This is a genomic window from Halorarum sp. SLYT50 (assembly GCF_059821265.1).
The window spans coordinates 57,672-113,653 of the sequence record NZ_JCAMRW010000006.1; the positions used below are offsets into that span (position 1 = coordinate 57,672).

The window sequence follows — 55,982 nt, forward strand, 5'->3', positions numbered from 1 at the left end:
CTATAGACGAACGCGACCGAGATGGCCATCGAGATCAGCGTCATCATCCCCGGCGACCGGTCTTTCAGCTCCGGCACCGCCATCTGGAGGAATGGAATCCCACCGTAGGCGAAGACGATGAACGCGAATACGGGGTTGACCCATTCGCTGCCTGGGAACGCTGGGACGGAGAAACCGAGCCACTCCTGCAACATTTCGCTGTACAGGAGGACGGGAATCGACAGGAGTGTCGAGACGAAAAAGCGCCGGCGGAACATCTGCTCGTGGCCCTCGTGCATCCCGCCGTGGCCGTCGTGATCGCCGTGTTCCTCCTCTTCGTGGAGGTGCTGCGGACCTGCCTCGTCTTCGAGTAGCGCTTGTTCCGATCCTGACCCGCTGTGAGAGCTATCGTGCTTGCTTTGGCTCTCTCTATGACGATGATGGCCCGAGTCAGTGCCCGGATTGTTTGGCTGATCGTCCATTATCGATCGTTTTTGGTCTGTATATGCTTCAACAGGAGGGTCGATCAGTCTCTCATTCCGTATCAATTCGCGTTTCGGGATGTTCCCAATCTACAGGCGAGCAAGTCAAGCTTACAAACTATTGAATTGCCTCTAGAGGGCGGACACCTACTTGACAACATTGTGGTCGGTGGATAGGTTTAACAGAACCCGGCAATGAAGTACGTGTGCTCCGTTGGTGTAGCTCGGCCAATCATCTCGGCATCTCACGTCGAGGACCGAGGTTCAAATCCTCGACGGAGCATCGATTTCCGAGCCAATGGAGGTTGGAGAAACTAATTTCTGGGGGATTAGACCGTCTCGTTTGAAGTACCAGAGACCACCTGTAGACTTCATCATGCGACTGAACAGAGTAATGTGCCTATAGCCAGAAACCTGTTTCAGAGAATCTGTTGTTATGAGATGGCAAATCAAAGAAATCGAATGGGAAGCTGTTGCGGGCATCTTAGCGGCGGTTCTCGCACTCGTACTACATTTCTTGCACATCGTGGACGAAGCCGTGCTTCTTCAGATCACGCTCGTTCTCATGGCGTTTTTGTTCATCAGCCATCTTAGACGCGAATCAGAGACGGAAAACCTCTCTGAGTCCGTCACTCACACCGAACGCACTGTCGAAGAAATTCGAGCCAGTATGAATACTCCCGACCTTGAACTGATTGGTCCGGGAGAACTCAGATCCCGGAGTACGCAGTTCGGTCAAGGTGCTCATGGGGATATGATCTGGTTCAACGTCTGCCTGCTCATGTTCGTCCCCCAAGATTTGTTCGACGCGTTGCTTCGTCCACCAATCGAGAATCCAAATGTTTCCTCGATACAATTCGTCCTCGACGAGAGTGAACGAGAGCGCTGGAATACCCAGGTCAAACCGAAAGTAGAGGAGTGTAGGGGTGCAGAAACGGTACAAGAACCCGTTTGGCGCGACCTCGATGATAACGTCTCGTTTATTCTTCGTGGGACGGAAAACGAACAGACGGACGCGCTCTTGAGTTTCTGGGGTGAACCGTTTATGGCCCGGACGACACGGGACGTCCCTCGCTACATCATCCACGTTGCAAGGGAATCAGAGCTCATCCCACAGTTGCAGGATATCGAGCGCGAACACCGGTTGGGAACGAATTGAGAAGCACTCTTTTCCCGTAAGCGCCCGAAACACTTCTTGAAGTAGTTCTGACCGCACCCATTCACCACCCGATGGGTGGACACCCCCGGCAACACTTCAACTACAATGAGGCCACCACGCTTACGCAGCTATCTGAACGAGGAATTCGAGTTCCCTGTTGACCGAGCGAGAGTCGTCGAACGTGCTGGGGACGTAACGATCGATGCTCCTGACGACGATGACTCGGAGTCTATTCGCGCGATGCTGGAACGAGACAACGACAATCCGTACGAAACTCTTGAAGACCTCTTCGCGTCGATCTATGGTAGTCTCGACGATAGTTACATCGGGCGAAAGTACTACGACGATCGTGGCAGCACCGTCGAAGAGGTAACTGGGGACTACCCGCGCGACGAACGGAACGTCTCCTTCTGACGGCTACCAGAATTTCAGGTTCTGTTTAACGGACTCACGCTTCATCTCCTGGATCTCCTCAGTGATTGGGATATCCTTCGGACAGACCGTGGTACACGAGAACTGCGTATGACACTGCCAGACCCCGTGTTCCTTATCGAGGAGTTCCAGCCGGCGTTCTTGAGCATTAGGCCCTTCGCGTTCGTCCATGTAGAACCGATATCCCTTGACGATGGCTGCAGGACCGATGTACTCGTCGTCGAACTGTGAGGGATTACAAGACGACGTACAGCAGCCACACTGGATGCACCGGGAGGCCATCTTGATCTTTTCATGGTTCTCGGGCGACTGCCGCTGTTCTTCGAGTTCCCCATCAGGAAGCTCGTCGGGCTGGAAATATGGTTCGACGGCTTCCATCCGTTCGAAGAAGTGATCCATATCCACCACCAGGTCCTTTATCACTGGTTCGTGAGGGAGCGGCTCGACACGGACCGGTTCGTTGAGGTCGGAAATTTGCGTTTGGCAGCCGAGTTGCTGGCTTCCGTTGATGAATAGGCCGTCACTTCCACACACGGCCATTTGGCACGAGTGACGGAATGTGAGACTAGAGTCGAAGTGGTCACGAGCGTAGATGAGTGCGTCCAAGACTGTCATCCCCTTTTCGTAGGGAACATGGAAATCATCGAATCGGGGTTCTTGCTTGGCTTCGACTTCAGGATCGTACCGGAATACCTTCAGGAGAGTTGTCTCCTCATCGGCGGAAGACTGTGCTTCAGCGGCCGCTTGTGCCTCCCGCTCTTTTGCTCGTTCATGTTTCTTATCGAGACGCTGCTGCTGTGGTGAAGAGCCAGTGTTGGATTCCTCTTCTGTCTCTGAGGGTGTTTGTTGAGAACTCATATTCGTGGGTAAAGTACTGAAATTCGCTCAGAAGGGTAGCGGAGTTCCATGTGAAAAGGTAACGGGGAGTCATCCAAATAGTTGTCCCTGAGGACGCATACGAAACTATTTCATTGACCAAACATATGCTTTGAAAACCGGAACGTCGAATTTCTGCTGCGTCGTCGGGTTAATCAGAATTCGAAGGAACAGCACGCCGGTACTTCGTATTCAACGGATTGGAGAGAGCAGCAACATATACTCGCTCCATACCTATCATTAAGCGTAGTGTCCACTTCCTGCGAAACCGACGAACGGCGCTGGCGGTAGTTAGGGTCCGGAAGTGGACAGTATCGCGGAGTACGGCCAGCCGGTCTCCCCCGACTGCCCAACCCCGATGCTCACTCGCTTTCTCGATTGTATCGCCCTCATCATGACCTCCAAATGCACACCCACAAATGACAGTAGAAAGCGAATTCACCGTCACGCCCTACAGCGTTGACGGGGAAATCGACTACGAGAAACTCCTCGAACGGTTCGGGGCTGACCAGCTCTCAGACGACCAGATCACAGCCTTCCCCGACCCAGTTCATCCCCTAGTTCATCGAAACGTATTCTACGCAGAACGCGACATAGACAGGTTCCTCTCCGCTGTCAACGCAGGGAAACCACACTCTATTGTTACGGGCCGTGGCCCATCAGGGCCGATGCATATCGGTCACGTCTTCCCGTTCTACTTCGCCAAGTACCTACAAGAGCAGACAGACGCTCTCGTCTACATTCCAGTGTCCGATGACGAAAAATACTTCCTCAAAGAGATGTCTCTTGAGGCAATCGGCAATCACACTCGTGAGAACTTACTCGATCTGCTCGCAATAGGATTCGATCCAGTTCGGACGCGCATCATCGTGGATACAGCGGATGGAGATGTGGTGTATCCCCTCGCAACCGCATTCGCAAAGGCGGTGACCCAATCGACTATCGAGGCAACGTACGGAGAACCCGCGAACATCGGTCTGTCGTTCTATCCTGCTGTTCAAGCGACACACCTACTCCTCCCGCAGCTCGTCGAGAACCGTCACCCGACGCTCGTTCCGATCGCAGTCGATCAAGACCCCCATATCCGAATCTGTCGGGACATTGCGGATAAACAGCGATACGACGTCGACAAACCGAGCGCATTACTCTCGAAATTCCTCCCGAGCCTCGCAGGGCCAGGCAAGATGAGCTCTTCAGACGACGCTCCCAGTATTCTCCTCGCCGATGACAGAGAAACCGTGTTCGAGAAGATCCGGGCCCACGCGTATTCCGGTGGTCAGTCCACTATCGACGAACATCGAGATCAGGGTGGAGATCCCGAGAGAGACACGTCGTTCCAGTTTCTCTCGTATTTCTTCGAAGCGGATGACGAGCGGCTGGAACGACTCGCCCGGGAATATCGTGATGGATCGTTGTTGAGCGGTGAACTCAAGGAAATCGCGGCAGAGAACATAGCTGATTTCCTCGAACGTCACCAGGAACGACGAAGACAGTTGGGGTCACTCGCGGATGAGTTACCAGCGTACCGATTGACCGATGCTGAGCGGAAACGGGCTCGCCATCGAGTCGGATTTCTAGATGATGGGCTGTTTTAGAAATGGCTTATCCGTCAATACGGAGCGAATTGCGGGGGTTGCTTGGGATTGAACTCCCACCAACCTAGTCGCAGAATCACTCTTACAGTGCACTAACCAGGTTTTGGATATGGGTTCGGTTTGTGTTCTTGAAACCGTTCGGCCAAGGGTTTAGGGCGCTTCCGAATTTAAATACATACGCTATGGTTTCAACAGGAGATACTGCGCCAAGCTTTACAGCGACGTACCGAGGAAGCGAACACAAGACGTTCGAACTTGTCGAGCATCTCGGCGAGGGACCCACCGTATTAGCGTACTTTCCCGGGGCGTTTACACCGCCGTGTTCGAACGAGATGGTAGCCCTCCAAGAGCGTCTTGATGAATTTCGAGATGCGGGAGCGACACTCTTCGGAATCAGCGCCGATTCACCCTTCTCCTTGGGTGCGTTCGCAGACGAGTACGATCTCGAGTTCGACCTCGTCAGTGATATGGGCGGTGAAGCGATTCCGGAATACGACCTCTCAATTGACATCCCAGACCTAGGCCTGTACGATGTCGCCAACCGGGCTGTGATCGTCCTTGACGAAGACCGGACTGTGACCTACAGGTGGGTAGCTGAAGATCCGACGAACGAACCAGACTACGATGAACTCATCAAGGCCGTCAAGGAAGTCTGACAAACAGCGGCCCCTCCAGTTTGAACGACATGCTTTGAGTTGAGTAATCCCTAGAAGTAGAATGTCTCTATAATATCCTCCCAAGACTCAGAAATTGTGATTCTATCAAAGTATTCACAGTAATTCGTTTTATTCGTCGACTTCCGTTTTTACGACGACTGTCGGTCGGGTGGTTAGCCGAAGCACGCGCTCTGTTACACTCCCGAGTAGCGCGCGGTATTCAGCTGGCCGGTGTTTCGTGCCGAGGACGACCATATCGATATCTTGCTGATCTCCGTACTCGAGTATCGTATCGACAGGATGTCCGTGTTTTATCGCCTCTGTCATCTCGATTCCACTATCTTCCGCACTACGCCGAACCGCCTCGATGGCCTCCTGGCCGAGTTCTTCGAGTCCGTGCTCGGGTCCTTCTGCCTCGTCGACATACTCGTCCCCACTGTACGCCGTATAGATGCTCTCATCGACGACGAAGAGCGTATGAAGGGTAGCATCGTGTGTCTCGGCGAGTTCGATTGCATGGGATTCCGCATTCTTCGATGCAATCGTGCCATCCGTGGCGAGTAGAATCTGGTCGTACATAGAGCAAAGTTCGTTCAGCTAGCCGATAAGGGTGGTCATCACAACGAATCGACGAATTGGAGCGAAACGCTGTTAGTCGTTCTTTTTGGCGAGAGCGATCAGTGCAGTACTGTCGGTTTTTGCTGCTGGCGCTACTTCACGCGTCCCGTCGAATTGGACGACATCTCCCGACTGTACAATATGAGACTCCCCATCGAGTTGCAGATCGATCTCGCCCGAGATCAAATAGAGAATGACCTGCCTTTCAGGATGGCTGTGTGCGCCGACGCTTTCGCCTTCGCCCAGGGATAATCGGATTGTTTTCGGTTCTTCGGTTGGGAACACGTTAGCGTGCGGTACACCTTCACAGTCCTCGATTGATTTCACTGGTGCCATGAACCCATTATGGGACTGAATAGTCCTATGTCCATCGAATCATGACTCTATTTCTTGCTGTGACAGCCACCATCCAGCAGAAATATTGGCGCTTCTTCGAGCTTAAAAGGGGGATTCACCCCTATGCTTTTTCGGCCTTCCACGAGTAATTTCGAATACGAACTGGATAGCAATACCATGACAAACAATAAACCTAACATAGAAGTTACATTTAATCCACAAAAATGGGTCGACGGACCGTACCATTTAGACGATGGGGCAGACAAACAACTGAATCCCGCCGAAAACCGGGACTCAGTGACGTTCGTCGTGCCTTGGGAAGACGGGACTGACGAAGAGGGAACAGTTTTCCCGGACGAGTCGTACGAAGCAAATCAGCTGCAATCTCACCCTGCGGCTCCAGAGTGGGTCCAAAACTGGGAGGGGCCATACTACGTCCGGACAAAATTGGTTGACGACGAGTAATAGCTGACTGGCAGCCCAGTCCACGTGATGTGGGTGCAATAGGTCGAGAGGAACGTTTTCCCAGTACCGAGAATGCTTGATTCTCGAGTGACGAGCTTTAGTGAGTGACTGTGGCCGATACGAACGCGCTCCTCCCCTCCCTACTTGCTCGCTACACTCGTTCCTTGAGGAAGGGGACTCCGCGCTACTGGTTCAGTTGAAGCCAGTAGAAGATGACGGGTAGAGGCCCCCATTCAGTAATCACACATCCGATACTTGTCCGCGGAATTTGGGACTGCTAACTGCTAAGGGTCAATAGAGAAGAGAGACGGCGGTCTCTGAGTCCCGCCGATCAGTTAACGTGGACGCGGACGACATGACCACCACAGCCGCACTGCTCGATATATTCCCACTGGACGTCCTCATCTCCAAACCGCTCATCAAGCGCATCGTAGAGGAAGCCCTCGGGATGGCCGTGTGCTTTGTGAGTGACGAGATTCACGTGGTGGCCGCTAGTCGTGTGCTCGACTGCCTCGACCCCGTGCCGCTTGAGTAGCGAGAGGTTATCTTCGTACTGTGGCTTCTCGAGGTTGGCGGACCAAGAGTTGTCGTGGCTTCGGTCGGTGACAGGTTCAGTCTCACCGTGTGCGTGGTCGTCGCCGTGATCGTGGGAGTGACTTGCCATCCTCTAGTGTTGGACTACTATTCGTATAAGGGGTTTGGTGGTGTCTCCTCTCTTTAGGGTGGAAAGTCGTCTGGGGTATTTCAGCACAGAGCACACACTGAACGTATGGACGACCACAACCCCGAAGCGGGACGGGGGAACGCAATGAACAGTGAATTCCCCGAGCTCTATCAAGAGCTCAAATCATTACCGGTCACCGTCGAAGCGGCCTCGTTCGACGGAAAGCGTATCGAGACGGAACACCAGACGTTCGAGCGAACCATCATTCGTGTTCGTGGCGAAGGTGTAACTGGATTCGGAGAAGATGTCACGCGTTCCAGAGAGGCTCATGAGCGACTTCGCGAGGACGGACTACCGCTTCCGACCGGTGACTGGACGATCGGAACATTCTTGGGCGCTCTCGATTCCGATTCGAATCTCTCGACACAGACTGCGTCCAGGGACGCTCCCGAGTATTTGCGCTGGGCGATCGAGAGTGCAGTTCTTGATCTGGCGCTCAAACAGTCGGGGAGAACGCTGGCATCGGTACTTGACCGTACGTACGAGCCGATGGCATTCGTAGTCAGTCTGCATCTCGGGGATCCACCACACATTCGTCCCGTGAACCGGTTCCTCGACGCGGATTCGGATATCGAGTTCAAGATCGATGTCCCCGACACACCGAGCGACGAGTTACTCTCGGCACTATCGGATACCGGTGCAGTTCGAATTCTGGACCTGAAAGCACAGTACGGTTCGGACGTCGGGGTTCCCGCCGATCCGGACCTCTACCGGCGGTTGTTCGAGAGCTTCCCGAATGCACTCATCGAAGACCCGGCCGTCACAGATACGACACGACCTGTGCTCGACGAATATGCTGACCGAGTCTCTTGGGACGCCCCGATAACGGGTGTCGAAAGCATCCGGAACCTCCCGTGGGAACCAGCTGCGCTCAACATCAAGCCGTGTCGGTCTGAGACGCTCGAATCACTCTGTCGTATTCTCGAATATGGCTTGCAACACGAGGTCGAACTCTATGGAGGCGGAATGTTCGAACTCGATGCCGGCCGAGCGCACTCACAGGCAATCGCCTCGCTGTTTTCCAAACAGTCCAAGCGACCTCGCACCACCGGCGTATCACACGTACCGAGCCGACAAATCCTATCCTTCAAGTCCGCTGGAGCCACCAGCCAAACCGACCGGAATCGGGTGGTATTCTAGGTGACTCTGATTACGCTATCCCACGAGAGATACGGTGCCAGAGATGGTTTTCAGACGCAAGTAATCTCAAAGACGACGCACCATGACTAACTCTACGAATTTGGGAGACCAGAAATACATCGCGATTATTGACCAGGACAAGGTCACCGACGAAGTGCGGAACATCGCCGTCAAATACGATCCGCTGAATCGATCTGGTCACGAGGGGTTCCACGTCACCGAAAACGGAGAACTTCACATCGACGACGTGAACGTGATGCGCGAGCACAAACTCATTGAGAAGAAAATTCCAAACGACGCGATCCAGATCGTCCCGCTTCCATCCGAAACCGGCCAGCTTGTTCACCAGTATGGCGACAACGGATTCCGGATGTACGACCTCCCTATCCCGGAAGATGGGAGAATCGTCGGCCTTCTCGGTCGCAACGGGATCGGGAAAAGTACTGCCCTCCGTATTCTGGCCGGTGAGCTGGTACCGAATTTCGGCACCACAAATGGGGAGGCCAGTTGGAATCAGGCGGTCGAATCCTTCCGTGGGACAACCCTGCAGACGCATCTCAAGCGACTTCGAGACGACAATGTTACGACCAGCTACAAGAATCAACGTGTCGATACACTTCACAAGGCTACTGCCGAGACGGTGAGTGGCCTGCTTGTTACGCGTTCGGACGACTCAGACCGGTTCGTTGACGACCTTGATCTTCGATCGATCTGGGACCGTTCGCTAGCTGATCTCTCCGGTGGCGAACGTCAGCGGGTTGCGATCGGTGCCACCTTGTCGACTGATGCGGATCTCTACCTGTTCGACGAACCGTCGTCGTTTTTAGATATCGAACAGCGGTTGTCAGTCGCGCAGACGATCCGCAGCCACGTCCAGGAAACGGATGCAGCGGCCCTTGTCGTCGAACACGACCTAGCGACACTCGACCTCCTCTCGGACGCAATCCACGTACTGTACGGTGAACCAGGTGGGTTCGGTGTCGTCGCCCAACAACTAGCAGTTCGAACAGGCATCAACCAATTCCTAGATGGCCGACTGAAAGAGGAAAATGTCCAGATTCGCCGCAACTCGATCGACTTTCCCACGGCCGGCGAACGTGGCGGCCAGTATGGTGAACCGGTCCTTGACTATCCACGGTTGGAAAAATCGTTCGGGGAGTTTTCGCTGACAGTCGATCCCGGACAGATACATGCCAGTGAGTCGATCGGGATTGTTGGGGAAAACGCGCTCGGGAAAACGACGTTCGTGAAACTACTTGCTGGGAGTATTGAAGCCGACGACAGAACCGTTCTGGATGAGGTACCGGTGTCGTACAAGCCACAGTACATCACGCCGGATAGCGACGAAACGGTTCGTGAGCGGTTTACAACGGTCGCCGATATTCACTCACAGTCATTCACGAGGCAGATTCAGGATCCGTTCGAACTCGAGCCGTTGTACGATCGTTCGTTGGGTTCGCTCTCGGGAGGAGAGTTACAGCGTACCGGAATCGCACTCTGTCTCGCACGCGACGCGGAACTCTATCTCCTGGACGAGCCCTCGGCCTTCCTGGACGTCGGTCGCCGGGTGTCTCTCGCCAATAAGATCCATCAGTTCAGCAAGCAAACAGACCACCCAGTACTGGTCGTTGATCACGACCTCTTCGTCATCGACCGGGTCGCAGACCGACTGATCGTGTTCGACGGAAACCCTAGTCGCCACGGGCGGGCAAGTGCCCCACAAGTAATGCGGTCGGGAATGAATGCGTTCCTCGCTTCGCTCGGAATCACGTTCAGGCGAGACGAGCGAACCGGTAGACCACGGGTAAACAAGCCGGGGAGTCAACTTGACCGGAAACAGAAATCGAGCGGAGAATACTACTACAGTGGCTAACTGCTCATTCTGTTGATCGTATCGCCTGCTGTCACTCAATCATAAGTAGCAACACCGGCTGTTTGATCGCCATCGATTCAACTCCTTCAAATCTGGTCGGTTTGGCAAGATCCTATACTTGAAAGAGAGGAGTCTCCTCGTAGCGGAAGCGAGTCAGGCACCCCAGGAACTCGAACGAAAGCACAGTTCTTCGATGGAACATCCGTGCCCAATGACGTGCAGGTCACTTTTCTCTCCAAATCACGAAACGAGTTCACAGACGAATGGCACCGATAACAGCCGCCGCAGTCATCGATTTCGTCACCGTCGTCTTCGTGCTCGCGACGATGCTCTCGATGGGGTTGGCGTTGACCACCGACGAGATTCTCATAGCACTCGGACACCGGCGGCTGATGGCGAAATCACTGCTGGTAAATCTGGTACTTGTCCCGCTGCTGGCGTTCGCGTTCGTCCTCGCTGTTCCGATGGAGACCGGTCACGTCGTCGGGCTCCTGTTGATCGCCATGGCGCCGGGAGCGCCCTTTGGTCCGAAACTGGCCGAGATTTCGAACAGCGACGTCGCGTTCGCAAGTGGTCTGATGGCCGTGCTGGGTGTCGTCTCCGTCGCGACGATCCCGATTACGGTGGCACTCCTCATGCCCGGCGACATCGCTGCTGACCCACTCGGCATCGCCCGGATCGTCGTCGTTACGCAACTGATCCCCCTGATCGGTGGGCTCGGCGTCAAGGCACGCTATCAACCGGTTGCAACTCGCTTACATCCGCCCATCCAGCGACTCTCAACCATCTTGCTCGTCCTCCTTATTATTCTCTTGACGATCGTCTATGCCGGTGAAATGCGCCAGCTCGTCGGTACGGGGACGCTGTTTATCTCGGCCCTTGTCGTCGGCGGCGCGTTACTACTGGGGTACACCCTCGGCGGCCCAGCAAAAAGCACGCGAGAGGTTCTCGCGACGACGACTGCTGCGCGAAACGTGGCCATCGCGTTGCTCATCGCTACGGCGAGTTTCCGCGACCCAAGCGTTCTCACGATCGTCGTCGCGTTCGGGCTCATCAGTCTCGTCATTTCGGGCCCGGTTGCGAGTTTCTGGGGCCAGCCCAGTGAAGCATGACTCACTACAGCAGCGGTACCTATCTATCGACCGGATCTGCCGTCGTATGTACCGAACGAACCCTGTGATCCGAGCACCGGTGCGAACGTACAAACGGGGTTGTCCCGTAGCACGACCATGGAGATCACACTCGTCGGTACTGGAAGCCCCGTCCCAATTCCCGAGCGTGGTGGTACGAGTATCGTCGTCGATATCGCTGATGAACGCGTGTTGATCGACTGCGGGCCCAAGACCGTCTATGGCCTCATGGATGCAAGGATCCCGTTCGGGGATATCGAGACGATATTCTTCACCCACCACCATCTGGACCACAACGCGTCGTTCTTCCACTTCGCGTTCACGAGCTGGACCGAGGGCGGCCGAGAATCGCTGACCGTCTACGGACCCGACGGCACCGACCGCCTCGTCGACGCGCTGTACGACGTATACGCGGAAGACATCGAGTACCGCAAAGACATCTATCCGACCGATGGCATCTCGAACATCGAAACCGAACTCGTGACAGAGGGCTTCAGTCGCCAGATGGATGGCTGGGACATCGACGCACTCCCGGTCGAACACTCCATTGAGACGTACGCGTACCGATTCACCGAACACGAAACCGGTTCGTCGTTCGTCTTCTCTGGCGACACACGAAAGATCCCGTCGCTCGCCGAGTTCGCCGCCGATGCAGACGTTCTCGTTCAGGAATGTAACACCGCCCCGGTCGACGAGGACCGCGTGCCGGACAAGGACGAGCAGTTCGTCTGGCAACAACACGCGGAGGGAGAACGGGACTTGAACAAGTCCACGTTGACGGCCAATCACTGTGACGCCACAGACGCGGGTGAGATCGCCCAGGATGCTGGCGTCCAGACACTTGTTCTCACACATATCATGCCGTACCGCAATCTCGAATCGATGCGGCGAGATGCCGAGTCAGTATTCAATGGAGACGTGGTCGTGGCTAAGGATGGGCTTACCCTCTCTCCATAGAGAGTCAAAATTTTGGGATTTAACAGTGTCGTACGGACCGTGAGTCTAGTCGGAACCCCGTTCAGTCCTGTTTGTATTCGCGTCTGAAGCCGCGGAACTCCGTGCGGTGGGCTTCTTCGTCACTTAGAATTGTGACGGCGAGATCTTCGGTGACTGGGTCATCGGCATCAGTCGCGGCTGTAATGAGGTCACGATACATCTGGATGGCGTCCTCTTCGGCATCCAAGACGCCGTCAATGACCGACACGACGTCAGTACTGTCCTCCGGCGGCTGAAGACTCTCCTGACGAGCTTCGAAATCGGCTGAGGCAGGCGGACGCTCGTCTAACTGCTTGAGTCGGTTGCCTAACAATTGGGCGTGATTTAGTTCCTCCTGAACGTCTGCCTCGAGGCTCTGTTTTACCTCCTCAGCACTGACTCCGTCGAGGACGATGGAGTTCGTCAGGTAGTTCATCACGGTCTCGATCTCGTCACTATACGCCCGCTGGAGGAGCTCGGTTACTCGTTCACTTGCCATACAACGAAAATACGATCCTGATCCGTTTATGGCTGTGGGTGGTCAAATCCAACAGGAGAGTTGAAGACTTGCTTTACCGGCGAGCAAGCAGGTAACCGGTGGTAGCTCCGACGAAGCCGCGAGTAACGATGATTCCTACTGCCCCGAGAGCCAGTGGAGTGACGAGGAGGAAAAAACCCGTAACTGAGCGCTTGCATCCAGGTGACCGAACAGAGTTACTGCTCAAAGAGATTCCTCGCAAATAGGATGAACGCGAATTCGGTGAGATAAAAGGGAACCGGGAGTGCAAGTAGTCCGACCAACACACCAACAAAAGCACCTCTAAGTGGTGATCTCGTCGCGTCAAGTCGTGATTAGAGTAACCGGCAGAGGATGGCCCGCCACAGAATCCGCCGAGAACGAGAAGCACTCCTGTGTTATTAGGTGCGTAGTTTACGATGCTATCACCAAATGAAATACGGCAAGGAGACGAACAAAAGTGCAATCAGGCCCCCGACGAAACCGGATGTCAACGACGGGTGCTTCCGAGCAGCCGCCGCCGGTGACCAATGAGCTATATTATGGCATGGTATCCGCTCTAAGTGAGTATATCGCTTTGACCGAGTGACGGACGATCAAATCAATCTCTAGTAAGAAAATCGATTTCCATCGTGCGTGGTTTGCGGAGTAGGGTGTCAGCTTCCTTCCCGACCTCAAGGGTCGGAGTATCCGCTTTGACCGCCGATGAAATCGTAGTAGGAGAATGGTGATAGAATTCTATCGCGGTAAAATAAGCGACGCGCGGCGCTCGCAGTCTTCCTTTTTCAGCACCACGATTATGTAGCGGGAGTGTGGGGTTGTGACACATGGAAGTCCGCAGGAAGACCCTCGCAAAGTTGCTCCTCCTAGCGTTCGTCTTCAATTTAATCGTGATGGGGACGGGGGCGTACTTCGCGTATCAGCAGTCACCCGACCGTCCGGAGCGCATCGTCGGCCCCGAGGGTGAGGTGATCACGACGAACGAACAGATCGTCGAAGGGAAGGCCGTATTCCAGCAGAACGGCCTGATGAACCACGGGTCGATTCTCGGGAACGGCGCGTACTTCGGCCCCGATTATACGGCCGACGCACAGGAACGGTTGGTGTCGAACATGCGCGTGTACGTCGCCCAGGAACGCTACGGCACGCCGTACGCGGAACTTCCCGAACCGGAGCAAGCGGCCGTGAACTCTGTCGTCTCACGCCAGCTCCAGGAGGGTGAGTTAGGGACCACTATCGAGCTCACCGCCGCAGAGGCATACGCCTACGAACGGGTTCAGCAAGCGTACGTTGAGCGGTACTACGGTGGCGCCGCCGAACACGGCGTCCCACAACAGTTCGTCGAAACACGCTCGGACGCCCGTCGGTTCGCGGACTTCGCGCTCTGGACGGCGCTGTTCTCGTCGATCGACCGCCCGAACAGCGATGTCTCGTGGACGAACGAGTGGCCGTACAACCCCGGCGCCGGGAATACGCCCACGACGTCCTCGCTGACGTGGAGCGTCATCGCGATGGTGCTCCTCGTCGGCGGGGGTGGCGCCGGCATCTGGCTGTACAACTCTGCCGAACTCCCGGAACCGGACACGGCGGGCGTTGACGTCCCCCATCCTAGCGAGATCGACCTCTTCCCGAGCCAGTTCGCTGCGATTCGCTTCGTCCCGGTGGCGGCGGCGCTCTTCGTCGTCCAGACGCTTCTCGGGGGGTTGATGGCGCACTACTACATCGAACGCGAGGGGTTCTACGGCATCGCGGAGGCCCTCGGTATCGACGCGATGGCGACCCTGCCCTTCGCTATCACGAAAGCCTGGCATATCGACCTCGCAATCCTCTGGATCGCGACGCTCTGGCTCGGCATTGGCCTCTTCCTCCCGCCGCTGCTCACCGGGCACGAGCCGAAGAATCAGAAACGGTACATCCACGTCTTGCTGGGGGCACTGGTCGTCGTCGTCGGCGGCGGATTAGTAGGTATCTGGCTTGGTGCCCAAGGCTACATCGACGGCGCGCTCTGGTGGATTCTCGGCAACGAGGGCCTCGAGTACCTCGAGGTCGGTCGGCTCTGGCAGGCCGGCCTGCTCGCCGGGTTCATCTTCTGGGCGGCCCTCGTCGCCCGCGGCTTCAAACCCCTGCTCGACCGGGAGGAGCGATACGGACTCGCTCACATGATCCTCTACGCGGGCGGGTCCATCGCGCTCCTCTTCTCCGCGAGCATGCTGTACACGCCCCAGACGACGATGCCCGTCACGGAGTTCTGGCGCTGGTGGGTCGTCCACATGTGGGTCGAGGGCGCCTTCGAGTTCTTCGTCGTCGCAATCATCGGGATCTCCCTCGTCTCGATGAACCTCCTCACACGTCGCAGCGCGGAGAAAGCCGTCATGTTCACGGCGCTATTCGTGATGGGAGCAGGCGTCATCGGCGTCTCCCACCATTACTGGTGGGTCGGTATGGCGGATTATTGGATCCCCATCGGGAGCGTCTTCTCCACGCTGGAGTTCATCCCGCTGATCTTCATCCTCTACGAAGCCCTTCACGAGTACCGGGCGATGATGGGGGCGGGCAAGGACTTCCCGTATCGGCTGGCGTTCATGTTCATCATCGCCAGTGGGTTCTGGAACTTCGTCGGCGGTGGCGTCCTCGGGTTCTTCATCAACCTCCCGCTGGTGAACTACTACGAGCACGGCACGTTCCTCACGGTCGGTCACGCCCACGGCGCGATGTTCGGTGCATTCGGCTTCCTCGCGCTCGGGATGGCCGTATACGCCCTCCAGTTCACTACCAAAGCCGGGAAGTGGGATCCGACGAACCTCAAGCGCGCGTTTTGGATATTGAACGCCGGGCTCGCGTGGATGGTCTTCATCGGCGACATCCCCGTCGGCTTCCTCCAGCTAGAGACCGTCTTCACGGAGAACTACGACGCCGCCCGCTCACTTGCGTTCTACAACCGCGACATCGTTCAGTGGCTCTTCTGGGCACGCCTGCCGGGCGACATCCTCATCATCGCTGGGGCGAGCCTGTTCGGCTACGACGTCCTGAAAAAGCGGTTCGTCCGCCGCGAGGAGCCCGACACTGTCTCCGACGGGACGATCATCTCTCGGCGTATCTTCGCCGAAGACGACGATTAACGCCCACAGCTACCTCAGATTCCTACAATACTTGAACTTTGTAACTTAGAAGATTTGTATGCGAAAGGCCGGTCGGTAACGTCAGTCGACGTAGAGCGAGTAAAGGATAATCGCGAACCCAATAGTGGTGAATAGACTTTCGACGACTAGAGCGAGATTTGGGTCGAGAGGCAGCAGCTGATCAACGATACCAGCGAGGATGGCTCCGAGAGTAACTGCACCGAAACCAAAGGTGAGGGCCCGAAGTGCGGTCGATTTAGTGCGTCGGTAGGCTCGAAAGGCGTAGAAGGTGATCGATCCGCCAAGCACGAGTGTGAGCGTTTTGAGGATGACGACGGCGGTGGTGATACTGAGGTTCATGTTTCTTTCCGTACTTCCGACCACAGTTCGGAAAGCCTCTCTTCTGGTGTCTGTGAACGGCGTTTGATTGCAACATTAAGGGAGCGGTCGTCGTTGAGGGAGATTCGGACTTCGTCGAAGTTGAGAACATATCGCGTCGTGTGCCGGCCATCTGATCTGATTTCGATCTGTTCCTCGACTAGCGAGGCGTCACTTAGGAGTTCGAGTTTGCGATACATCGTTGACTCAGGGATGTCACATGTCTCCGAAAGTTCACTCGCCGTCATGGGGTGTTCCAGTTGCTCAAGGATCGCGTGGCAAGTTGGATCATCCAGCGCGTCCAGAACATCTTGGAGCTCGGGAGCATCTGGAGCGAACGGATCACGTCCCATGGTTGTTGTGTAGGAATGATGGGAACTGTGTGTTGTAAATTGGCTAATCATGATTCAGGATAGTAGGGGTGTACTTCTGACGAGAGAGTTCCGACATTGTCTGTTGGGTGTCCCTGATTGAGGGAGCTTGCGCGCGGGGGATGTGTCGAGCCATGTCATTGGTGTAGCGATTCGATAGTAGTATCGTCGAGGTTTTCGAGGAACTGTTTGATGATTTTCTCCTCTGCGCGATGAAGCGTTTCGCTGCACGTCGATTTGGCGAGATCGATTTCCTCAGCGAGTTCGGTGAGAGAACACTGTCGAGGCGTATCATAGTACCCATGTTCGGCAGCGGCGTTTACGAGCCGTAATTGCCGATCAGTCAGCAGCTGCTCGGGTTCTATATGCTGGTGAATCTCGTTCACTGTGAAGGGGATACCGAACTCACTAAGTTGCTCACCGAGTTCTGAGAGCCGGTGTTGTGGGGCAGTGATCTCCCACTCGGCGTTCCCGTCTTCGATCGTGAACGGCATCTCGAGGGGGACGCCGGAGTCCTGGACTGGCAGGAGGAGCAGAGGCATCGTAGTCTCGAACTGAATCAAGACCGTGTTCTCGTATTGTTGTAAGATCTCGAGTTCAGTCACTGATTCACTGGCCTGGATGTCGGCGATGATGTCCTGTAAGTCGGTAGCTATTATTTCGGTGAGTCCCACCCCCGAGCCATCGTCCGTGAGGGCGGCTAGGATGCGGATACTTGCGTTTGAATACTCACGCGAGATGTCGCCGATCCAGATACCCTCTGGAATCGTAATGGTGATATTGGCCTGTGGCATCAGTGTTCGTTCGAATATATTCGCCTGCCGCACCAATTAGTAGTGCCGAACATGTTCGTCCACGATGGGAGTGGTCGAGAGGGCATGTGTCCGAACATCATCGGGTGAACGCGTTTATCTACCCAGTCTAAGTGGTGATGTATGAGTACGGATACTGCTGATGACGAGATACGGGAAATGGATGCCCGGGAGATCGACGGTGAGCCCTTCAGCGAGATCATGGCCGAACTGGAGGCACTCCCAAAGGGTAAGACGCTCGTGCTCGTCAACAGCTTCGAACCTGAACCACTGTACAACGTACTCGAACAGCGGGGCTTCACCTACGAAACGTCCTGTGTCGGAGATGACGAGTGGCGTGTGTCGATTACCCACGCCTGAACATGTTCGGAACAATAACCTCATCGGAGCGCCCACAACCCGAATGTGCATGACAGAGAAAACCCTTGACGTCCGTGAGATACCTCCGGCCGAGCGTCACCCGAAAATCCACGACGCGTTCGCCGATCTCGAGAGTGGGGACGCACTGACGCTGATCAACGATCACGAACCGAAGCCGCTCTTCTACGAGATGCAGGCCGAAGTCGAAGACTTCGACGCAGACGGGTACGATGTCGAACGCCGGAGTGACGACGAGTTCGTCGCCACCTTCCCGAAGAAGTAGTCGCCCAGCGCTACTACTCCCGCCAAATTACTGTCACGACCACCTCGTCCCCGTTGTTCGTTTCGTATGTGTACCCCCGATCCTCGAGTTTCGGATACAGGTGCTGGGGTGCCCGGTCATTCAACTGGACGAGAATAGTATCGGTATCGAGCTCAGTAAGTCGCTCGAGCGTGTTCTGCAGCGGTTGCGGTGGGGGGAGATCTCGTGCATCCAACGTCTCCCGAGAGCGGTCTGCAGGTGCGGCGGTTGTCGCAACAATCTCGGACACGTCAACCATACAGCTGTATTCGAGCCACTCAAGCCAGACGATTATCCCGAATATGTTCTGTTTTCGTGCGTACCAATTCTTCTATCAGAGTTTCCTACAAGCCCCAGGAACACGAGTACGAATACGTTCGGCAGTCGATTTTCCCGTACTGCAATCAAATCCGGGCGAAGTAAGCACCATGTCTCATGGCGAGCGAGGCTGGGAAGACGACGGACAATGGGTGAACACATCACGGAGAGAAATACGGACGTGACCTTTCCCGAGGGAGCTATGAGAAGGGATACCACCGAAGAACCGTCTACGACAGATTCCGAGCTGGAAAAGAACGAGATAGAAAGAGTCCAAAGAGCGATCCAAGTTGGCGCAGACGACATCAGAAAACGAGAGCTTCAGACGGCTTTCGACAGACTTGAAGCATGTGGCACTGTCACGCCGAAGTAGCATCGGATAATTTCACAGATGGCAACGGCGATCGTCGATGAGATTCTCGCAGCTCCACACTCTGCGTTGGACCACGCCTCGGACGAGGATGATACCGTCCAGACAGCTATCAAACTGTTTGATCAAGACGGATAACTCTCGCTGTTCGGCGGAGATTTTCGAGGGGGATACCCTAATAGTCCTCCTTGAGCGGAGACTGTCGAACATATTCGGGGGAATATCCGAGGTATAGGGATTGCTACGTCCAGCTATAATGACAACGGACGATCCGTCGATGAATCGACGAACCGTTATCCAAGCTACCGGCGTGACGTTGACCGGGACATTATTGGCTGGCTGTAGTAGCAGGGGGCAAAATCAGGATGAAAATGACAACAGTAATGCAGAGAATACTCCGACCGAGGGGGGCGGTGGTAGCTCGGAGGCGAAGAATTTTGATGGATGGATGGAAGACGTCGGCAACTACAACGGTATCGTTGATAAGACCGGGAACGACGACGTCGTTGTGAAGGTCGGTGCTGAGGGGAACGGTGGTGCATATGCGTTCGCTCCAGCGGCGATCAAAATCGCTTCGGGAACGAACATCGTCTGGAAGTGGACCGGACAAGGCAGCTCGCACAACGTCGTCGATGACGCCGGGAATTTCGAGAGCGAGATGCAAAGCGAGCAGGGCGCGACGTTCGAACACTCCTTCCAGAGTAGCGGTACCTACAAGTACTACTGTACACCCCACAAGGCAATGGGAATGAAGGGCGTCGTCGTCGTTGATTGACATCCTTTGCCGCCTTCATTCATGGAAATCCGAACGGTGGCATCACATCGTTTGCGGCCTGCCTGGCCACTCGGTGTGAACTCACCGCGAAGACCGACACGAACCCGTTCGGGAGTAGTCAGAGGAACCCAGATAACGGGATCTAACATATGAGCACCGTTCCGGGAAATCTCGAAACTACGCAACAGCCTCCGATGACGGTCCCTCTCCGGCACTTCGTTGTTGGACTCGGATTTTTACTCTTGGGGACGCTCATCGGTATCGGCGATGCATTTGACGTGACGGCCGGCTTGATAACCCTCGCCCACGTCCATCTCCTCCTCGCCGGCTGGGTCTGTATCACGATCATGGGTGCGATGACGCAGTTCGTGCCGGTCTGGTCGGGCACGCAGCTCCATTCTCAACGCCTCTCGGCCCTGCAGCTGTGGTTGGTCACGTTCGGCCTGCTCGGATTTGCTGCGAGCCTGCTCAGCGGCAGCCTGACGTGGCTACCGATATTTGGAGGTACGATGCTACTCGGATTTTGGACGTTCGTCTATAATATCGGTCGGACCCTCTGGTCGCTCTCGTCGTACGACGTGACCGAGCGGCACTTCACACTCGCACTCGGATTCTTCCTCTTCCTGACCACGCTCGGCTTTCTCCTCGCTCTCGATCTCGTCCATCCTGTGTTCTCCTCGCTCTCGATGTCGCGTGAAGAGGTGATACAGAGCCATGCGACACTCGCCGTTTTCGGGGCGGTATTGACGACCATCCTAGGAGCCCTGTACCAGCTCGCGACGATGTTCACGCAAACCAAGCTCCACGGGATCGATCTCCAGTTGCGGAAAATCGAGGAGGTGGGCTACCCCATCGGTGTCGTACTCCTAGCGACGGGTCGACTGATTGGCGCGGGGACACTCGCGCGTATCGGTGGAGTGCTGATCATTATATCGCTCCTCGGATTCAGCGTAATACTCGGGAGACGACTCTACGAAACACAGGTCCACTGGACACCGATGCTCTCCCGGTACGCTATCGTGGCCCCCGCGATGGCGCTCTGGGCAGTGCTCACAGCGCCGTCCTGGATTACAGACCCACTGGCTCGAAACACACTGTTCGGCGCACCAGGGACGGTCCACCTGCTCGTCTTGGGCATCATCGGCTTCGTCATCTTCGGAACTCTCTACCACATCATTCCGTTCATCATCTGGGTTCACCGCTACAGCGATTTGTTAGGATACGAGGCGGTTCCGATGATTGATGATCTCTACAGTGACTGGATTGCAGCCGTCGATTTCGTTCTACTTGGGGGCGGGACAGGAATACTCATCGCGTCCGATCTGTTTCCGCTGCCGTCGATGAGCGCTGCAATCGGTGGACTGCTGGTGTTGGTCGGTGCGCTTCTCTTCCTCACCAATATCGTGAGGGTCATCCGAGAACATAGTCCACATTCCCTCCCCGAAATCCTCTTCAGTACGTGCCAGACGGATCGGGGAGCCGCATCGGAAGACTCGATTGAATCTGCCGATGGTCGGTAGCCCTGAAGCAGTGGGTGGGGCGGATACTGATAGCGAACACGTTCGGGTGAATACTAACCCTGTGGACGGCGAAAATGTAGAATAGCGATAGCCCTTCCAGCATTCACAACTCAGACCATTCTGATGGGCAGTGTGATCCAAACACCGAACCCGTACCCAGGTATCCCAGATCATCGTACTCATGCCAGAAATTACGACCCTCGATGACCTCACGAAGGCACCACACGCGGAAATATTCGAAGAACGACACCCTCGGGCTGTTCGCCTCCAGTTGGACACGGGTGATCGTGTTCCCCCGCACACCCATCCTGGAACGAACATCGTGCTTCACCTGGTGTCTGGATATCTAGATCTGTCTTTGGACGACGAGACCTACGAAGTGAAACCAGGACAGCTCGTTCGATGCGGTGGCGAGTGCGAAATTTCACCCTATGCATTTGAACCAAGCACGGCCGTCGTCGTGTTCGCCCCGAAAGCGGGCGGATCCGAGTAATCGCGTCCATAGGGAAGAAGCAGCCTCGGTCTGGACCGTTTGCGAGTGATAGACCACATTTGGAAGACGATCTCTCAGAAAGGAGCGTCTGGGCCACCACGGCTCGGCCGCTCGTTCTGCCTGGTGCGTTCCATGGGAGTCGACTCAACGTCACCGTCGGGGACATGCGTGACGGACCCGGTCGAGAGAAAGTCGTTTTCTATGTCTTCGAGCTGATCGTTAATCGCATCGCTCTGGTGATGCATCCGAGCTGCTCGAACACGGACGAGATCGTAGTCGTGGCGGTCCGACAGGCCATTCCACGCGCGGAAGGAACCAATCGTGAGCGTATGCGTCTGGGGACAGAATGGGGTCGTCGGCGTGAATTCAGCCCGGAGGACGGATACGTCGTTACGCTCCTCTGCATACCGATAGCCGGCGTTCGCGTGTCGCGTATCGAGGTTTAATCGCGCCAGATTATAGTTGAACGTCATATCGTAGACTTTCCGCTCTTCGAACAGCTCACGGGTTATCTCGTGGAAGTTCACGTGGTTCTCACCCGTAAGGATGGCGTGGCCTTCGAGGAATTCTCCGGCGGCTGGAATATGTTCCGGGACGAATTCGTCGTACTCGTCGAAGAGCCCGCCGTCATCACTGGTACCACCAAAGGGGGAGGGGAAGCCGGCCATGTACGACCCTACGTATGTGCCCGTCCTATCGTTGGTCCCGGACATGTTCACAGGTCAGGTCGAAAACGAGGCCACTGAAAGCGGGATCAAGACTGCACCAGTGAACAAGGAGCGGCAATCACACCGTGGCGATATGAACTTCGGTAATCCCGGCGATGTCCATTGGAAGCCGACTTTGAATCGCCTGCGTGGTCATCGGCGAGATGCCGCATCCGCCACAGGCACCCGACAGCTGTATCCACACTTCACCCGATTCGGGATCGAGATCTTGTATGGCTGCGTTCCCACCGTGCATCGCGATCTGAGGGAAGTTCCGTCGCAAGAACGACGCCACTTCCTCTACTAATGGTTCCGCCTCTTCTGTGACCTCATTCGAGGTAGTCGAAGTATCAGCCTCCATAGCTACAACCTGAACGACAGAGGGGGAATCAGTTCGCCCGAACATCTTCACTCTGTTTCCCATTCAACACAATCGAGAACCAGCATCCGACTCCAATCTACGGAGTAGTGCGGAGTCTCTCCTCTAAGTGCAACGGAGAGGGATGAGTAGGGAGAAGTGGTTTACTTGACGTGGACACGAGTGACGTGGCCCCCGCAACCGCATTGCTGGATGTATTCCCATTCCACACCGTTGGCATCGGTCCTCTCATCGAGGGCGCTAAAGAGGTACTCGGAGGGATGGCCATGGTCACCATGCGTGACGAGATTGACGTGGTGTCCCGATTCAGTGTATTCGATCGCGTCGATGGCCTGTGAAATGACGAGATCAATATCGGCAGCGTGCTGCGGTTTTTCGAGATTTGCCGACCACGAGTTATCGTGCATGCGGTCGGTGACAGGTTCAGCTTTACTGTGTCCGTGATCGTGGTCGTGAGAGGTACTCATCTTCGTCTAGAGGAAGGGTACGAGTAGTGAAAGTAACGAGCCCGAACATCTTCGGCTAGAAGATGTACGGTGGGTACATCGAAAGCCAACCGGAGGAATCCATGTCCTGCAGTTTCTTCGACATTGTGAATCTGCGCTTCTAGTTCGTTCTTCCGTTGGCGTGGTGCCCATCGGAAGCTTTCTCCGAGACGATTATACATCCAGTGTCTCTGCTAGAAGACGTGATACGACGAATAGCTCGCAGCGCAATCCCGATAGGAGCGGCAACGATATTCCTGAGCGGGATTGCCACCGCCCACGTCGATTACGTGGTCGACGCAAACCCAGAGACGATCGGCGAGGCGATCCAGTTCGTCATTGCGACGGTTTCGGACCCGCTGAATGCTGTCCTCTTAGCCGCAGGTGCGGTGGGACTCGTGGGACTGCTTGCCGGTTGGATCCTCGTCAGGCCGTTCCCCCGTGACATCGCGGAGTTTCGGGCAACGATGAAAGAGTACACTGACCTCGTTCCATGGCTCTTGCGCATCAGTATTGGCTTCCCGCTGGTCGGTGCAGGCTTTGCAGGCTACTATTTCAGCCCAGCCGTACCCATCGAGGCACGGTTGCTCCAGATCGGTATCGGCTTCCTGTTGCTGTTTGGCCTTGCAACGCGTGCAGTCGCCGCGATCGGGTTGGTTGCCTACGTCGTCGGCCTCGCGGTTGATCCGCGCATCCTGCTTGCCAACGAGTTTGTGGGCGGATTCTTGGCCATTATCCTGCTCGGCGCCGGACGGCCGTCAGCTGATGACGTTCTCCAGCGCGTCGCTGCAGCCGACAGTACAGTGTACGGACGGATCGACCCTATCCATCGGATCGCCGTCTGGTTCCAACACCTTGTCGTCGATTATAAGGTGTACCTGCCAACGCTGCTCCGTGTGAGTCTCGGGTTGAATTTCGTCTATCTCGGATTTGTCCAGAAACTCATGTCCCCGCAGTCAGCCCTCGCGGTTGTCGACAAATATGACCTGACGGCGGTGGTACCTGCCCCACCGGAGCTGTGGGTAGTTGGCGCGGGAGTAACTGAAATCGCGGTCGGCATCGTCTTGCTGCTCGGACTGTTCACTCGCGGGTTTTCACTGGTTGCGTTCCTGCTGTTTACGACGACGCTGTTCGGCCTGCCGGACGACCCCGTCCTGGCGCATCTTTCACTGTACGGGCTGGTGTCTGTCCTGCTCATCACGGGGAGTGGACCACTGGCACTCGATAACCGACTTCAACCGACGGAGGCGGACTCGCGGCGCCCCAGCATGGCCGACTAGCGCCTGTCACACTCCATTGGCCGTACGAGCGTTCACGTCACACGACTCGGGACCACCAAACAAGAGGGCCTGGTCATCATCGAGGTTTGCACGGCGCGCAGTTTCGTCATTCGATCGGATCGAACACCTCTGGATTCTCCGGTCCTTCGGCAGTGACGACTGCGAGCGCGCCCTTGCGTGCGACTCGCGAAAGTGCGTGGTCGACCAGTTTGAAGTCTCCTGGCACAGGGAACGACATCGTCGCGACGCAGGCGCTCCCGGGGAGGACCGGCGTCGTCTGGACGTAGCGCATCGGTTCGCTGGCGAGCGCGCCCTGTTCCCAGACCTCGTCCCAGACGCTGCCGATGGCGTGGAAACTGCTGAACAAGTTTGGCCCACCCACTCCGTAGAAGATACGGGCGGTTTCGCCCGTCTTCACGTTCATCTCGGCGTAGTTGTCCGGTGTAATGGCGTACTTCTCGCCGTTCATCAGGACGTACGTCGGATCTTCCATCGCCATTCGCGCGAAATCGAACTCGTGGTGGCCCTTCTGTCCCGTGTTTCCATTCGTGTAGAGTTCGTGCTGACCGAGGTAGAACTCGTGGTCCACCTCGGGGAGCCCCGCCTCCGGTTCGACGAGGATGATGCCGAACATCCCGCTTGAGATGTGGTAGTCGACGTTCGCTACCGCACAGTGGTAGATGAACGCGCCCGGATAGGTGACCTTGAAGCTGAGTCGTTTCGTCTCGCCTGGGTTGACCAGCGTCGCCTCGGCTCCCCCGCCGGGACCACGGCAAGCGTGGAAGTCGACGTTGTGTGGCATCGAGTTGTTCTCGTTATTGTGGATGGTGACGTCCACTGTGTCACCCACGCGAGTACGGATGAGCGGGCCTGGAATCTGCCCATTGAACGTCATGTAGCTGAACGTCACACCCGGTTCGACCTCGGCGACCAGTTCCAGCGTCTCGAGTTCGACTTCGACCGTGGCAGGCTCTGAGCGCTCGATTGGAGCGGGAATATCACGTGGATCGGCAGCGATCCGTTCGACGTCAACCGGTTTCGCGGCACCGAGGGATGCGGGCTGGTCAGCGTCCAGGGACATCGGCCGAGTCTGGACATTGTTCATGGGACTGCCGACGACGCAACCTGCAAGCGCCATCGTCCCACCGAGACCGACTCCCTGCAGGACGCGACGACGAGTAGTGGTGTAGGACATGCGTGGTTGACCTCTGAATAGATATAACTCAGAAAACAGTATATAACTGATATATGGCTCTCAAACCCTGGGAATTGGCGTTCTGACCTATGTACGTCGCACTTGTACAATAAGTATGAACAGTACCTGTTCCACTCCCGAGACAGTACCGGCGACGGGCCACTCGCTGCCTCGCCGACGCTTTCTGCAGTCAGCGACCCTGCTGGCTGCCTCTAGTATGCTCGTGGGCGGTGCAAGCGGGCGTGCGACCGCGACCGAGATGCCGGACTTGGAGGCTTGGTTTTCGAACGTCTCGAACTACACCGGCGTCGTCGACGAGCGCGGCCGAAGCCTCGTCCTGATCCGAGTCGGTGCAGACGGCAATGGCGGGGCGTTCGCCTTCGACCCCGCTTGCCTTCGGGTCGACCCCGGTACGACCGTCCGCTGGGAATGGACCGGTGATGGCGGTGCGCACGACGTCACCGCAGCGGACGGCAGCTACGCCAGCGAGATGGTCGACACGTCTGGTCACCAGTTCGAGCACACCTTTGATGCCGAGGGAGTCTCCACGTACGCCTGCAGCCCCCACGAGGTGATGGGGATGAAAGGCGCCGTAATAGTTGGCGATGCCGACGTTGGTCTGGAGAACGCCGATTCCGCGGCGGGCGAATCCGGTGACGCAGACGAGATCACCTACCTCGCGCGGGAACCCCACTACGGTGGCTGGTTCTCGCATACCGATAACTACAGGCGGACCGTCGACATGCGTGGTCGCTCACTCGTCCGGATCCAGGTCGGCACCGCGGGTAACGGCGGTGGCTTCGCGATCTCGCCAGCCGCAGTAGCGATCGATCCAGGTACGGAAGTCCTCTGGGAGTGGGTGGGTGAGGACGGCCCGCACAAGTTCACAGCTGAAGACGACAGCTACGAGAGTCCCGAGCAGTCCAAGGGTGACTTCGGAATGGTGTTCGATGGTGTTGGTGTTAGCAAGTACTCCTGTGACCCTCATCACGCGGAAGGGATGCGTGGGGCTATCGTCGTCGGCGACCCCTACGAGGGGCTCCTCCGCGTCACCGACGACGAACTCGCCGCCCTCGGTGGCGTCGGGCTGGCCGGCGCCCTATTCGCCCTCTTTGTTGCGATGTCCCGTGAGCGTGACGAGGATTAGCTAGGGGTTCGGCGTTTTTGAAGGTACACTGACTGCTCTTCTGGCTTACGCTATTCGTGCACGGTATCGTCTATCCCCCAGCCGTCGGAACACTACTGGATGCGTCGGATCGGACTGCACTCATCTCGACCACTAGTATTGGAGATGAGTTGCTCATTCAGATTATCGGGCTCATCAGACGGGTTCCCGTAATAGTGACACTCGGAGAATTGGTGGCACTTGCTGGAGTACTGCTTTGCACATATCTACTCGTCGCAGTATTCAAAGCGCGGTGATCTCCGAGTTCGGGAGCTTCTCCGTACTTCAGATTAATTTGACATATGGCCGGGGGGCAGGTCTAACCTCCATGTAGATTTCTGCTGTGTGACGAGAAGCGGGTGGTTCTCAGCGGACTCATCGGTCATTAGCTCACAACGGCCCAAATGAAACTTTGGAGCGTCTTTCCGACGAAAAATCCCATAACGGCTCCGAGCGCGACGCCTTCAATACTACCGAGCAGAATGCCGGTCAGCGCTCCGACAGCTGTGAGGAGGTACTCTGGATGGGAGCAAACATGCCCTAATCCGTTGGAATATGGCTCAGACAACGGCATAGATTGCTTGCCATCGAGAACCGATAGAGTGCGAGTCGGTTGAATCAAGAACACAGGGTCCAGATTGGTCTTGGAGCATACCAAGAGAGTCGGGCGATAGATCCAGATATCTTATGCCGAAGATGTTCGTCTATCGAGCCTCTGGAATTTCTTCGGCACCTCCTCGAGATCGTTTCGAACGGGAACGCGAACTCGTCCTTTCGGTCAGTGAATTCGACGGACTGTGATGATCAGCCGAGAAACTACCTGAAGCGCAATTTGGTCTGTACCAGTCAAGCTTGACTGAGCCTCTACTCAACAAGCCAGTATAAAAGCAAACCCGAACACATTCGTTCGGCCTCTCAGGCAATAGGAACTGGCACACCTCCCTATTTTCGGGGTCTTCGTAGGCCCACTCGTACTATGAGTGATCAGATCGGCGCACCCGGAACAGGACTGTCGCGACGCGAGTTCCTCGCAGCCACCGGTGGTGCCGGTGCAGCGGCGTTAGCCGGCTGTCAGGCACCTACAAGCCAGGCGAATCCATCGTCACCGACGCCCGCGAACACGGTAGCTCCGAACCTCCCGAAGACGAGTCCGCCACAGGTCGTCAACGTAGACGAACAAGGCGGCGCGGTGACCCTGAAGACCCAGCCCGCCGTGCACGAGGCGCACCCGCTCGAGTCGATGGGCGGCCCGGTAACGCTCCCACGCGTCTGGGCCTTCCAAGCCGACGACCGCGCGCCGAGTGTGCCCGGACCCATCATCCGCACCACTGAAGGGAATGACATGGAAGTCACACTCGACAATACGGACGGCAGTCGGCCACACACAGTGCACTTCCACGGCGTCCGGAAGGCCTGGAGAGACGACGGTGTTCCTACCACGACCGGTATACAGGTCGATCCCGGTGAGAAGCACACGTACACCATCCCTGCGAACGTGCCGGGTACCCACTTCTATCACTGTCACTTCCAAACTCACCGGCACATCGACATGGGGATGTACGGCATCTTCCGCGTTGATCCCAAAGGGTACGAGGAGGCCGACAAGGAGTACTTCATGACGGTCAAAGACTGGGACTCCCGGCTCAACCGCATGATGGCGGGGGAAGACGCTTCTTACAGCCCCCGCTCACGCGACCCCGATGTGTTCACGGTCAACGGGAAGGTTGCCCCCCGGACGCTCCACCCCGAGGACGGCTCACCGATGATCGTCGAGCAGGGCGACACTGTCCGGATACACTGGGTCAACGGCGGCTACATGAGCCACCCCTTGCACATCCACAATCACCGCTTCCAGCGCGTCGAGAAGGACGGCGGCGTCATCCCAGAGGCCGCCCGCCACGACATGGACGTCTGCAACGTCGCCCCCGCCGAACGTCACACCATCGAGTTCACCGCAGATGCTGATCCAGGAATCTATCTCATGCACTGCCACAAGGTCAGCCACGTCATGAACGGGAACTTCTACCCCGGCGGCATGCTCTCCGGGGTCGTCTACAAGGAGGCCATGAACACGGACATCTTCGGCCAGCTGATGCAGTACGCCGGCTACGACCAGTAACCACCGTCGAAAATTCAAACCAATGTCAATCCAATCTACCGATCCGATCGCCACTCGAAGAGCAGTACTGCGCGGTGCCGCTGGCGCTGCGACAGCGGGCGTTGCTGCGAGCATAGTGGATCCCGTTGCAGCACAGACGGCCGACGAATCGGACTACGGCGGCTGGTTCGATAATACGAGTAATTACGACGGCACCATCGACAAGACCGGGCAGCAGTCTGTGACTGTCACCGTCGGGGCGGAAGGAAATAACGGCAATTACGCCTTCGGCCCCGTTGCGATCCGCGTCGATCCCGGGACTGAGGTTGTCTGGGAGTGGTCCGGGAAGGGGAGTATGCATAACGTCGTCGACGAGGGCGGGGCGTTCGAGAGCGAGATGACCGACGAAGCAGGCCATACTTTCACGTATACGGTCGAGCAGACTGGCATCGTCAAGTACGCCTGTCAACCCCACAAGGCGATGGGGATGAAGGGTGCAATCGTCGTAGGAAACCCGTCGGGCAGCGGGGCGGCGACGGACGCAGCTGGGGGACAGGCGAGTGAACCCGAGTACGGAGACTGGTTCAGTGACGTCCGCAATTACACCAAAACAGTTGATAAAACTGGGCAATCAGAAGTGACGATCACTGTCGGTGCAGAAGGGAACAACGGCAGCTACGCCTTCGATCCGCCTGCAGTTCGCGTCGACCCCGGAACGAAGATCATCTGGGAGTGGTCTGGAAAGGGCAGTATGCACAACGTCGCTGCTGAGGATGGGAGCTTCGAGAGCAAAATGACCGACAAAGCCAGCTTCACGTTCGAGCAAACAATCGAGAACCCAGGCATCCAGAAATATGCCTGCATCCCCCACAAGGCGATGGGGATGAAAGGCGCAATCGCGGTGGGTGGCACACAGGCGAGCAGCGGGTCGAATTCCGAACTCGGTGATCTGCTCGCCATCGGTGGAGGGCTCGGACTCGCTGGCACGTTATTCACGATGTTCGCGTTCGGTGCCCGGAGCAAGACCCGAAAACACCAGTCCAAATCGTAGGAGAGGCAGATTCAATCTAGACTCTGAACTTGTTGGATTCCTCGTGCTGATTTGAGCGTTGTATCGCGATACAGTCGCGTAACGGCGGTCAGGAACGGATCTGAGATATGTTCGCTTGTCTATCAACTCTAGAGGATACAACTACTTGGACTGCGTTTCATTGAGAGATGACGGTTCTCTTCTCCAACTGCAGTATCTGTGTCTGCTGGCAAGCCAACGGAAAATCATTCCACAAAGTGATGACGATCGACCGACGGTGGTTCAGCACCGGTTTCAGTGCGACGTGAAAATCTCGTCGCTAGACTCACGAGCGCTGCGCCACTTCGAAGTACCGGTGCGTGGAGGAACCGGGGAAGGTGGTCGTGAATCGTGAGAAGCCGGGTTAATCCCTCTCCCATTGACTGTTGGCTCTCGAGTACCTCTCCAATCACTGGCCGGCGGATCCGTTCAACTCGCTGCAGTACGTCGGTCGATACTGAAGCCGTCTCTTGTTTGAGTACTGGCGTGAGTATCCGATGTGCGGTGACGGCGTCTTGGATCGCCATGTTGTTTCCCTGGGCGCCGATGGGAGAGGCGACATGTGCGGCGTCGCCGATGAGCAATAACCCATCCACGACCCAGCGCTCAGCGAGCGCTGACTGGATCGACAGTAATGCACACTGGTCGAACGAGGTGAGGTGCTGGCCGACACTGTCTGCGAGTCTGGGCTCGATACCGGCGACCTGCCTCCGAAAGGACTCGATACTGTGGTCACGGATCTTTGGGTATGTACCCTCCTGGATGAGCAAGCCGTACTGCGACTCGTGGTTGCTCAGTGGGGAGTACGCGAGAATCCCTTCTCGTTCGATACGGAGATGTGTCGACAGATCTGCTGCTGCACGGGGCAGTCTGAACCAGACGACTTCCGATCCCGTCTCCTTTGTCTGCAGGTCGATCTCGGCAGCGTCTCGGGTCGTTGAGTACCGCCCGTCGGCCCCGACCACGAGGCGGCTCCGGATGGTGAGCTGCTCACCACTCGGTCGCGTCGTCGCCGTGACTCCCGAAATCGTTCCGTCGTCACGGAGGAACCCATCCACGGTGGTGGAGTCGAGAAACGAGAAGGTGTCGTACTCTCGGGCACGTGCAACGATGCGTCGAAGCAGCGGTGGTTGCTTCATCAGGATAACCTGCTCGTCGTCAAACTCGAACAGGGGATACGACCGACCGTAGGCGACGAGCGTCCCCCGAGAGATCGTCTCGTGGGGGAGTGATTCGATGTCGTCGCGGAGATCCATCTCGGCGAGGAGGGTCGGAATCGGCGGACGGAAGCCATACCCGCGGAACTCTCGATCGAGTGTCTGCTGTCGTTCGACCAGTGTCGTCTCCACGCCACTGCGTGCGAGCAAGTAGGAGAGGACGCAGCCAGCGGGGCCCCCACCGACAACGACGACATCAGTCGAATAGTCAGTCACTGGATTCCCTCGTCACGGCCGCTCGTCTGGTGGCTGGTACTGTCGACGTCACACGTCCACAATACCGGAGTGTCCATATAGCCTGAACGAAGACATGGTACTCCTGACTACCGGTTCTTGCACTTGGTTCCCGAATGTATTCCATCTAGTCTGTTCACGAGTGGGAATGGAGTTTGACCTTCTCAGAGGGAGTGGAATTCTGGTTGTGGTCGTCATCAACGTTCGAGATAGAGCGAGTACAAGACGATCGCCAGGCCAATTGCCACGAGGATACTATTGATCAGGATCCCCATCTCCAGGGAGACCGAGAGGATTTGATGGGCGATCCCTGCGAGCAGCACGCCGAACGTGATGACACCGAACCCGATGCCGAGAACGCGAAGCGATGGCGTTCCCGTATTCCGATAGGCTCTGAACGCGATATACGTGACCCCGCTGCCCAGGAGTAGAATCACCGTCTTGACGACGACGATAGCTGTTTCCACCCAGATCATAGTTCGTCCCCCATCTTCGACCAGATGTCTGCAAGCCGTTCGTCGGCGTTCCGTGGCGGCCGCTCGACGCTCACCGAGAAGTTGTCGTCCTCGTCCATGGAAATCGTCACGTCGTCGAAGTCGCGTTTGTATTTCGTTGTTCGACCACCGCCGGGGTTAATCGTATCCTGTTCATGGACGAGTGAGGCTTGGCTGAGGAGTTCGAGCTTTCGGTACAATGTCGATTTTGGGATGTCGCAGGTGTCAATGAGTTCGGTTGCGGTCATGGGTTCAGCTGTTTTACGGAGGATTGCCCGGCAGTCGGCGTCGTCCAGCGCATCAAGGACTGCCTGAAGTGATGGCGTGTCCTCAGATGACGCTGAATCACGCACCATTGTCTGAATTTGGCAGGTACTCGGGATATGCTATGCGATTACGGTTTCCCTGGCCGGGAGTGGAACCAGTCTGCCAACGTTGTCATTCCACCGAGACTACGACTCGGAGCCGTCTCCGATCCGTCGTTCTCCATCGTGAGTAATCTCGTAGAGGCCTCGACCGACCGGATAAATCTGGCCGTGCTCATGGAGTCGGGCACACGTTTGGTCGACCGTGATCGGATGGCGATCTGCAGTACGGGCGATGTCCATGACATAGAGTGGCGACTCCGCGCCGAGTATGGCCAGGACTTCCCGGTCGAGTTCACGACCAATTTCACTCATCACATCCGTTGCTCGGCCAGCGGTCGCTCCCTTTTCCTGACGCGATTCTGCGTGCTCGGTCATCACGCATAGCCCCCGCTCTCTGCGTAGATCTCCAGCAGTTCCTGGTAGCGATTCCGAATCGTGACCCGGCTCACGTGGGCCGCGTTACTCACCGTCTCCTGTGTCAGTTGTTCGTTCGTGAGGTGCGTCGCCGCGTAGAGTGCGGCTGCGGCGAGACCGGCAGGACTTTTTCCACTATGTGCGCCCGCTGCCTTTGCCGTGGTAAGGAGATCGCGCGCTTGGCGGACGGCCTCGTCGCTTACATCGAGTGCTGACGCGAACTGGGGGACGTATTCTAATGGATCCGCTGGTTCGATCTCTAGTCCGAGTTCCCTGGAGACGTATCGATAGGCGCGCTGAATTCGGATCTCTGCGACACGACTGACTTCAGCGAATTCAGCCAGCTGTCGCGGCGTCCCGTGTTGTCTGGCTGCAGCGTACAGTGCGGCTGTTGCCATGCCTTCGATGGACCGGCCAGGTAGGAGATCTTCTTCGACGGCCCGTCGATAGATCGCTCCTGCCGTTTCTCGAACTGGGTTCGGGACATCGAGAGCAGATGCCATCCGACTGATCTCGCCGAGTGCCTGTTTGAGATTCCGCTCGTGGGCGTCTTTCGTTCGGAACCGTTCGTCCCACGTGCGAAGGCGCTGGAGGCGGGCTCGCTTCCGCCCGGATACCGATTGGCCGTACGCATCCTTATCTTGCCAGCTAATCGTCGTACTGAGTCCCTTATCGTGCATGAGCTGGGTGGTTGGCGCGCCGACGCGGCTTTTCTCGTCTTTTTCATCGGTATGGAACGCCCGCCACTCCGGCCCATGGTCGATGGAATCCTCGTTGAGGACTAGGCCGCACTCTTCGCAGGTCGTTTCTCCGTGTTCATCGTCATGCACAATCTGCCCGTCGCACTCCGGACACGATGAGAGGGGCTGAGATTCGGTGACCGTCTGCCCGTCATCTGTGCGGCCGTCTTCGATATCGAGTTGAGTTTTAGTCATGAATACTGGGGATTCAGTACCGATGTTCGTTCACTCTGAAAGGGTCTCTCTAGCAATGGTGGGGGTTGGCAGTCGAAGAGTATGCGGCGGAATCCCAGGCTTTGGGAATCCGCCAATATGATTTACCAGGACCAAATGAAAACTGCTGGCTCAGAAATGTAGATACGTCTTCTCGCAAAGTTTCAGCCAGTGTATGGTGTGGTGTCGTCACCCAGAGAAGTCGCTGTACGACACCGCTCCCTGGTCAACGATTGTCTGGCTCTCGGGGACATCTCCGTCCGGCGGCATACTCCCTTCAGCTGGGCCGCCGGGTTCCCCGACGACGATGCGGCCGGTCATGCCGAGACCCTTGTGCGGGGTACAGAAGTAGTCGTACGTTCCTACGGTCTCGAAAGTATGTTCAAACGTTGCGCCCTGTTCACTGAGAATCCCACTGTCGAAGGTTTCAGCCCCGCCTGGGATGCGTGTAACTGACGCTTGTCCGGTCCCCTTCTTGTACGCCGTCGCAGAGTGGCTTCCGCTGTCGATCTCGAATGTGACCGATTTGCCGGATTCGACGAGGAGCCCGATCGGATCGAAGTAATAGTCGCTTCCCTCTGTGACCATCAGAACGGTGTTCGTTCCCCCGTTCGTCGGTGAGTCTGTCTCCCCGCTCGCGTCAGGGTTCGAACTGCTACAGCCAGCCAGCCCAGTGAGACCGGCGGTTGCAGCCACTCCGGCCGCCTTCAGGATCTGTCGGCGCTCCATACCTGGACATCGGAATGGTGTAGATAGGCCACTTTGGCGGATTCCCACCCCTCGGGACTCCGCCGTCGATTGACTGTCCCTGCGCTCGAAATTCAACCGATGGCTAAGCCATTCGTCTCTGTACCTTCCGGTTTCGTGGGACCGCCTGCAGGGCGAGAGCGAACTGACGACCAATCCCCGCACTCCTTCACCGCAAGACCCTCTACGTACTCGATTCGATGGCGCCACGGCGGTGATGTGGATGGTTGACCCGGTCATCGCGAGCCGGCTCCAGTTCGCGCTCACCACAATCGTTCACATTATCTTCCCGGTGATGAGCATGGGGCTCGCGCCCTTCCTCATCTACTTCACATGGAAAGAGATCCGCACCGAACAACCGATTTACGAGCAATTGCGTCGGTTCTGGACGAAAATTTTCGCCGTGAGTTTCGTCGTCGGCACGGTGACCGGTCTCGTTCTTGAATTTGAGTTCGGCACGAACTTCGCTGCGTTCTCGCGGACGGCCGGGGAGCTGTTCGGCGGCCCGCTCGCGCTCGAAGGGATGATGGCGTTCATGCTGGAAGCGACCTTCCTCGGTATCTTTGTCTTCGGCCAGGATCGCGTTTCGGACCGCCTCTACTTTCTCTCGAGTATCGCCGTCGGCCTCGGAACGTGGCTCTCGGCTGTCTGGATCTTGATCGCGAACTCCTGGATGCAGACGCCTCGCGGGTTCGAGATCGTTGTCGAAAACGGCCACCGCGTCGTGAAACTCACCGACCCCTTCGCAGCGTATCTCAACCCACGATTCCCCTATATGTTCGTCCACATGCAGAACGCTGCGGTGGAATCGGTCGCCCTCTTCATGGCGGGTATCGCCGCCTACTACGTCTTCCGCCACCACGTCTGGGGCTACCCGATCCAACATATCAGCTTCTGGGAGAAGACGCTCAAGATCGCGCTCGTCGCACTTCTCATCACAGCGCCACTTCAAGTCCTACAAGGCGACGCCTACGCGCGTCACGTTGCCGAGACCCAACCCCAGAAGTTCGCCGCGATGGAAGCCGTCTGGGAGACCGAATCGTACGTTCCCGAGTACATCGTCGCCTTCCCGACGGACGTCAACGACCTTCTGAACCCCCGAACCAAGGATCTCTTCGGAATCGGAATTCCGGGTGGTGCCTCGTGGCTCGCGAGCGGCGGGAACGCACAGGCCACGATACGGGGACTCGATTCATTCGACACACGTGCACCACCAGTCGCGATCGTCTTCTGGGCGTTCCGCATCATGGTTGCCCTTGGATTCTGGTTTATCCTGCTCGCAGGGTGGGGCGCGTATCGCTGGTGGCGGGGCGAACTGTTCGACGACGATCTGCTCCACAAAGCACTGATGGCGTCCTCACTCTTGGGCTTCGTCGCCGTCGAGGTCGGGTGGATCGTCACGGAGGTCGGCCGACAGCCCTGGGTCATCCAGGGCGTCATGAAGACCGCAGCAGGGGTCTCTCCAGGACTGACGGCGACGGAGGCGACCTTCACGCTTTTCGGCTTCGCCACCGGGTATGCGCTGCTACTCGGACTGTACACCTACGTCGTCGGTCGCATCATTCGAGCCGGCCCGCCGGCACGTGAAGATCTCGAACTCCTCGACCGCTTGGAATCGCCTGAGTCGGAGGTGACCACGAGTGACTGACATCGACGCGCTTGCCGCCGAGCCGCTGTTTGGCTTACCGCTGGCAGAACTCTGGTTTGTCCTCCTGTTCTTCATCTTCGGGATGTTCCTCTTCCTGGACGGCTTCGACTTCGGGGTCGGTATCCTCTTCGCCACCCGCGACGACGACCACGAGAAAGAACAACTGCTCGCGGCCGTCGGGCCGTTCTGGGACGGCAACGAAGTCTGGCTCGTCGTCTTCGGCGGGGCCCTGTTCGCAGCCTTCCCGGCCGTGTATGCGAATCTCTTCAGCCGATACTATCTGCTGATGTTCGCGATTCTCGCCGCGCTTGGGCTTCGAGGACTTGCCCCCGAGATGTACGAAGAACGTGAGGATACCCAGTGGCGGCGATTTTGGGGTTCCGCGTTCGTCATCGGAAGCGCGATGACACCGTTCCTGCTGGGGCTGTTCGTGATGAACTGGCTGCTCGGAGCGCCCGGCCTCATCACGGCCACGGGTATCCTCGGTGGCCTCGCAGTCGTCGCGCTCACCGTCGTCGACGGAGCTGCGTTTCTCGGCCTGAAGACTCGCGGAAGCCTCCGTGCAGAGGCCAGTACGTATGGAGTACGTGCCGCGCTAAGCTATCTGGGACTCGCCGTGCTCACGCTGGGGACCGCGTACGCGACCACTCCGGGGTTGCGCGCGTCGTTCCAGTCACCGCTCGTCGGTATGCTCGTAATCGCGACTGGCGTCCTCACAGTCGCCTATATCGTCGCCTTCCGTCGGCGTCGATACTACGTGGCGTTCGGGACTGCAGCCGCGCTCGTGTTCGCACTCGTCGGCCTCCTGGCCACGCTCATGTTCCCATACATTAACCGAGCAGCAGGCCTCACTGTTCAGGACGCGATCGTCTCCACGCTCCCGCTCAATCTCATGTCGATCATGGCGAGCGTGCTCATCCCGATCGTTCTCGGGTATTTCGTCGTACTCTACTCAGCATTCAGTGGGCCTGTTGAAGCGGGTGAGACCTATTGATGTCCCGAAAATCCGATTCCATAACCACCGTCTCATCGAATCTCACACCCGTTCACGGAGGAGGACGGGGTCGAACTGCGCGAGGGAGCGGGTGGGAGCAATGACGTCGTCACGGTCCGATACCGAGCCACAGTTGGTGTCTCGGATTCTCGTGACCTGGATCGAAGTCACGGTCGTCGGTCTGACAGGCGGTGTCCTTGGGACCTCCGTCGGTGGTCCACCGGGACTGATCGTCTATCTCGTTACGACACTCCTCTCGCTCGGGATTCTCTTCTACAACGTGAACGAACTCATCAAACGATGGATTGCGCACGAACTGAGTCCAGACACTGGTCCCAGTTGAGGCACCTCCAATGTAGATCCACGACCCGCCCCGAATTCGATTGAATCAGCCAGGTAGAAGTGGTTCCTCGGCTAAGATTTGATAATGGCTCCAGAACGGTCCCCGATTCGTGGCTCTCGTCGGCCGCTCTCCGTTCTGCTCTGCGTTCTCGTCGGACTTACGCAGGTTCCTACAGTATCCGCCCATGGGTCGACGGCGACTGGCGGCCTCTCTCAGGGCCATGGTATCGTTCTCGCCCTCGTTGGCGTCGGACTGCTCGGCGGAGCCAGCGTACTCAAACGAACGAACCACATCTCGCCGACGGTCGCCCTCTATGGCATCTTCGTTGGCGTCACCGCGACTGCGCTCGGTGCCGTCCTTTTCGAGGGGCTGTCACCGGATCACACGTACACGGCGCGTCCGATGCCATTTCCGCGATCGTGGTATCCACTTCTGTCAGTCTCAGTCGGCTTCATGATCATGCTGGTGAGTGTGGTCGTCGGTTGGCTTCGCTGGCCGACCCGGCCACGGTATACCTTCCTCGGCATCCTCATGGGGTTGTGGATCACGTACCCCTACCTCATCCCCGGGCCAGCCAGCGACTCGCACCCACTCGGCTATGCGATCGTCTTGGGAACGCCAGTCCTCGTCGGCTACGTCGTCTGGACGGACGCTGGAAGCGTTCTACGCAGGATTTTGCAAGATCCGGTTGTCCGGCGCTTCGGTATCGGTGTGGGGGTCGTCATGGCGCTTTTCTTCGTGTCTGTCACCGGCTACCTCTCGTTCTTCCCGGAGGAAAGCCTCCCTCACGAGCGGGTGGTCGTCGTCCTACCGGCGATTTACCAGCTCGTGACGTGGCCCGTCCTCGAAGTCTATCTCCCGCATATCCCCCTCTTCGTAGCGATATCGCCCGCGCAACTCATCGTTGTCGGAATGCTGAGCACGCTAATCGGATTGAATGCGGCGCTCATCGCCCGCCACTGGCGAGTCGAAGAACGTGCCGGGCTGACGGAGGGTACTGCGGGAAGCGCTGCGATCGTGGGGTCGTGTACATGTGGCTGTTGTGGGCCACTCGTCGCCAAAATCGCGGTGCTGGCGGCGGGACCATCGATTGCCGCCCCGCTGTACTGGGTGTTTGTCGACTCCGCCTCCCCAGTCAGTACCCTGTTCATCATCGGGAGCGTCATTCTGTTTGCAGGGAGCCTGATCTTTTCCGTCGAATCCGCACAAGAGGCCGGACAATCCGCGTCGATCGCTCCAGCCGATTAACTCCGGCACCAACTGAATCCCCTCTCCGACGGTTGACAACGAGCATCTGCGAACTGCCGCTGACGTCCGTCCCGGAACAGCGGCGAGTCGTGAGGCGGGATGGTACGAGTGGAAACCTATACGCCTCTCCCCCACAGGAGTTCGTATATGGCGAATTCCAGTCCGTCCACGTTCATGCTGGGCATCGTGCTCGGAATCGTACTCGTCGTCTTGGGTGTCGGTGCCTACGTGCTTTCTGACTTTGCGAGTATTACGGCGCTCATTCCTGCCATCTTCGGGGTTGTCATCGCCATCTTGGGCGTCGTGGGTCGCCAGCAGCCGGCTCGGCAACGGCTCGCTGTCTACGGAATCGGCCTCCTGGCGGTGCTCGGCGTACTGGGCTCGATGCGAGGGGTTCCAGCGATTATCGCGTTGCTGACCGGCGAGGCAGTCGACTCCGTTATCGCGACCGTTTCACAGGGCGCGATGATCGTCATCTGTCTCGTCCTCCTCGCCGCTGTGATCCAGTTCGTCCGCGAGACGCGTGCATCGACGAATCCGTGACCAATCATCTCATCGGCGACATTCTTCCAGGAGATGCGAATCCATTCCAAGCATTCCGACGGAGCTGTAGTGCTGCCTGAGTTGGGACTGCTGTTACTTCGGGTACTTTGAGAAACCCCTATTCGATAGTCAACGCCTCGATAGTGGCTGAAGATACGTATTGATGAGTCTCGCTAATAGGCAGAGATAGAGACTGTCACGACTCTGATTTGGGTTGTAGTACCCGTCCTGGTCCGGGACGCTTCGGACCCTTGAATACCCGTTCGACCGAACACGATGAGTATGGAAGTCTCGAGTATCGCAGTCGACGAGTCCGTCTCGGACGTCTTTCCCCCCGAACAGTTGCGAGACGCCCTCACTGACATCGTCGACGTAGCAATCCTCGATGCTGGCGCCGACTCGCTCGAACCGTACGACGCCGTCGTCACGATGGCTTATCACGAGAGCTACCTCGAGGAAGTCGACTGGATACACTCGATTCAGGCTGGTGTCGATCGCTTCCCCTTCGACGAGTTGCGCGAGCACGGAGTGCTCCTCACGAACAGCAGCGGCATCCACGGTCCGGCGGTCGGCGAGACCGTCGCGGGATACATGCTTTCGTTTGCACGTCGACTGCTGCCAGCCGTGAAATCGCAGACCCAGCGGAAGTGGTCGCCTCCTGCATGGGACGACGCATATACGCTGGCAGACGAGCGATGTTGCATCGTCGGGTTAGGGACGCTCGGACGGGGAATCGTGGACCGGGCGACCGCGCTCGGACTCGACGTCGTCGGCGTCCGTCGCTCCGGTGACCCTCTCGACGGGGTTCGAACAGTCTACACACCGGACGACCTCCATACGGCGATCCGGGATTCGAAGTTTGTCGTGCTCGCGGTTCCGCTCGTCGACGAGACTCGCCATCTCATGTCCACCGAGGAATTCGCCGCGATGCGTGACGATGCGATTCTGATCAACGTCGCGCGTGGCCCTGTGGTCGACCAGGCGGCGCTCGTCGACGCTCTCGAAGCTGGGGCGCTCGGTGGGGCTGCACTCGACGTTTTCGAGGCGGAACCGCTGCCCGAGGAGTCCCCCCTTTGGGAGTTCGAGGAGGTTCTCATCACTCCCCACTGCGCAGGATTCACTGAGGACTACTATCGGAACGTCGCGGATCTCGTCCGGGAGAACATCGCCCACATCGACGCCGGCGAGGAACTCGTCAATCGATCCGTGTAGCTGAGTGGGTTGGGATTACGCGGATCGCACAGATCGAACAGAGGCACACGATAGACTTCCACTATAGCTGTTCAGTGATATGCTCCTTGAGCAGCGTCCGGTGACAGCGTTTCTGGTCGGTGTTCTCGAAACAGACGAAGACGAGGTGTTCACCATCACGAAGCCTGTTCGTGAGTTCACCGGCTGCCTCCTGAGCATCCGCTGCTTCGGTGAGATGTGTTCGGTACCGGTCTTCGAATCCGACCTCGTCCCAGGCAGCATTATGGGCGCCTTCGTCACACATCCCCTGCATTTTGAAATCCTCGTGGCGCTGTTTGAACTCGTCCAGGAGGTCTGGCGGTGGACCGAGTGCCGGGTAGTTCTCGTTGATCGTCGTTCTGAACCAGCCAGTGGGCCGTCGTACCACACCCACGAGCGTAGCCTCCGGGGAGATGTCTACGAGATCATGCTGTAGCGCTGCGACGTACGTGTCCTCGAGGAGGTCAGAGGTGGTCACGATCTCTGTCTTTGCCGTTCGGCGCCCAGCGTAGTCAACCTCCCGGTGGATGTCTATGGCCCCTGCCCGCTGGGGGGTTTTGTGATCGTTCGCAGAGCGAGAATATGGCTGGGTTATGCTGTCGAGACTGTCCAGCGGGTAGGACGACCGACATCGATTCGGGCAGCGGATTGACGCATTACTGCCGGAGTACGGTTCAAATAGAGACGGCACGTCCAACAGGTATCGAATCAACGGCTGTCTGTCGATATCGAAAGCTATAGTCCGATTTGTGAGCAAGAGCTAGGGGAATGTCGTGGATCTTGCTCTTTGTAGCTGGCCTGTTCGAGATCGCTTGGGCAATTGGCTTAGAGTATTCTGACGGCCTCTCAGAACCAATCCCGACAGCGGGTACAGTCATCGCGCTCATCATCAGTATGGTATTACTCGCGAAAGCGATACAAAACCTGCCGATCGGGACCGCGTATGCTGTCTGGACGGGGATCGGCGCCGTTGGCACTGCCACGCTCGGCATCGTCTTATTCGACGAACCGGCGACGAGTGCCCGTCTCCTCTTCATCTCCGTGATCGTCTTCGGGATCGTTGGCCTCCACTTCGTCTCTGGAGGCCACTAACGACGACTCACCGAACGGAGTCCGGCGGTTACCAGCCGTACTCCTGGTGGACCTGACGACCTTCTTCGTTCAACAGTGGTCCGACCACATCGCTGACGCCATCCAGAATTTCCGCGCACCGAACTGTTGGCTCGCTCCCGGTGAACGCTGCGATTTCATCACTCCCGACACTGTAGGCGACGCGACCGAACCCAGCTGTCGCCATCCCGCCAGCACACATCGGACACGGTTCGGTGCTCGTATACATGACCATCGCAGCGCGCTCATCGGCGTCGTACTCTCGGCACGCGCGATACGCGAGATGGAGCTCGGGGTGGCGGCGGATATCGTCCTCCGTACTCTCGCGATTCGAATCGCTCATGATGACAGTATCGTCGCGGACGAGTACGGTGCCGAACGGTTTGTCGCCACGAGCGGTAGCCTCGCGCGCTAGCTCGAAGGTCTCGCGCATATGTGCGTCGTGGTCGAACTCGTCGAAATTGGGAGCTGCCATAGCTGTATGGTAGTCTCTCTGGGTGAAGTACTTGGTTGGAACGGCGACTCAGGCTTCGTTTGGCCTGTGACGGTCCCTGTCGGTTGGTCTATCCTTCGGGAGGTGATGACGGTGATTTTTCACCCCGCTGCCAGCCTACCCTCTGACCTCCAGTATTCTAGATGTAGAGTGGTTAAGAGTCTGCAACGCGGACCTACCGACCGAGGAATGATTCTAAGTGACGGATAGAATGAAGGCTGTTCGCATGCACGAGTTCGGCTCGCCGGATGTCCTCAGATACGAGGATGCGCCCCGTCCGGATCCGCTTGATGATGACGTGCTCGTTCGGGTTCACGCAGCGGGTGTCAACCCAGTCGACTGGCGGATTCGTCAGGGAATGCAGCTGGTGTCGATGCTGCCCGAGAATCCGTTTCCCCTCATTCTCGGGATGGACGTTTCAGGCGTCGTCGAGGAGACCGGCGCGTCAGTTACCGAATTTGAGACGGGCGATGCAGTGTTCGGTGTCAATGGGTTCCCGGAGTTAGGTTCCTATGCGGAGTATTCGGCCACACCTGCCGAGCAACTAGCCCCGAAGCCCAAATCGCTCGATCACGAGGGGGCAGCTGGCGTGCCGGTCGTCACGCAGACCGCTTGGCAAGCGTTATTCGAGTATGCTGATTGCACGGCCGACCAGCGAGTTCTCATCCACGGTGCAGCAGGTGGTGTCGGACATATGGCCGTCCAGCTGGCGAAATGGAAGGGGGCCGACGTAATCGCCACAGCGTCGGGATACAGCGAAGACTATCTCCGGGAGTTAGGCGTCGATGAGTTCGTGAACTACCGCGAGGAGCGCTTCGAGTCAGTGATTGATGAGGTCGATATCGTGGTAGATACAGTCGGGGGTGAAACCCCAGCACGCTCAGTTGACGTGCTCAGGAAAAAGGGGGTGCTCGTTTCAGTCGTTGGACAACCATCCGGAGCGCTCACCACCAACCACGACATTGATGTACAGGTGGTAAGTGGGCGGTCGAATTCCCCATCGCTCCTAACAACGATTAGCGAACTGATTGACGCCGGAGAAGTGCGCCCCACGATCAGTGCCGAATTCCCACTCGAAAATACAGCTCAGGCACACGAAGTAGGTGAGACAGAACACGTACAAGGGAAACTCGTTCTCAGCGTAGCGTGATTCGACGTGTCGTACATTGAATTGAGATCCACAGTCAGTATCGAGTGGATCTCCCACTCCAATTCTTGTGACAATAGAATTAGAACTATTTCTCCAACACGGATTAGCGTGGCCACCGCCCTGTAGCGGATGACTTACGGGGAGCACTTACCGAGAGAGTAATAGAACGGATGGAATGGATACGGAAACTCCGGAATTCGCCAGCAGCGGCCGTGATTTTCGCGAGTACCCTCGTCGCTGTCATGGGTGTCTCACTCATCAGCCCTGTACTCCCAGCGGTCCAGGAGGCATGGAACATTTCGGAGGCACAGGCCAGCCTCTTGCTGTCGGCGTTCACGCTCCCCGGAATCTTTCTCACTCTCCCGATTGGACTGCTAACCGACCGCATCGGTCGAAAACCGATTCTAATCCCGGCGCTCGTTGTCTTCGGACTCAGTGGTGGCGGTATCATCTTCATTTCCGACTTCACCCTGATCTTGGTCCTGCGAGCCATCCAAGGGGCGGCGAGTAGTGCGATTGCGATGCTCACGGTCACGCTCCTCGGCGACCTCTATTCCGGTGAACAACGACGAGTGCTAATTGGGACCAACGCGGCGATTCTCGCGGTGGGTGCTGCTGGCTATCCGTTACTCGGCGGTGCGCTCGCGACAGTCGCTTGGTCGGCGCCCTTCGCGTGTTTTCTCCTCGCGCTGCTCGTCGCTGTACCCGGCATAACCTTGCTCGAGGAGCCACAGCGCGACGAGAACAATACGAATTCGAGTATCCGTGCATTCCTCACCGGGCCCACATCGATGACCCCCTTCGTCGTGCTCTATCTCGCAATCTTCGGTATTTTTGTCATCCTCTATGGTGCGCAGCTCACCGCCGTTCCGTTCCTACTCGCCAACGAATATCAGCTCTCTTCAGCCGGTATCGGCCTTCTCGTGGGATTACCAGCAATTTCAATGGGAGCGACAGCAATGCAAGGTGATCGCGTGCTTCGGTCGCTCACGAGCTTCCAATCGATCGCGCTCGGATTCGTGAGTTACGGGATCGGACTCGTCATTGTCGCCGTCGCGGACTCCATATACGTAGTTGCTGGTGCACTCCTTCTATTCGGACTTGGTCAAGGACTTGCAGAGCCGATTACGGATACGGCACTCAACGAACGAGCACCGGACGAATTCCGCGGGAGCATTATGAGTATTCGGACGAGTGTTCTCAGACTCGGCACGACGGTCGGTCCGCCGCTTAGTGTCGGGGCTGCAGCACTGTTCGGCTATCGTCAAACCCTGTTAGTGTCTGGTGCCGCTGCCTTCTTGATCGGAGTAACGTGGTTTACGGTGAGACGTCAGTGAACACTCAAAGTCAGCTAACAGATTGGAGACGGAATGTGTTCATTGGTGGGTATCCAGAATTCGACGTACGGTGACCTCGGCAAGCTGTGTGAAACCCACTGTATCCGGCATAACATCGACAGCGATCCCATGCTTGTCGACAGCACGTTTTGTTGGTGCTCCTATCGCTCCAACAATCGTCTCCTCTAGCTCGCGTTGGAGTGCAGCGACAGCGTCACGTTCAGTCGCAATTTGAACGAAGTACTCTACCGTCTTTGGCGAGGTGAACAGTATACCGTCCAGCTTACCGTCTACCGCAAGTGAAACCGACTGTCCCGCAGTCTCCGGTCGTTCCAAGCGATATAAGGATGTTTCGCTGACAATTGCACCAGCTGCTTCCAGTCCTTCAACAAGTACTTCGCTGCCGTGTGCACTCCGAGCAAGTTCAACGGTTTGGCCCTCGACATCAGTAGATAACTCGTCGACGAGTCCTGTGGATGTGAACGTCGATGGAACGATATCGACTGAATAGCCCCGATTGCATAATGCGGTTGCAGTCTGATCTCCGACAGCACAAACAGTGGTTCCTCGTTGTTTCCATCCTGCTGTCGCAGCTAGATCGACACCGGTCTCGCTTGTGAAGATACAGTAATCCGCATGTTGGGGAACCTGACCGGTCGGTGTGATTGCCAGCATCGGGTCTGGAATCGGGGATACATCGAGTGACTGGAGATACTCGACCGCCTCAACGATACGGCTGTCGTCGGGTCGGAGAACAGCCACCGTCGGCTGGGACATATTGAACAGTTAGCCGATGCTGGACTTGTGTGTATCGAGAATCGGCGACCAGTCTCGAACGATTCAAACCGGCATCCTGCTAATTGCCGGTATGGACGAGGAGTCTCACGACCACGTTGTTCCCGGAAGTGATGAAGAGTTGACCACGCCAGACGTGCAGGGCTACGACTTCCGTGGCGAATTCGATTTTCAGGAGATGCTGGAAGCGTATGCAACGACGGGCTTTCAGGCGACGCAACTCGCAGAGGCCATCGACATCGCCGAGCAAATGCAAGACGCCGATGCCACGATCTATCTCACATGCACGTCGAATATCATTTCGTCGGGATTGCGTGAAGTCGTCGCCTACCTCGTTCGTGAAGGGTACGTCGACGTGCTTATCACGACCGCGGGATCGCTGGCGGAGGATGTTATCAAAACGGCGAAGCCGTTCAAAATGGGAGAGTGGGATGCGGACGAGGCCGCGCTCCGAGAACAGGGAATCAACCGTCTTGGGAATCTCTTTGTTCCTTCCGACCGATACGTCTGGTTGGAGGAGTACCTGTACGACTTCTTCGAGGAGTTCTTCGCCGACGAAAAGGTCCGGACGCCGACGGCGTTTGCCCGCGAGTTAGGGGAGACACTCGACGATCCCGATTCGGTCCTGAAGCAAGCGGCGGACAACGACGTTCCCGTGTACTGTCCAGCGCTGACGGACGCCGAAGTTGGGAACTTTCTCTACTATTACAGACAGGGATACGACTCGGAAGTCGGCATCGAAATCCTCGACGATTATGACTCGCTTATCGAGGACGGGATGCTTGCTGACACGACAGGTCTGATCGCAGTTGGAGGGGGCGTCCCGAAACACCACGCGATTATGACAAATCTGTTCCGTGGCGGGGCGGATTACGTCGTCTACATCTCGACTGGTATGGAAGGGGATGGCTCACTCTCTGGAGCGCCCCCGAACGAGGCAGTATCGTGGGGGAAGATCAAAGACGATGAGCGGACGAATTACACGCAGGTTGAAGCAGAAGCAACGCTCGTCTTCCCACTGCTTGTAGCGGGTGCTTTCAGCGAGTGAGTGCGATCTGCTGATTAAACTGGCGCTGTAGCAGACTGTAGCTAGAAAGCGTAGTAGGGTGGTTACAGTTGATGCTTGGCGGTCAACCGTTCAGTCCGAGTGTGCGGGAGATCCAAGTTGATCGTTGCCTTCGCTAGAGTCGGTTGCAGCCACCTGATCACCGTTCGCCGAGAGCAGGTGGCGCTTCGAGTTGAAGACGACGATGAGACTACTGACCGCCATCATAACGGCGGCGATCAACGGCGTGATCACGCCAGTCATTGCCAGTGGAAGCGCGATCGCGTTGTAGCCAGCCGCCCAGAGCAGGTTCTGTTTGATTCGGCCTCGTGTTTCACTCGCCAGCTCGAAGACCTCAGGAACGGCGTCGAGACGGTCGTCCAGTACTACCGCGTCGGCCGCCTCGATCGCCAGATCGGTGCCGCTCGAGACCGCGATCCCGAGGTCTGCGCTCGCGAGGGCGGGCGCGTCGTTCGTTCCATCGCCGATCATTGTCGTCGTCCCGCGCTCCCGGAGACCCTGGACGATCGCTTCCTTGGACTCGGGGCGCACGCCTGCAAATACGTGATCGATCGCTGGATGGTTTGCAAATGTTTCGGTCATCCGTTCGTCGTCGCCTGTCAGCACGACGATTTCCCGGTCCGCATCCGTGAGATCGGAAACCACGTGTTCCCAGTTCTCACGCGGCGTATCTCGGACCGAGACGATCCCCTGGACGACACCCTCCCAGGCAATCGCCGTCGGATGATTGCCCGATTCGTAGGCGTCCGTGACGGCTGTCTCGATTTCTGTAGGTATCGTCCACTCGTCGGCGTCAAAGGAGTCTGGATGGCCGATAACCACGCGGGTATCGTCGACGAGGGCTGACACGGTACGGTCGGCGCTCTCGAAACGCGACACAGAGCGTGTGGTCGGCGGGGCGGCATCGTCGATCGCAGCGGCGATGGGGTGGCTCGACCGGCGTTCGACGGCGGCCGCCATCGCAAGCACTTCGTCAGGATCGTCGCCAGCGACGTCCACAAGCTCCATCTTCCCCGTGGTGAGCGTCCCAGTCTTGTCGAACACGACGACCGCGGAGTCGTCGATCCGCTCGAGCACTGTCTCGTTGAGAACGAGTATGCGATTATCGGTGGCATCGCGGGTGGCCGCCGCGAGAGCAAGCGGGGTCGCGATCCCGAGCGAGCACGGACACGAGACCACTAACACAGAGACACCGACCATTATAGCTGTATTCGGGTCGTTGCCGAGGACGAACCAGCCAGTGGCAGTTAGCACGGCAAGCCCGAGTACGAACGGAACGAACAGTACTGCAAAGCGGTTGACAATATGCTGGACACCCGTCGCAGAACTCTTGACGTTCCAGAGGAGTTCGACGAGGCGATCCATCGTGCTGGTGTTTTCTGGACCAACTTCGACGACAACCGCATTGTCTGTGGGGATCGACCCGCCGAGTACAGTGTCCCCGACAGATTTCCGTTGCGGGAGAGATTCACCTGTGACGAGTGCCTCGTCGATCGCGGCAGTCCCGTCGACAATCTGGCCGTCGACTGGGACCCGTTCGCCAGGTTTGACTAACAGGTGATCGCCAGGCTCACACGCTTCAATGTCGATGGTTTCGGTGGCCTCGCTGTCGTCGTCGAGCCGGCGGGCGTCATCGACGCGTGAATCAGTGAGGTCAGCGCGATTGCCGAGTGCAGCGCGTTTGACCCGTGACTCAATATGGTTTCCGATAGTGACGATCGCGAGCACCATCACTGCGACGTCGAAGTACGGATCGCGCCCGCCCGTGAGGTAGGTGGCCAGCGAGTAGAGGTACGCTGCGAGCACCGCGATGGCGATCAACACGTCCATGTTCGGGCGACCGACTTTCAGGCTCACATAGGCCCCACGGAAGATCGGATATCCGAGCCCGATAACGATGAGTGTGCTCCAGACCGCTAGCGGCCCGAACACCATCGCCTCAACGGTACTCCCGTAGAGAAAGTTCTCGGGATAGATGCCGAGGTATACCGGATAGATGAACAGGATGTAGAGAATCAACACGGGCATCATCAGTACCGCCGCGAGCACTGCACGGTATTTTCCGAACTCGACACGCGAACGCAGCGAGTCGTTTTCCTCGTCGGGACCGTGGGCCTGATAGCCCAGTCGACTGAGTGCAGCGGAGATCGCGTTACGGTCGATCTGGGCAGGATCGTACACCACCTGCGCCATTTCAGTGGCGTAGCTCGCACGCGCCTCGTGAACACCGTCCTCTTCCTCGGCAAGGAGTTCGATGAATCCTTCGCAGGTCTGACAGTGCATACCGTCGATCGAGAGGTAGGCCGTTTCGGCGCCCTCGGGGACATCGGGTTGGGAATCCTCGGCCGCGACACGGTCACGGACGGCCGTAATGGAGAGGTCAACGTCCTCACCGTTGTCAACCAGGCGTGCGACCTCTAGACAGCCCCGACAGCAGAACTCGCCGTCGATGGCCTTGTCGATGATTGGGTCTTCGATAGGGAGGTCACAGAGTGTGCAGGTGGACATGTTACGCAACCGCCTCCGAGCCGGAGATCGGTTGATAGTACGGGATGTCGGGCAACGGGAGCACGACGCCAAACCGCATGAGCCCCATCGCTAACAGGACGTATCCGAGCCCAATGAACAACACACCGAGTCCATAGTGGACCACCTGTCGCTGGCGGGCGCTCACTGACTGGATCACCGTTCCGTAGAGGAACACGCTAGGAATCGTCCCGAGCCCAAGCGCGGCGAGCGAGAGGAGACCATATACAGGCGAGCCCTGTGCGAACGCATACAGGAATGCGGGATAGAGCAGCATACACGGCAACAATCCATGAAGCGCGCCAAGCCCGACGATGCCGATGCCGTTGACCCAGCGGTCGATCCGTGTCGAGATCACTGTGTAAGTTCGCGCGAATATTGATCCGATACCAGTATCGGCAATCACACCTTCGACGGCTCCTTGTTGGTAGCCGGCCAATCGGGTGATTCCCATCCCGAGGATTGCCACGCCGATGCAGATGCCGACGACACCCTGGACTGGCCCGAGAATCCCGGCGAGCCCGATCGTCCCATAGAGCAGCGCGCCAGCAGCCCCGAAGACAGCCCCGATGAGGGCGTAGCTCATCGTCCGGCCGAGGTTGAACAGCGTGTGCTGTCGCACTTCATAGAGAGTGAGTGCGCCAGACCAGCGGTCGTCGGTTTCCATACGCTCGGCGTAGGTTGCAACAAGCGGGCCGCACATTCCAATACAGTGTGCACCGCCGAGGAGGCCAATCAGAAAAAACACCACCAGTCCGTAGCCACTCGCGATGCCGATCTCACTCAGTTGTACTAGGACTGCCGAGATCATACTCACGGCTGGCAAAGCCAGCATAGATTAGAGTATACCACCCGTCCTGTGTAGTTGGTTTCGGTTCGGGCCGTGACTTCGAAGGTCACTGATGAGAATAAATAGGAACACACAGCCCGAATGTTCATTAGATATGCCCGAATTCATGCAGCGATCGGCACGGGAACTTGCGTCTGAAGCCCGTACTGGATGTGTGTCTGCGCTAACCCTCCTCGAGTCAACCCTAGAGCGTATCGGAGCAATCGATGATTTGAACGCGTTCATCACGATCACTGAGAAATCGGCACGGGAGCGTGCTCACGCGGCCGACGCTGCAGCGGCCCGTGGAGAAGACCTCGGCCCACTCCACGGTGTGCCAGTCGCAATCAAAGATCTTCGGAGCCGGAAAGAGGGTGTCAAGAATACGATGGGACTCGCTCCATTGGCCGATAACGTGGCCGACGAGGATTCCATCACAGTCGAGCGGCTGGAAGCTGCCGGTGCCGTCATCGTCGGTACGACTAACACACCGGCACTCGGTCACACTATTAAGACAGAGAATCGGTTCGTTGGTGCGACTCCGACCCCGTTCGACTCCGATCATTCTGCGGGCGGCTCATCTGGCGGCTCGGCAGCGGCGCTTGCGGCGGGTGCCATACCGCTTGCCATCGGGTCGGATATCGGTGGCTCGCTCCGGGTCCCAGCCTCCTGTTGTAACGTCATCGGGCTGAAACCGACGTTCGGGCTCGTTCCCGAACGTATCCCATTCGACGGATTCGGCACCCACTCTCCGTTTTTTGTGGGTGGGCCGATGGCACGAACAGTTGAGGACACAGCTCTCTTACTCGATGTCCTCGCAGGCTATGACGACCGAGACCCATTTAGTGTGCCCCGTCCAGAGACGGAATACGTCGAGGCCACTAATCGGCCGACTACTGAGCTATCGGTTGCGTACAGTCCGAATCTGGATTTACAACCAGTTGCATCGACGGTGCGTGAAACAGTTGATGCTGCCGTCACGGACCTAGCGGCCGGCGGTGCGACAGTCGATACTGTGGACGTCTCGCTCCCGTCGTATGAAGAGCTCTCGATGGCGTACGTCACGCAGGTTGGCGTCTTCTTCAGTGCATTCGCTCAACGAATCGAAGACCGGTACGGCATCGACTTCGAGACGGCAGATGTCGAAGACACGGTTCGATCGACGATCGCATTAGGAACAGAGACCGACGCTGCCGACAATCGATTACAGAACGCGCCACGGACTGATGCATACGATGGCATTCAGGACGCGCTGACTGGCTACGACGTTCTCGTGACACCCACTCTTACCGTCCCACCGTTCAGCAAGCATCTCACCGACGGCTATCCAACGGAAATCAACGGTCAATCCGTGATTGGTGTCCCGACAGACGTGATGTTGACATGGGTGTTCAATATGACTGGCCATCCTGTAGCGTCGGTTCCTGCTGGGGTTACCGACAACGGTCTCCCTGTTGGGTTACAGATAATTGGCAGGCGATTTGCCGAAGCTGATATTCTGAGCGTCGCTGCAGCACTCGAACGAGTTCGACCGTGGATGGATCAGTATCCTGTACGGTGAACTGACCAGTCATCGGTGGCTGACACAGCGTCTGAATCTCTTGAGCAGTTCCCGAGATCAAACACAGTAACTGGTTTTCTCATTGTGCGAAATTATTTTTCATTCCTATAGAAGACTGCTTACTATATCAGCGAGATATACTTGGACAGCCCCAAATGTGACTCGCATAGTAGCGGCCCCAAATCCAAGAGCGATGAAACTCATAATGACAACGAAATTGGCCTTCGAATCGTTGGGGCTAAGCAGGAGCGTGAGTACAGCAAGCGTTCCCGCCATCGTACTGATGAAGAATCCTGCCAGAAATGACAAACCCGTGAAAAATGGGTCAGTGAAATCCATCACGGAGTACGCTGGATCATAGATCCCGACGACGGATAAGCTAAAGCCGATGACGACGTATCCAACAAAGCAGATAGTAACGAGGAAAGCCCCGGGGCTAGCAAGTTGATACAGTCGAAATAGTCCTCGTTCAAGCGGGGTGGTTGGCTGTCGAATCCGTCTGAATGGTCGATGATCCATCTCCCTACGGCCAGAGCCCCCGCGCCTCGTGGGCTTCAGCGATTCGTGAGAGTGCGACAATATAGGCAGCATCGCGCCACGTGACGTCGCGGTTCTCGTATTCGTCTTTGACTGCTCGCCAGGCAGCCTGCATCTCCGCTTCGAGTTCATCGTTGACTCGTTCGAGCGACCACGCTCGCCGATTAATGTCCTGGAGCCACTCGAAATAACTCACCGTGACACCGCCTGCGTTGGCGAGAATATCGGGAATCACGGCGACATCCCGGTCGGCGAGAATCGAATCAGCCGTAGACGTCGTCGGGCCGTTCGCGCCCTCGACGACGAGATCGGCGGCGATTGCTTCCGCGTTCTCTTTCGTGATCACGTTCCCCAGGGCGGCCGGAATGAGGACATCGACGTCGAGGGTGAGAAGCTCCTCGTTCGAAATCACGGTGTCCGCGTACGTGGTGACGGCTTCCGGCTCTTCGTCGTGGGACGGAACTGAAGCTGTATCGATTCCGTCCGGCTCGTACATCGCTCCATTCACATCGCTGATCGCGACGATGGTCGCGCCCCACTTGTCGAGGAGTCGGGCCGCATTCGCTCCGACGCTCCCGTACCCCTGAACTGCCACAGTGGTCTCATCGAGCGGCTGGTCGTAGTACTCGCAGACCAACTGTGTGATGATCGCAACGCTCCGTCCGGGGGCTTCTTCACGCCCTTCGCTGCCGCCGACCACTGGCGGTTTTCCGGTGACGACGCCCGGTGTTGTCTCGCCTTCCTGCATCGAGTACGCGTCCATCAACCACGCCATCGTCTGCGGATCCGTCCCCATATCCGGAGCGGGGATATCTTGGTTGGGCCCGATAACGTCGCGAATTTCTTGTGTGAACCGACGGGTGAGCCGCTCCTTCTCTTCCGGACTCAGCTCCTTCGGGTTGACCGCGACACCACCCTTGGCTCCGCCGAACGGGAGGTCCATGACGGCGCATTTCCAGGTCATCCACATGCCGAGGCCAACACACTCGTCTCTGGTCACGTCGGGGTGGTATCGCAACCCGCCCTTGTATGGCCCTCTGACGCTGTCGTGCTGCGCGCGGTAGCCCGTGAACACCTCGACCGTGCCGTCGTCCCGTTCGATGGGGATCGTCACCTCGTGGACCTTTTTGGGATATTTGAGCCGTTCAACGATGTTCTGGTCGATATCGAGGTAGTTAGCAGCGTGGTACAGCTGGCGGCGGGCGGTTTCGAGCGCCGATTCGGGTTCGGTCGAATCTGCCGCCTCGTCATCTGACTCGTCGCGGGTACTATCAGATTTCGATGCCATGGTCATTCGAGCGGCATTCGCCGGTTTCGCATCGGGCCGCTACAGTCGGGACACTGGCCGGGACTATCCTCCGCGATGATGATATTGCCACACTCGAAGCACTCGTAGGGGGTTTCTTCGTCTGATTCAGGGTCGACATCTCTCATTGTGAGTTCACGAGTGCCGCCAGGTGGAGTGGCGCACTCTAGAAAGGCGTAATAAGTGTATAAGGGAGTACTTGGCTGTTGACTACCAAATAGCGCTTCAACCAGAGGGTTTGTTATTGAACTGTCTCCGTGGAGGCCGTCACCGGGAGATTGTTCTCTTCGAAGAGTGCAGCAAACAGTTTCCGTTGGACGGTCCGGGCGTGTTGATAGAACGCGGGTGGCGAGATGCCGAGTGTCTCCGCTACGTCTTCGCCCGTGCTCTCACGGGGCGACTCGAAGAACCCACTGTAGTACGCCGTCTGGATCACCTCCAGTTGCCGCTCCGTCACTGAATCGAGGAACTTCGAGTAGAGATTGTGTTCAGCGGTCTGATCGAGCGTCTGCTTGGCGCGGAGTTCGACGCCAGCGAACGTCTCATGGACGAGCTGTGTGATTGTTCGGACGTCGATGCTGTCCGGGATATCGATGACGAGCGTCGTCGTGGTTGGATCAGCGGTCGCTTCGCGGAAGACGGCACCGTGATCGGCCAGCTCCAGGGCGAGGAACGGTTGTGTGAGCCGGAGCCGTAGAACGCCCCCCTCGCCGTCCGCGCTGATCCGCTGCACGTCGTCGATACCGACCAGCTGCGAGGCGGCGTCTGCCACGTCAGTTACCGCCCGGTCTTCGACGGTCACGAACACGTAGCTGCCTTCCGTGGACTGCTGGACGCCACCTTGATACGAGAGGGTGCATTCCGCGCTCTGTGCGAGTCGTGAGAGGACAAACTTCGGGTCCTTGATGGTGAATTCGACGCGTGTCATCGACGTTGTGAGTAACGCATTCTTCCGTTCGATCGCACTGAGTGCGGACGCGATGGTTTCGCCGAGTTCCCCCAGAACCGCCTTCGCCGTCTCGTCGAACGCATCCTGGGTCGGTGCGTACACCGTCAACACACCGTGGGTAAGGTCGTTGTACACGAGCGGGATGCTCAATACGGACAGGTAGTCCCGGGAGATGGCGGCTTTCCGCCACGCTTCGTCACGGAGTCCGGCAGCGACGTTCGTCACCATCGTCACATCGCCAGTGGCTGCGGTTTGTCCGGCTGGTTCTGCATCTGCCGATTGGACGGCGAACGACTGACTATCCAAGTACCCCTGTTCAGTGCCGGCCCAGGCCCGAGGCTCTAGGGTGTCGGTCGTCGGATCGGTGGTCCCGATCCAGGCGAATCGGAACCGATCGTCGGCGGTCAACAGCTCGCAGACCGTGTGATCGATTTCCTCGCGCGTCTCCGCCTGTACGAGGGCTTGATCGATCTCGCGTATCGTCTCGTTGATCCGGTTCAGGGCGGTCAATTGCTCGTTTTGCGTTTGGAGTGTTCGGTCCTGTTCCCGGAGTCGTGATTCCCGTGTGACGCGGTCGAAGGCTGCCTCCGCTGTGGCGGCGAGCAGGTCGGCCAACTCTCGCGCCACCTCATCGAACGCACCGACCTGGTCCGAGCCTGCAACGAACACGCCGTGGTTGCCGAGCGGGATGTAGGCCGCACTTCGGAGTTCAGTTGCCCGATTTTCGAGCCGGTCTGCCTCGTGAACGTCGTCGAAGAACAGCGCCTCGTCTTCGACGAAACTGTAGCTCGGGAGCGTTTCTCCATCGGCGTGCACGGTCGGGAGCGGCCCGTTCAACTCGGTCATCGTCGCCGAGTGAGCTGCGGGTCGAAGGTTGTTGGCCTCACCGTCGAAAAGGTAGATCGCACTCGCATCGAGATTGAGCACACCAGGTGTGTCGTCAACGACGTGCTGGGCGATTTCCTGGTGGGTTTCGGCATAGAGGAAATCGCGGGCCGTCTCGTGGAGCGTGGCGAGGGCCTCCTCGCGTTGCTTGCGTTTCGTGATATCCCGACAGCTGAACAGGAGGGTCCCGTCCTGGATCGAGACTTCGCGGACGTTGACGAGGAGCGTGTGCTCGCGCCCGGCTTTATCGGTTGCCGTCGTCTCGATGTTCTTGAGGACGCCGTCTTCTGCGAGTTCCTCCCGGTCGAAGAGGTCGTCGCCGAGGAGGTCATTGATTGTTCCGAGATTCCGGATCTCATCGACTGTGTAGCCGAAGATGAAGTGGACGTTGGGACAGACGTAGGTGTACTCGCCGGCTTCGTCCGTGATGAGGACGGTGTCGGTCATGTTGTTGAGCGTGACCCGGTGCAGTTCTTCGGATTCTCTGAGATTGCGTTCGAGGTCGACGCGCTCGGTGATGTCGACGCCTTCGACGACGATCGAGACGAGATCGCCGCGCTCGTTTTCGACCGGCCGCACAGAGAGGTCGATAACGCGCGGCTCATCGACGTCTGGCAGCTGTGGGACGACCGCGTTGCCGAACGTCCCCTCGAGTGCTTTCTCCACGAGTTGTTGGACATCCGTGTTCGTTGTATCGGCCTGTGACCACCACGGAAGCGTCCAAAACGGTTCGCCGACGATCGTGTCGATGTCTTCATCGACCATCTCTCGTGCTGTCTCATTCACACGGGCAAGTGCACCATCCGGGTCGAGCACCCACGTCGCAGTTCGCGAATCGTTGAAGATCGCGTCG

Annotated in this window: 56 protein-coding genes, 1 tRNA gene and 1 pseudogene (2 of these 58 cut by a window edge); 30 read left to right on the top strand and 28 right to left on the bottom strand. The window is 57.4% G+C overall.

Translation table 11 applies throughout. The annotated features are described in order from the left end of the window. On the bottom strand, positions 1-461 hold the beginning of the coding sequence (locus tag AC6RUA_RS19950) for a heavy metal translocating P-type ATPase (protein WP_499816381.1). It extends 1,780 nt beyond the left edge of the window; only the first 461 of its 2,241 coding nucleotides appear in the window; its start codon is at positions 459-461; the stop codon falls past the left edge of the window. 208 nt (positions 462-669) lie between these two features. On the opposite strand from AC6RUA_RS19950, the gene AC6RUA_RS19955 reads away from it, so the two are divergent. The 3 genes from AC6RUA_RS19955 to AC6RUA_RS19965 all read left to right on the top strand — a co-directional run bounded on the left by AC6RUA_RS19955 (position 670) and on the right by AC6RUA_RS19965 (position 2,034). Further along, positions 670-744, top strand: a tRNA-Glu gene (locus AC6RUA_RS19955). A gap of 153 nt (positions 745-897) precedes the next feature. Next, complete coding sequence (locus AC6RUA_RS19960) at positions 898-1,620, top strand: hypothetical protein (protein WP_499816382.1); 723 nt, start codon at positions 898-900, stop codon at positions 1,618-1,620. A 75-nt stretch (positions 1,621-1,695) separates the two neighbouring features. After that, positions 1,696-2,034, top strand: a complete 339-nt coding sequence (locus AC6RUA_RS19965) for a DUF5789 family protein (RefSeq protein WP_499816383.1) — start codon at positions 1,696-1,698, stop codon at positions 2,032-2,034. A 3-nt stretch (positions 2,035-2,037) separates the two neighbouring features. On the opposite strand, the gene AC6RUA_RS19970 is transcribed toward AC6RUA_RS19965, so the two are convergent. Further along, positions 2,038-2,910 carry a succinate dehydrogenase/fumarate reductase iron-sulfur subunit gene (locus AC6RUA_RS19970; protein WP_499816384.1) on the bottom strand — a complete coding sequence of 291 codons (873 nt, stop codon included), beginning with the start codon at positions 2,908-2,910 and terminating at the stop codon, positions 2,038-2,040. A gap of 437 nt (positions 2,911-3,347) precedes the next feature. Here AC6RUA_RS19970 and AC6RUA_RS19975 point away from each other — a divergent pair, with 437 nt between their 5' ends. Both AC6RUA_RS19975 and AC6RUA_RS19980 read left to right on the top strand, forming a co-directional pair. Further along, positions 3,348-4,523 carry a tryptophan--tRNA ligase gene (locus AC6RUA_RS19975; RefSeq protein WP_499816385.1) on the top strand — a complete coding sequence of 392 codons (1,176 nt, stop codon included), beginning with the start codon at positions 3,348-3,350 and terminating at the stop codon, positions 4,521-4,523. A gap of 182 nt (positions 4,524-4,705) precedes the next feature. Beyond that, entirely contained in the window at positions 4,706-5,179 is a 474-nt protein-coding gene (locus AC6RUA_RS19980) for a redoxin domain-containing protein (protein WP_499816386.1), read from the top strand. Between the two features lie 129 nt (positions 5,180-5,308). Here the strand turns inward: AC6RUA_RS19980 and AC6RUA_RS19985 are convergent, their stop codons facing one another. From AC6RUA_RS19985 to AC6RUA_RS19995, 3 genes are all read right to left on the bottom strand, one after another. Then, on the bottom strand, positions 5,309-5,758 hold the full coding sequence (locus AC6RUA_RS19985) for a universal stress protein (protein WP_499816387.1): 450 nt from the start codon (positions 5,756-5,758) through the stop codon (positions 5,309-5,311). Between the two features lie 72 nt (positions 5,759-5,830). Next, positions 5,831-6,133: a cupin domain-containing protein gene (locus tag AC6RUA_RS19990; protein WP_499816388.1), complete on the bottom strand. Its 303-nt coding sequence runs from the start codon at positions 6,131-6,133 to the stop codon at positions 5,831-5,833. A gap of 796 nt (positions 6,134-6,929) precedes the next feature. After that, positions 6,930-7,262, bottom strand: a complete 333-nt coding sequence (locus AC6RUA_RS19995; protein WP_499816389.1) for a CGCGG family putative rSAM-modified RiPP protein — start codon at positions 7,260-7,262, stop codon at positions 6,930-6,932. Between the two features lie 105 nt (positions 7,263-7,367). On the opposite strand from AC6RUA_RS19995, the gene AC6RUA_RS20000 reads away from it, so the two are divergent. The 4 genes from AC6RUA_RS20000 (at position 7,368) to AC6RUA_RS20015 (ending at position 12,422) form a co-directional block, all read left to right on the top strand. Then, entirely contained in the window at positions 7,368-8,462 is a 1,095-nt protein-coding gene (locus AC6RUA_RS20000; RefSeq protein WP_499816390.1) for a hypothetical protein, read from the top strand. A gap of 82 nt (positions 8,463-8,544) precedes the next feature. After that, positions 8,545-10,335, top strand: coding sequence for a ribosome biogenesis/translation initiation ATPase RLI (locus AC6RUA_RS20005; protein ID WP_499816391.1), 1,791 nt, complete (start codon positions 8,545-8,547; stop codon positions 10,333-10,335). A gap of 263 nt (positions 10,336-10,598) precedes the next feature. After that, positions 10,599-11,447, top strand: coding sequence for a bile acid:sodium symporter family protein (locus AC6RUA_RS20010; RefSeq protein WP_499816392.1), 849 nt, complete (start codon positions 10,599-10,601; stop codon positions 11,445-11,447). A gap of 117 nt (positions 11,448-11,564) precedes the next feature. After that, complete coding sequence (locus tag AC6RUA_RS20015; protein WP_499816393.1) at positions 11,565-12,422, top strand: MBL fold metallo-hydrolase; 858 nt, start codon at positions 11,565-11,567, stop codon at positions 12,420-12,422. Positions 12,423-12,483: 61 nt separating this feature from the next. On the opposite strand, the gene AC6RUA_RS20020 is transcribed toward AC6RUA_RS20015, so the two are convergent. After that, entirely contained in the window at positions 12,484-12,939 is a 456-nt protein-coding gene (locus tag AC6RUA_RS20020) for a ferritin-like domain-containing protein (RefSeq protein ID WP_499816394.1), read from the bottom strand. A gap of 845 nt (positions 12,940-13,784) precedes the next feature. On the opposite strand from AC6RUA_RS20020, the gene AC6RUA_RS20025 reads away from it, so the two are divergent. Continuing rightward, positions 13,785-16,076, top strand: a complete 2,292-nt coding sequence (locus AC6RUA_RS20025; RefSeq protein ID WP_499816395.1) for a nitric-oxide reductase large subunit — start codon at positions 13,785-13,787, stop codon at positions 16,074-16,076. 81 nt (positions 16,077-16,157) lie between these two features. Here AC6RUA_RS20025 and AC6RUA_RS20030 read toward each other — a convergent pair whose 3' ends face one another. From AC6RUA_RS20030 to AC6RUA_RS20040, 3 genes are all read right to left on the bottom strand, one after another. Next, positions 16,158-16,436: a DUF7521 family protein gene (locus AC6RUA_RS20030; RefSeq protein WP_499816396.1), complete on the bottom strand. Its 279-nt coding sequence runs from the start codon at positions 16,434-16,436 to the stop codon at positions 16,158-16,160. Continuing rightward, positions 16,433-16,807: a helix-turn-helix domain-containing protein gene (locus AC6RUA_RS20035; RefSeq protein WP_499816397.1), complete on the bottom strand. Its 375-nt coding sequence runs from the start codon at positions 16,805-16,807 to the stop codon at positions 16,433-16,435. Before AC6RUA_RS20035 ends, AC6RUA_RS20030 begins: the two co-directional genes overlap by 4 nt. Before the next feature lie 155 nt (positions 16,808-16,962). Next, on the bottom strand, positions 16,963-17,619 hold the full coding sequence (locus AC6RUA_RS20040; protein ID WP_499816398.1) for a helix-turn-helix domain-containing protein: 657 nt from the start codon (positions 17,617-17,619) through the stop codon (positions 16,963-16,965). Between the two features lie 141 nt (positions 17,620-17,760). On the opposite strand from AC6RUA_RS20040, the gene AC6RUA_RS20045 reads away from it, so the two are divergent. Further along, entirely contained in the window at positions 17,761-17,997 is a 237-nt protein-coding gene (locus AC6RUA_RS20045) for a DUF2249 domain-containing protein (RefSeq protein ID WP_499816399.1), read from the top strand. 49 nt (positions 17,998-18,046) lie between these two features. Further along, a complete protein-coding gene (locus AC6RUA_RS20050; RefSeq protein ID WP_499816400.1) occupies positions 18,047-18,280 on the top strand; it encodes a DUF2249 domain-containing protein in 234 nt (77 codons plus the stop codon). Positions 18,281-18,293: 13 nt separating this feature from the next. Here AC6RUA_RS20050 and AC6RUA_RS20055 read toward each other — a convergent pair whose 3' ends face one another. After that, on the bottom strand, positions 18,294-18,557 hold the full coding sequence (locus AC6RUA_RS20055; RefSeq protein WP_499816401.1) for a DUF2249 domain-containing protein: 264 nt from the start codon (positions 18,555-18,557) through the stop codon (positions 18,294-18,296). Positions 18,558-18,764: 207 nt separating this feature from the next. Here AC6RUA_RS20055 and AC6RUA_RS20060 point away from each other — a divergent pair, with 207 nt between their 5' ends. From AC6RUA_RS20060 to AC6RUA_RS20075, 4 genes are all read left to right on the top strand, one after another. After that, the gene (locus tag AC6RUA_RS20060; protein ID WP_499816402.1) at positions 18,765-18,989 is read left to right on the top strand and encodes a hypothetical protein; all 225 of its coding nucleotides are present in this window, start codon (positions 18,765-18,767) and stop codon (positions 18,987-18,989) included. A gap of 274 nt (positions 18,990-19,263) precedes the next feature. Then, positions 19,264-19,761: a halocyanin domain-containing protein gene (locus tag AC6RUA_RS20065; protein WP_499816403.1), complete on the top strand. Its 498-nt coding sequence runs from the start codon at positions 19,264-19,266 to the stop codon at positions 19,759-19,761. Between the two features lie 149 nt (positions 19,762-19,910). After that, positions 19,911-21,281: a hypothetical protein gene (locus AC6RUA_RS20070; RefSeq protein ID WP_499816404.1), complete on the top strand. Its 1,371-nt coding sequence runs from the start codon at positions 19,911-19,913 to the stop codon at positions 21,279-21,281. A gap of 181 nt (positions 21,282-21,462) precedes the next feature. Further along, positions 21,463-21,774, top strand: a complete 312-nt coding sequence (locus tag AC6RUA_RS20075) for a cupin domain-containing protein (protein WP_499816405.1) — start codon at positions 21,463-21,465, stop codon at positions 21,772-21,774. Between the two features lie 74 nt (positions 21,775-21,848). Here AC6RUA_RS20075 and AC6RUA_RS20080 read toward each other — a convergent pair whose 3' ends face one another. The 3 genes and pseudogenes from AC6RUA_RS20080 to AC6RUA_RS20090 form a co-directional block, all read right to left on the bottom strand. Next, entirely contained in the window at positions 21,849-22,442 is a 594-nt protein-coding gene (locus AC6RUA_RS20080; protein WP_499816406.1) for a DUF7998 family protein, read from the bottom strand. A 124-nt stretch (positions 22,443-22,566) separates the two neighbouring features. Further along, a pseudogene (locus AC6RUA_RS20085) lies at positions 22,567-22,842 on the bottom strand (NifU family protein); the annotation flags it as partial. A 161-nt stretch (positions 22,843-23,003) separates the two neighbouring features. Next, positions 23,004-23,327 (bottom strand): CGCGG family putative rSAM-modified RiPP protein, encoded by a 324-nt coding sequence (locus AC6RUA_RS20090; RefSeq protein ID WP_499816407.1) that lies wholly within the window; start codon positions 23,325-23,327, stop codon positions 23,004-23,006. 221 nt (positions 23,328-23,548) lie between these two features. Between AC6RUA_RS20090 and AC6RUA_RS20095 the strand changes: the two genes are divergently transcribed. Continuing rightward, entirely contained in the window at positions 23,549-24,625 is a 1,077-nt protein-coding gene (locus AC6RUA_RS20095; protein WP_499816408.1) for a DoxX family protein, read from the top strand. 106 nt (positions 24,626-24,731) lie between these two features. Here the strand turns inward: AC6RUA_RS20095 and nirK are convergent, their stop codons facing one another. Then, positions 24,732-25,820 carry a copper-containing nitrite reductase gene (gene nirK, locus AC6RUA_RS20100; protein WP_499816409.1) on the bottom strand — a complete coding sequence of 363 codons (1,089 nt, stop codon included), beginning with the start codon at positions 25,818-25,820 and terminating at the stop codon, positions 24,732-24,734. A 259-nt stretch (positions 25,821-26,079) separates the two neighbouring features. On the opposite strand from nirK, the gene AC6RUA_RS20105 reads away from it, so the two are divergent. The 3 genes from AC6RUA_RS20105 (at position 26,080) to AC6RUA_RS20115 (ending at position 30,134) form a co-directional block, all read left to right on the top strand. Further along, the gene (locus AC6RUA_RS20105; protein WP_499816410.1) at positions 26,080-26,967 is read left to right on the top strand and encodes a halocyanin domain-containing protein; all 888 of its coding nucleotides are present in this window, start codon (positions 26,080-26,082) and stop codon (positions 26,965-26,967) included. A 994-nt stretch (positions 26,968-27,961) separates the two neighbouring features. Further along, positions 27,962-29,104, top strand: coding sequence for a multicopper oxidase domain-containing protein (locus tag AC6RUA_RS20110; RefSeq protein ID WP_499816411.1), 1,143 nt, complete (start codon positions 27,962-27,964; stop codon positions 29,102-29,104). 115 nt (positions 29,105-29,219) lie between these two features. Beyond that, positions 29,220-30,134 (top strand): halocyanin domain-containing protein, encoded by a 915-nt coding sequence (locus tag AC6RUA_RS20115; protein WP_499816412.1) that lies wholly within the window; start codon positions 29,220-29,222, stop codon positions 30,132-30,134. Between the two features lie 224 nt (positions 30,135-30,358). Here AC6RUA_RS20115 and AC6RUA_RS20120 read toward each other — a convergent pair whose 3' ends face one another. The 6 genes from AC6RUA_RS20120 to AC6RUA_RS20145 all read right to left on the bottom strand — a co-directional run bounded on the left by AC6RUA_RS20120 (position 30,359) and on the right by AC6RUA_RS20145 (position 34,561). Next, the gene (locus AC6RUA_RS20120) at positions 30,359-31,585 is read right to left on the bottom strand and encodes an FAD-dependent monooxygenase (protein WP_499816413.1); all 1,227 of its coding nucleotides are present in this window, start codon (positions 31,583-31,585) and stop codon (positions 30,359-30,361) included. Between the two features lie 215 nt (positions 31,586-31,800). Beyond that, positions 31,801-32,079 carry a DUF7521 family protein gene (locus tag AC6RUA_RS20125; RefSeq protein ID WP_499816257.1) on the bottom strand — a complete coding sequence of 93 codons (279 nt, stop codon included), beginning with the start codon at positions 32,077-32,079 and terminating at the stop codon, positions 31,801-31,803. Beyond that, the gene (locus AC6RUA_RS20130) at positions 32,076-32,453 is read right to left on the bottom strand and encodes a helix-turn-helix domain-containing protein (RefSeq protein WP_499816258.1); all 378 of its coding nucleotides are present in this window, start codon (positions 32,451-32,453) and stop codon (positions 32,076-32,078) included. The genes AC6RUA_RS20125 and AC6RUA_RS20130 overlap by 4 nt, the downstream gene beginning before the upstream one ends. A gap of 96 nt (positions 32,454-32,549) precedes the next feature. Continuing rightward, positions 32,550-32,840, bottom strand: coding sequence for a transcriptional regulator (locus tag AC6RUA_RS20135; protein WP_499816259.1), 291 nt, complete (start codon positions 32,838-32,840; stop codon positions 32,550-32,552). Next, the gene (locus tag AC6RUA_RS20140) at positions 32,840-33,814 is read right to left on the bottom strand and encodes a transcription initiation factor IIB (RefSeq protein ID WP_499816260.1); all 975 of its coding nucleotides are present in this window, start codon (positions 33,812-33,814) and stop codon (positions 32,840-32,842) included. Before AC6RUA_RS20140 ends, AC6RUA_RS20135 begins: the two co-directional genes overlap by 1 nt. 207 nt (positions 33,815-34,021) lie before the next feature. Next, positions 34,022-34,561, bottom strand: a complete 540-nt coding sequence (locus AC6RUA_RS20145) for a plastocyanin/azurin family copper-binding protein (RefSeq protein WP_499816261.1) — start codon at positions 34,559-34,561, stop codon at positions 34,022-34,024. Between the two features lie 241 nt (positions 34,562-34,802). Between AC6RUA_RS20145 and AC6RUA_RS20150 the strand changes: the two genes are divergently transcribed. The 5 genes from AC6RUA_RS20150 (at position 34,803) to ddh (ending at position 40,567) form a co-directional block, all read left to right on the top strand. Further along, entirely contained in the window at positions 34,803-36,227 is a 1,425-nt protein-coding gene (locus AC6RUA_RS20150) for a cytochrome ubiquinol oxidase subunit I (RefSeq protein WP_499816262.1), read from the top strand. Next, complete coding sequence (gene cydB / locus AC6RUA_RS20155; protein WP_499816263.1) at positions 36,220-37,221, top strand: cytochrome d ubiquinol oxidase subunit II; 1,002 nt, start codon at positions 36,220-36,222, stop codon at positions 37,219-37,221. The genes AC6RUA_RS20150 and cydB overlap by 8 nt, the downstream gene beginning before the upstream one ends. Before the next feature lie 427 nt (positions 37,222-37,648). Next, complete coding sequence (locus AC6RUA_RS20160; RefSeq protein ID WP_499816264.1) at positions 37,649-38,812, top strand: hypothetical protein; 1,164 nt, start codon at positions 37,649-37,651, stop codon at positions 38,810-38,812. Positions 38,813-38,986: 174 nt separating this feature from the next. After that, the gene (locus AC6RUA_RS20165; protein ID WP_499816265.1) at positions 38,987-39,355 is read left to right on the top strand and encodes a hypothetical protein; all 369 of its coding nucleotides are present in this window, start codon (positions 38,987-38,989) and stop codon (positions 39,353-39,355) included. A 276-nt stretch (positions 39,356-39,631) separates the two neighbouring features. Then, positions 39,632-40,567, top strand: a complete 936-nt coding sequence (gene ddh / locus AC6RUA_RS20170) for a D-2-hydroxyacid dehydrogenase (RefSeq protein WP_499816266.1) — start codon at positions 39,632-39,634, stop codon at positions 40,565-40,567. 61 nt (positions 40,568-40,628) lie between these two features. Here ddh and AC6RUA_RS20175 read toward each other — a convergent pair whose 3' ends face one another. After that, positions 40,629-41,063 carry a DUF488 domain-containing protein gene (locus tag AC6RUA_RS20175; RefSeq protein WP_135822951.1) on the bottom strand — a complete coding sequence of 145 codons (435 nt, stop codon included), beginning with the start codon at positions 41,061-41,063 and terminating at the stop codon, positions 40,629-40,631. A 290-nt stretch (positions 41,064-41,353) separates the two neighbouring features. Between AC6RUA_RS20175 and AC6RUA_RS20180 the strand changes: the two genes are divergently transcribed. Beyond that, positions 41,354-41,677: a DMT family transporter gene (locus AC6RUA_RS20180; protein WP_114579067.1), complete on the top strand. Its 324-nt coding sequence runs from the start codon at positions 41,354-41,356 to the stop codon at positions 41,675-41,677. 28 nt (positions 41,678-41,705) lie between these two features. Here AC6RUA_RS20180 and AC6RUA_RS20185 read toward each other — a convergent pair whose 3' ends face one another. Continuing rightward, complete coding sequence (locus tag AC6RUA_RS20185) at positions 41,706-42,128, bottom strand: nucleoside deaminase (protein ID WP_499816267.1); 423 nt, start codon at positions 42,126-42,128, stop codon at positions 41,706-41,708. Between the two features lie 286 nt (positions 42,129-42,414). Here AC6RUA_RS20185 and AC6RUA_RS20190 point away from each other — a divergent pair, with 286 nt between their 5' ends. Continuing rightward, on the top strand, positions 42,415-43,338 hold the full coding sequence (locus tag AC6RUA_RS20190) for an NADP-dependent oxidoreductase (RefSeq protein WP_237560641.1): 924 nt from the start codon (positions 42,415-42,417) through the stop codon (positions 43,336-43,338). A 170-nt stretch (positions 43,339-43,508) separates the two neighbouring features. Next, positions 43,509-44,675 (top strand): MFS transporter, encoded by a 1,167-nt coding sequence (locus tag AC6RUA_RS20195; protein WP_135806859.1) that lies wholly within the window; start codon positions 43,509-43,511, stop codon positions 44,673-44,675. A 39-nt stretch (positions 44,676-44,714) separates the two neighbouring features. Here the strand turns inward: AC6RUA_RS20195 and AC6RUA_RS20200 are convergent, their stop codons facing one another. After that, positions 44,715-45,452, bottom strand: a complete 738-nt coding sequence (locus AC6RUA_RS20200) for a uroporphyrinogen-III synthase (protein WP_135806860.1) — start codon at positions 45,450-45,452, stop codon at positions 44,715-44,717. Between the two features lie 91 nt (positions 45,453-45,543). On the opposite strand from AC6RUA_RS20200, the gene AC6RUA_RS20205 reads away from it, so the two are divergent. Beyond that, complete coding sequence (locus tag AC6RUA_RS20205) at positions 45,544-46,518, top strand: deoxyhypusine synthase (protein WP_135806861.1); 975 nt, start codon at positions 45,544-45,546, stop codon at positions 46,516-46,518. Between the two features lie 90 nt (positions 46,519-46,608). Here the strand turns inward: AC6RUA_RS20205 and AC6RUA_RS20210 are convergent, their stop codons facing one another. Continuing rightward, positions 46,609-49,044, bottom strand: coding sequence for a heavy metal translocating P-type ATPase (locus AC6RUA_RS20210; protein ID WP_499816268.1), 2,436 nt, complete (start codon positions 49,042-49,044; stop codon positions 46,609-46,611). A gap of 1 nt (position 49,045) precedes the next feature. After that, positions 49,046-49,897: a sulfite exporter TauE/SafE family protein gene (locus AC6RUA_RS20215; RefSeq protein WP_135822956.1), complete on the bottom strand. Its 852-nt coding sequence runs from the start codon at positions 49,895-49,897 to the stop codon at positions 49,046-49,048. 109 nt (positions 49,898-50,006) lie between these two features. Between AC6RUA_RS20215 and AC6RUA_RS20220 the strand changes: the two genes are divergently transcribed. After that, positions 50,007-51,452, top strand: a complete 1,446-nt coding sequence (locus tag AC6RUA_RS20220) for an amidase (RefSeq protein WP_135830749.1) — start codon at positions 50,007-50,009, stop codon at positions 51,450-51,452. Between the two features lie 523 nt (positions 51,453-51,975). Here the strand turns inward: AC6RUA_RS20220 and gdhB are convergent. From gdhB to AC6RUA_RS20235, 3 genes are all read right to left on the bottom strand, one after another. Beyond that, positions 51,976-53,277 (bottom strand): glutamate dehydrogenase GdhB, encoded by a 1,302-nt coding sequence (gdhB, locus tag AC6RUA_RS20225; RefSeq protein ID WP_499816416.1) that lies wholly within the window; start codon positions 53,275-53,277, stop codon positions 51,976-51,978. Between the two features lie 2 nt (positions 53,278-53,279). After that, on the bottom strand, positions 53,280-53,423 hold the full coding sequence (locus tag AC6RUA_RS20230; RefSeq protein ID WP_499816269.1) for a rubrerythrin-like domain-containing protein: 144 nt from the start codon (positions 53,421-53,423) through the stop codon (positions 53,280-53,282). Positions 53,424-53,536: 113 nt separating this feature from the next. Then, a protein-coding gene (locus AC6RUA_RS20235; protein ID WP_499816270.1) for a bacterio-opsin activator domain-containing protein crosses the window boundary here: on the bottom strand, positions 53,537-55,982 show its 3' portion. 437 nt of this gene lie beyond the right edge of the window; the window shows 2,446 of its 2,883 coding nt (coding positions 438-2,883); its start codon lies off the right edge, out of view; the stop codon is at positions 53,537-53,539.

Bases quoted from the DNA above. Each gene is read 5' to 3' on its own strand.
- AC6RUA_RS19960 (WP_499816382.1), top strand. From the start codon at position 898: ATGAGATGGCAAATCAAAGAAATCGAATGGGAAGCTGTTGCGGGCATC.
- AC6RUA_RS19970 (WP_499816384.1), bottom strand. From the start codon at position 2,910: ATGAGTTCTCAACAAACACCCTCAGAGACAGAAGAGGAATCCAACACT.
- AC6RUA_RS19975 (WP_499816385.1), top strand. From the start codon at position 3,348: ATGACAGTAGAAAGCGAATTCACCGTCACGCCCTACAGCGTTGACGGG.
- AC6RUA_RS19980 (WP_499816386.1), top strand. From the start codon at position 4,706: ATGGTTTCAACAGGAGATACTGCGCCAAGCTTTACAGCGACGTACCGA.
- AC6RUA_RS19985 (WP_499816387.1), bottom strand. From the start codon at position 5,758: ATGTACGACCAGATTCTACTCGCCACGGATGGCACGATTGCATCGAAG.
- AC6RUA_RS19990 (WP_499816388.1), bottom strand. From the start codon at position 6,133: ATGGCACCAGTGAAATCAATCGAGGACTGTGAAGGTGTACCGCACGCT.
- AC6RUA_RS19995 (WP_499816389.1), bottom strand. From the start codon at position 7,262: ATGGCAAGTCACTCCCACGATCACGGCGACGACCACGCACACGGTGAG.
- AC6RUA_RS20000 (WP_499816390.1), top strand. From the start codon at position 7,368: ATGGACGACCACAACCCCGAAGCGGGACGGGGGAACGCAATGAACAGT.
- AC6RUA_RS20005 (WP_499816391.1), top strand. From the start codon at position 8,545: ATGACTAACTCTACGAATTTGGGAGACCAGAAATACATCGCGATTATT.
- AC6RUA_RS20010 (WP_499816392.1), top strand. From the start codon at position 10,599: ATGGCACCGATAACAGCCGCCGCAGTCATCGATTTCGTCACCGTCGTC.
- AC6RUA_RS20015 (WP_499816393.1), top strand. From the start codon at position 11,565: ATGGAGATCACACTCGTCGGTACTGGAAGCCCCGTCCCAATTCCCGAG.
- AC6RUA_RS20020 (WP_499816394.1), bottom strand. From the start codon at position 12,939: ATGGCAAGTGAACGAGTAACCGAGCTCCTCCAGCGGGCGTATAGTGAC.
- AC6RUA_RS20025 (WP_499816395.1), top strand. From the start codon at position 13,785: ATGGAAGTCCGCAGGAAGACCCTCGCAAAGTTGCTCCTCCTAGCGTTC.
- AC6RUA_RS20030 (WP_499816396.1), bottom strand. From the start codon at position 16,436: ATGAACCTCAGTATCACCACCGCCGTCGTCATCCTCAAAACGCTCACA.
- AC6RUA_RS20035 (WP_499816397.1), bottom strand. From the start codon at position 16,807: ATGGGACGTGATCCGTTCGCTCCAGATGCTCCCGAGCTCCAAGATGTT.
- AC6RUA_RS20040 (WP_499816398.1), bottom strand. From the start codon at position 17,619: ATGCCACAGGCCAATATCACCATTACGATTCCAGAGGGTATCTGGATC.
- AC6RUA_RS20045 (WP_499816399.1), top strand. From the start codon at position 17,761: ATGAGTACGGATACTGCTGATGACGAGATACGGGAAATGGATGCCCGG.
- AC6RUA_RS20050 (WP_499816400.1), top strand. From the start codon at position 18,047: ATGACAGAGAAAACCCTTGACGTCCGTGAGATACCTCCGGCCGAGCGT.
- AC6RUA_RS20055 (WP_499816401.1), bottom strand. From the start codon at position 18,557: ATGGTTGACGTGTCCGAGATTGTTGCGACAACCGCCGCACCTGCAGAC.
- AC6RUA_RS20060 (WP_499816402.1), top strand. From the start codon at position 18,765: ATGGGTGAACACATCACGGAGAGAAATACGGACGTGACCTTTCCCGAG.
- AC6RUA_RS20065 (WP_499816403.1), top strand. From the start codon at position 19,264: ATGAATCGACGAACCGTTATCCAAGCTACCGGCGTGACGTTGACCGGG.
- AC6RUA_RS20070 (WP_499816404.1), top strand. From the start codon at position 19,911: ATGAGCACCGTTCCGGGAAATCTCGAAACTACGCAACAGCCTCCGATG.
- AC6RUA_RS20075 (WP_499816405.1), top strand. From the start codon at position 21,463: ATGCCAGAAATTACGACCCTCGATGACCTCACGAAGGCACCACACGCG.
- AC6RUA_RS20080 (WP_499816406.1), bottom strand. From the start codon at position 22,442: ATGGCCGGCTTCCCCTCCCCCTTTGGTGGTACCAGTGATGACGGCGGG.
- AC6RUA_RS20090 (WP_499816407.1), bottom strand. From the start codon at position 23,327: ATGAGTACCTCTCACGACCACGATCACGGACACAGTAAAGCTGAACCT.
- nirK (WP_499816409.1), bottom strand. From the start codon at position 25,820: ATGTCCTACACCACTACTCGTCGTCGCGTCCTGCAGGGAGTCGGTCTC.
- AC6RUA_RS20105 (WP_499816410.1), top strand. From the start codon at position 26,080: ATGCCGGACTTGGAGGCTTGGTTTTCGAACGTCTCGAACTACACCGGC.
- AC6RUA_RS20110 (WP_499816411.1), top strand. From the start codon at position 27,962: ATGAGTGATCAGATCGGCGCACCCGGAACAGGACTGTCGCGACGCGAG.
- AC6RUA_RS20125 (WP_499816257.1), bottom strand. From the start codon at position 32,079: ATGATCTGGGTGGAAACAGCTATCGTCGTCGTCAAGACGGTGATTCTA.
- AC6RUA_RS20130 (WP_499816258.1), bottom strand. From the start codon at position 32,453: ATGGTGCGTGATTCAGCGTCATCTGAGGACACGCCATCACTTCAGGCA.
- AC6RUA_RS20135 (WP_499816259.1), bottom strand. From the start codon at position 32,840: ATGACCGAGCACGCAGAATCGCGTCAGGAAAAGGGAGCGACCGCTGGC.
- AC6RUA_RS20140 (WP_499816260.1), bottom strand. From the start codon at position 33,814: ATGACTAAAACTCAACTCGATATCGAAGACGGCCGCACAGATGACGGG.
- AC6RUA_RS20145 (WP_499816261.1), bottom strand. From the start codon at position 34,561: ATGGAGCGCCGACAGATCCTGAAGGCGGCCGGAGTGGCTGCAACCGCC.
- AC6RUA_RS20150 (WP_499816262.1), top strand. From the start codon at position 34,803: ATGGTTGACCCGGTCATCGCGAGCCGGCTCCAGTTCGCGCTCACCACA.
- AC6RUA_RS20160 (WP_499816264.1), top strand. From the start codon at position 37,649: ATGGCTCCAGAACGGTCCCCGATTCGTGGCTCTCGTCGGCCGCTCTCC.
- AC6RUA_RS20165 (WP_499816265.1), top strand. From the start codon at position 38,987: ATGCTGGGCATCGTGCTCGGAATCGTACTCGTCGTCTTGGGTGTCGGT.
- ddh (WP_499816266.1), top strand. From the start codon at position 39,632: ATGAGTATGGAAGTCTCGAGTATCGCAGTCGACGAGTCCGTCTCGGAC.
- AC6RUA_RS20180 (WP_114579067.1), top strand. From the start codon at position 41,354: ATGTCGTGGATCTTGCTCTTTGTAGCTGGCCTGTTCGAGATCGCTTGG.
- AC6RUA_RS20185 (WP_499816267.1), bottom strand. From the start codon at position 42,128: ATGCGCGAGACCTTCGAGCTAGCGCGCGAGGCTACCGCTCGTGGCGAC.
- AC6RUA_RS20190 (WP_237560641.1), top strand. From the start codon at position 42,415: ATGCACGAGTTCGGCTCGCCGGATGTCCTCAGATACGAGGATGCGCCC.
- AC6RUA_RS20195 (WP_135806859.1), top strand. From the start codon at position 43,509: ATGGAATGGATACGGAAACTCCGGAATTCGCCAGCAGCGGCCGTGATT.
- AC6RUA_RS20200 (WP_135806860.1), bottom strand. From the start codon at position 45,452: ATGTCCCAGCCGACGGTGGCTGTTCTCCGACCCGACGACAGCCGTATC.
- AC6RUA_RS20205 (WP_135806861.1), top strand. From the start codon at position 45,544: ATGGACGAGGAGTCTCACGACCACGTTGTTCCCGGAAGTGATGAAGAG.
- AC6RUA_RS20210 (WP_499816268.1), bottom strand. From the start codon at position 49,044: ATGTCCACCTGCACACTCTGTGACCTCCCTATCGAAGACCCAATCATC.
- AC6RUA_RS20215 (WP_135822956.1), bottom strand. From the start codon at position 49,897: ATGCTGGCTTTGCCAGCCGTGAGTATGATCTCGGCAGTCCTAGTACAA.
- AC6RUA_RS20220 (WP_135830749.1), top strand. From the start codon at position 50,007: ATGCCCGAATTCATGCAGCGATCGGCACGGGAACTTGCGTCTGAAGCC.
- gdhB (WP_499816416.1), bottom strand. From the start codon at position 53,277: ATGGCATCGAAATCTGATAGTACCCGCGACGAGTCAGATGACGAGGCG.
- AC6RUA_RS20230 (WP_499816269.1), bottom strand. From the start codon at position 53,423: ATGAGAGATGTCGACCCTGAATCAGACGAAGAAACCCCCTACGAGTGC.